The following is a 41,163-nucleotide window of genomic DNA, read 5'->3' as shown; positions in this document are numbered from 1 at the left end:
TCGGCAAAGCCACCCAAACCCACCAGGGAGAAGCCACGAAACTTGACCGCCACCTGACCGCCGACCACCATCAGCCCGGGTCAATTCTCAGTGGAAATCCAGGGTCAGTTCTTCGCGGAAATCAACAGAGAAGGTGAAGCGACTTCGAGAAAGCGCATGTGGCCCGATCCACTCCCCATCGGAATAGGTCGGAAGCTTTGAAACAGTCGATCCGAAGCGGATCGTGTTCTCAGTCATCGCGCGCGCGGCGATCCCTCGGGTGGACGTTGGAGCAGCCTCTCGATCTCGAGCATGACGGGCTCGGGGAGCGGGCCTAACGCCATAGCTCCTGCGTTCTCGGTTGCCTGGGCAGCGGACTTGGCTCCGGGAATTGGCAGAATTCCCGGTCCCTTGGCCAGCAGCCAACACAGCGCGCCCTGCGAGCGGACGCCCGGCATCGAAATAGCCCTGCCAGTCCGGGGGCCGACGCGCACGTCCCCTTCTGGCACGACGCGGCCGTCATCGAACTTTCCGGTCAGCACGCCCATGCCGAGCGGCGAGCGAATGAGTTGGGTTAGGCCATGCTCCATCGCCACCCGGCACATGGAAGGCGCATCGAAGAATAGGTTCATGGAATGCTGAACCGTCTAGAAGCCAAGCCTGCACGCCATGGCCCCGGCGCTCGCCGGGAAATCCGTGCTCCAGCCATAGCTGCCGATGGCGCCGGCCGCCACGAAGGCTTCCAGTGTCTCGAAAGCCGGTTCGGCGTCCGCGACCGGGAGATCGTTCAGATGAAGTAGCATGACGTCGATATGATCCCGCCCGAGGCGCCGCAGGCTCTGCTCGACCGACCAGCGCACATAGGCGGGATCGAAGCGCGGCCCCGTCAACTGCCGGGTCTCGGCATCGATCGAATGGCCGAACTTCGAGACGATCACCGTCTCGCCCCGCCGCGCTAATGCCTCGCCGAGAAGGCGCTCGGAATGGCCGGCGCCATAGACCGCCGAGGTGTCGAATACCCTTATGCCATGATCCCAGGCGGCGTGGATGGCGCGCAGGGACTCGGCGTCGTCGGCCCCCGAATAGCCGGCGGCGATGTCGCCGAACCAGAACGGGCCGCCTATGGCCCAGCAGCCCATGCCGATGCGCGGCGCCGTGTGCAGTCTTGATGTCATCTTTCCCGAAGCTCCATTCTGGATCGACCGGGAAAGTGCGACGTCGACGACGATCCGGGCAGTCGCTGGAAATGAAAGGCCGCATTCATGGATGAAACGACGCTCGACTGGTCCGACCTCAGGATCTTTCTGACGGTCGCGCGCGCGGGCGGGCTGGCGGCGGCGGCAAAAGCGATGGGACAGAGCCCGGCGACGCTCGGCCGCCATATCGTCGCTCTGGAGCGTGCCCTCGGCGAGGAGCTCTTCCGCCGCCTGCCGGGCGGCTATGAGCTCACCGAGGCCGGGAAACGACGCCTCTTCCAGGTCGAGGCGGTGGAAGGGCGCATCATCGATATCGTGCGAGCTCCGTCCGAGCGGGACGCAGGATTGCCGATCCGCATTTCAGCCGGAACCTGGATGACTTGGTTCCTGACGAGGCACATTGCCGAACTCGGCACAGCCGGACGGTTTCTCGTCTTCAGCGCCACCGAGGAGCGGCACAATATCGGCCGGCGTGAAACCCTGATCGGCATCCGCAACCAGCGCCCGACCACAGCTGGGCTGGCGGTGCGCCGGACGGCAAAAGTGAGCTTTGCACCCTATGCCTTGAATGACGGATCGGCAGGAGACGGCTGGATCGCCTGCACCGTCGACACGCCGTCGGCCCGGTGGGTTCGCGACCATCGACGGGCGCAGATCCGCATGGAGGTGTCCCATCCGCGCACGCTTCTCGATCTGGCCCTGGCCGGTGCGGGGCAGGTGATGCTGCCGTGCTGCGTCGGCGGGGCCCACGAAGGTCTGGTCAGGACCGGCCCCGTCATTGAAGAGCTGTCACACGAGCAATGGCTGGTCGTTCATGGTGAGGACCGGAACCGCAGCGGCGTGCGCGAGACGATCGACGCCATCGCCGGCCTCATCGTCGCAAAGCGATCGCTGTTCGCTCCGATGGAAGAGGCGTGGCGGTAGAGGCGCGCCAGAAGCGGACATTGGGTGCCTGCCGGGAAACAGACCTTCAGCTAATCCGATGCCCTAAATCGAGTCGAGGATCAGCGGCTCAGGTCAATGACAACCTTACCTGCGCCACCAGCCTCGAGCGCCTCGTGAGCTTCGGCGCATTGATCGAGGGAAAACACCATGCCGACGGCGGCGCGGAGTGCCGAGCTCGCGACGGCCTCCATCACCAGCGCCAAAGCCGCTTCATTGCGCGGCGGCGAGAGCCGGTAGACGTTGAAGCCGTGGATGGAGAGGCCCTTCTGGCGGATATCGCGGATCGGCACCTGCGCCTCGTTGCGCGCGGAGCCATAGGTGGCGATGGCGGAATCGGGTGCGGCGACCGCGACCAGAAAATCCGCGAGGTTCGACAAATCGACGTCGATCGCGAGGTCGATGCCATGCCCGCCGGTGGCGTCGGCGATAAATTTCGCGCCCGCCGGCCCGCTATCCTCGACAATATGCCGGGCGCCGAGGTCGCGGGCGCGCTGACGTTTTGCCGGCGAGCGCACCAGCGCGAACACATTGGCGCCACGTAATGCCGCCAGTGCGACCGCATAGGAGCCGACCGCGCCGCCGGCACCGGTGATCAGGACGTTAAGCCCCCGCACATCGCGAAAACCGCCGACCGCGTGGGCGGCGGTGAGGCCGGGAACACCGATGGTCGCGGCTTCCATGAAGGACAGGCTGTCCGGTATCGCAACGCCCAGTTGCTGCGGCAAAGCAATAAACTCGGCCGCGGTGCCGAAGGGGCGATTTTGCTGGGCGCGATAGAGCAGCACTCGCTGTCCGATCCGGCCTTCCGCCACGCCCTCGCCGACGCCGGTAATGGTGCCGGCGCCATCGCTATGCGGAACGATCCGCGGAAATGGCAGCGCGCGGCCCGGCGCGCCGCCGCGCTGTTTCACATCCGAGGGGTTTACCCCCGAGGCGGCCACGCGGACCAGTATCTCGCCCGGACCGGGCACCGGCGTCTCGATCTCACCGAGCTGGATAACTTCACGCGCCGGCCCCTGCTGGCTATACCACGCCGCCCGCATCGCTCAGGCCTCCACCGGAACCTCGCGGGCCGGCGCCACCGCCCGCTCCTTGATGAGACGGTCGATGGCGGCGTCGCTCAAACCGAGCACATCCTTTAGCACCTCATGGGTGTGTTCGCCGAGCATGGGCGGATAGCCGGGCTCAGGGCCCTTGGTCTCGGCAAAGCGCATCGGGTCGCCCATCACCCGCGCGGTCCGCCCGTCGGAGGTTAGTTCGTAGATCATGCCGCGATGCTGAATCTGCGGGTCTTCCATTACCGAATCCAGCGTGTTGACCACGCTGGCCGGCACCATCTCCTTCTCCAGCCGTTCGACCCATTCGGCGGCATCCGCCGTGTTGAAGGCCGGCTCCAGCAGCGCCCACAGGGCGATGCGGTTGGTGAAGCGCTCGCGATTGGTGAGGAAGCGCGGATCGTCGATCAGCTCCGCCAGACCCAGCACGCGGCACAGCCCCTGCCACATCCGCTCAGTATTGGCGGTAATCACCACTTGCCGGCCATCGCGCGCGATGAAGGAGCGATAGGTCGAGATCGAATCGTGCCCGCTGCCCTGCCGACCCGGCACTTGGCCAGAATGCAGGAAATAGGCGGCCTGATAGGTCAGCATCGCCGCCTGGCAATCCAGCATGGCGATGTCGATCGCGTCGCCGCGCGAGGTGCGCTCGCGCCGGAACAGCGCGGAGAGAATGCCGATTGCGGCATACATGCCGGCGACGATGTCGCCAATCGGGAGCCCCGAGCGTACCGCCTTGCCCTCGGGCTCGCCGGTCAGGCTCATGCCTCCGGAAAGCGCCTGCACGATCATGTCGTAAGCCGGCTTGTCGCGATAAGGCCCGGTCTGGCCGAAGCCGCTGATCGAGCACCACACCAGTTCCGGGCGCTCGGCCCGTAGCTTCTCCTGATCCACGCCGAGCTTGGCCATGATGCCCGGCCGGAAATTTTCCACGACGACGTCGCAGCTGGCGATGAGCGCGTTGAGCACTTCCTGTCCGGCCGGCGTCTTCAAATCGACCGCGAGGCTCTTCTTCGAACGGTTCACCGCGATGAAATAGAGACTGTCCTTGCCGACGAAATGAGGCGGAATATGCCGGGCGAGGTCGCCTTCCGGCGCTTCGGCCTTGATCACCTCCGCGCCGAGATCGGCAAGGATCTGCGTGCAATAGGGACCGGAGAGAAACTGTGTGAGGTCGAGCACCTTGATGCCCGCCAGCGGTGCGTCCTTCATCCTGCGTCTCACTCCCACAATCTGTTGTCTTAGCCGGCACGCGACATCAGCCGCGCGGCGGCGGCCTTGAGGATGGCGATGTAGACGTCGCCGTGAACCGGCACGAAGCGCGCGGCCGGTATGGTCAGCCCGATCGAGCCGATCACCGTGGAACCGCTGCCGCGCACCGGCACGGCGATGCCGACCGCGCCGGCCACCTTCTCGCCGCGCGTCAGCGCATAGCCGCGCGAGGCGACTTCGGTGAGCTTTTCGCGCAGCCGTGCTTCGTCGAATGCTTCGCCGGAGGCCGATGGCTTGTGCGGCCGGTCAATCGCCGCCTGCTGCTCGCGGGCGCCGAGAAAGGCGAGGATGGAAAGGCCCGAGGCACCCCATACCAATGGCAGCCGCACATACATGTCGATTTCGTAGCGCAGCATGTGCGGGCTGTCGGACTTCGCCGCGAAGATCATCGCGGCATGGCTGGGCTGGTAGAGCGAGAGCAGCGCGGTCTCGCCGCTCTCCCGGCTGAGATCGGTGAGCATCGGTACGGCGAGGCGCGGCAGGTTCTCCTGGCTGAGGATGCGGTTGGAGACCCGCAGCCATTCCAGCCCGGCGCGATAACGCCGCCGTTCCGGGTCGCGCTCGACATAGCCTTCGGCGCTGAGCAGATCGAGCAGCCGGTGGGCGGTGCTCATCGGCAGATGCAGCGCGTCCGAGACCTGCTTGACGCCGACTTCGCCGCCGGCATCGGCAATGGTGCGCAGCACGGCCAGCGCACGGGCTACCGTGCCGCTGGCATCTAACCGTGAGGCCGGCGGCTGGTCGTGGACGAGCTCGATCGAGGGGCGCGCCATGGTTCAGGCCCGCGCAAAGATGTGGATGGCGCAGGCGCCGTGATCGAAGCCGGTGATGCCGCCGCCCGTGGCGTGGCTGAGTCCGATCCGCGCGCCCTCGACCTGACGGGCTCCAGCCTCGCCGCGCAGCTGTCGAACGATCTCGACCGCCTGCGCCGCGCCGGTGGCGCCGATCGGGTGGCCCTTGGCGAGCAGGCCACCCGACGGATTGACGGCGATGCGGCCGTTAATCTCGGTCTCGCTGTCGGAGATCATCCGCCCGGCCTCGCCGCGCCCGCAGAAGCCGAAGGCCTCGTAATAGAGCAGTTCGGCGATGGAGAAGGCGTCGTGCACTTCGGCGACGTCGATATCCTCCGGCCCGAACCCGGCTTCCTCATAGGCTTCATGCGCGCCGCGCACGGTGATTTCCGGGATCGTCATGTCACGATAGCCCGGCGTGAAACGGCCGGAGGTGAGGTCGGAAGCCAGCACCTTGATGGCGCGATTGCCGAGCTGGGCGGCGATCTTCTCGCTGGCGACGATGAGGGCTGCCGCGCCGTCGCCGGTCGGGCAGCATTGCAGCAGGGTGAACGGATCGGCGACCGGGCGCGAGGCCAGCACCTGCTCGATGGTTACCGGCTCGCGCATCTGCGCGTCCGGGTTCAGCGCACCGTTCTTGCGGTTCTTCACCGAAACGCCGGCGAGCTGTTCCGGCGAAAGCTCGTAATCATGCATGTAGCGCTTGGCGCGCATGGCATAGAGCGCGGGCATCATCATGCCCTGGCTGACGTCCCAGTCCTCCATTTCGAGGGGGAGCGTGCCGCCACCGAACTTGGTCAGCTTCTCGACGCCGAGCACCAGCACCACATCGTGCTGGCCGGCGCGTACGGTGGAAACTGCCTGCCGCAGTGCACTGGAGGAAGAGGAGCAGGCATTCTCGATATTGGTGACGGGAATGCCGGAGAGGCCGATATGGCCGAGCACACGCTGGCCGGTCATCATGCCGCCGAAAGTGGTGCCGCAGAACGCGGCGTCAATCCTGCGCGGGTCGATCCCGGAATCCTTGATCGCCGCCTTCACCGCCGGCCAGGCGAGATCGACCACGGTGCGCTGGGGGAACTTGCCGAACGGAACCATGCCGATCCCGATCACATAGGCCGCGCTCATTGCTCCGTCTCCCCGGCTGCGAACATGTAGGTGTTGATGGCCTCACCCTCGGCGGTGGTGCCGACCTGGCCGAGGGTGAGATGGACCGGGCCGCCGATGGTCAGCTCCGCCGAATTGCGCAGATGCGAGAACAGCCGCACTCCGTCGGGCAGGTCGACATAGCCAACGGTCAGCGGCTTGTGCCATTGCGCCGGTCCGACATGGACCTGGGTAAAGCTGTAGAGCGTGCCCTCGGAGGGCAGCGGCGCGTCAATGATGTCCTCGCTCATGCAGGCACAGCACACGATGGTCTTCGGGAACATGTGGGTGTGGCACTCGCGGCACTCGCCGCCGACCAGCACCGGCCGACCTTCAGCGCCCAGCGAGGCGGCGCCACCGGGCAGCCACATCGAGCGGGATTGGGGAGGAGAATTCATCGCGGCATCCTCATGATCGCATGTTCTCGGGTCGGGTCCGGCTCACTCGCTCGGCGGCCGATAGGTCAGGCCGCCATCGAGGGTGAGCGTGGTTCCGGTGATGTAGGCGGCGCGCTCGGAGGCGAGGAAACAGGCGGCGTCCGCCACTTCGTCAGGATGAGCCGGGCGGCCGAACGGGTAGCTCTTGGTGAGTTCGCGCCAGCGCGCGGCATCGCCGAGTTTCTCGGCGGCGGTCTTTTCGAGGCGCTTCTGCAAGCGGTCGGTCAGCACCGGGCCGGGGTTGATTCCGACAACGCGGATATTGTCGGCCGGGCTCACCGAGCCGAGCGCGCGGGTGAAGGCAATCAGCGAGGCATTGCCGGTGCTGCCGACGATGAAATGTCCGTTCACCCTTTCGCCGGCATAGCCGATGATGTTGACGATCGCTCCGCCGCCGCGGGCCTTCATGTCGGCATAGATCACCCGCGACATGCGGATGGTGCCGTGAACTTTGAGCGACCACCCCTCCTGCCACTGCGCGTCCGACACATCGACGAGATGGCCATGGGCCGTCGAGCCGGCATTGTTAATGAGGATGTCGAGCCCGGCATGCCGGTGCGCCAGCGCCTCGGCCTCCTCCAGCTTCGACAAATCGACCACTTCGGTCGTGACCTCGACACCATGGCGCGCGGTGATTTCCGCACGAGCGGCCTCCAGCGCTTCGGCCGAGCGTGCGGCGAGCACCAGATGGCAACCCTCGCCCGCCAGCGCCTCGGCGATCGCCCGGCCGATGCCGCGCGAGGCGCCGGTGATGAGGGCGCGCTTGCCCCTGAGATTGAGGTCCATGGCGCGCTCCTAGCTGGCGACGGCCGCGCGCCGCGCCCGGAAGTCGAGGGCGAGGGCGACGATGACGAGAATGGCGGAAAGGATGAGCAGCACCGCGCTGATCGGGCTTTCGATGAACACAGCCGGGCTGCCATCCGAAAGCTGCAGGGCGCGGCGCAGATTTTCCTCGATCAGCGGGCCGAGGATGAAGGCGAGCAGAAGCGGCGTCGGGTCATACTCCAGCTTCATCAGCAGATAGCCGAACACGCCGAAGCCCATCATCAGCAGCACGTCGAACACCGAATTGTGGACGCTGAACGCCCCGATGCAGCAGAACACCAGGATCATCGGCGCCAGCACCCGGTAAGGCACGGCGAGCAGTTTCACCCAGAGGCCGATCAGCGGCAGGTTGATCACCAGCAACATGACGTTGCCGACCCACATGCTGACCACGATGCCCCAGAACAGTTCGGGCTGGGTGGCGATGACATGCGGGCCCGGCGTGATGCCCTGGATCAGCAGAGCGCCGCCCATCAGCGCCATCACGGCATTGGAGGGGATGCCGAGGCTGAGCAGCGGGATGAACGAGGCCTGCGCGCCTGCATTATTGGCGGCTTCCGGCCCGGCGACACCCTCGACCGCGCCGCGGCCAAACTGCTCGGGGTGCTTGGAGAACTTCTTCTCGACGGCATAGGAGCAGAAGGAGGACAGCACGCCGCCGCCGCCCGGCAACATGCCGAGGAACATGCCAATGCCGGTGCCCCGCAGCATGGAAGGCAGCGCCTGACGCATCACCTTGCGGCTCGGCAACAGCCGCTCGATCTTGCGGGTGATGATCTCGCCATCGGTGCCGTGGGCATAGTTGGCGATGATCTCGGAGATGCCGAATAGGCCCATGGACATCGCGACGAAGCTAATGCCGTCGGAGAGCTCGGGAATACCGAACGTCATGCGCGGCTCGGCGGTGATCAGGTCGGTGCCGACCATGCTGAGCAGGAAGCCGGCCATCAGCATGATCAGCGCTTTAAGCATCGAGCAGCGCGAGAGCACGATAACGGCGAGCAGGCCCAGCACCATCAGCGCGAAATAATCCGGTGCCCCCAGCCATTGCGTCGCCACCGTCAGCGCCGGTCCGAAGAAGGCGATGGCAAAGGTGGTGAGGCAGCCCGCGATGAAGGAGCCAATGGCGGCGAGCGCCAGCGCTTCACCGGCCCGTCCCGCCCGCGCCAGCGCGTATCCGTCGAGACAGGTGATCACCGAGGAGGCTTCGCCCGGCAGATTGACTAGGATCGCCGTGGTCGAGCCGCCATAATGCGCGCCGTAATAAATGCCGGCGAGCATGATCATCGCGGAGGTCGGCGGCAGGCCGAAGGTGATCGGCAGCAGCATGGCGATGGTCGCCACCGAACCGATGCCGGGCAGCACGCCGATTAAGGTGCCGAGCAGTGCACCGACAAAGCACAACAGCAGGTTCTCCGGCGAGAACGCCGCGGCGAAACCGATCGAGAAGTTGGAGATGAGAAGATCAAGCATCACATCGCCACCGGAAGCTGGAGCAGATAGACGAAGAGGAAGCCGACCAGCGCCGCCATGCCGACGGCGACCAGCGCAACCTCCTTCCAGCGAAAATCGCTGATCGACAGCGCGCAGATCACGACGACCGCGACGGTTGCAGTCAGCGCCCCTGCCGGCTTCAGCAGCAGCGCGAAGGCGATGCCGGATAGGATGACCATCACCGGCGCGCGCAGGCCGACCGGCTCCATCCGTGCGGCCCCGGCCATCAGGCCGGAGACCATCAGGATGACCGACAGGAGGGCGAGCCCTCCCGCCGCGAGGAACGGGAAGAAGCCCGGTCCCATGCCGTCGGCATTGCTGAACTCAAGGCCTCGTCCGTCGTAGTACAGAGCGCCGGCCACGAGCAGCATGACGAGACCGGCGAGGAAATCCCTCGAAAACATCGGCAAATGTCCCAACCATCACGGGAAATCTGGAGCGAAGTCGTCAGGCGGCGTGCCGCCTATTCCGGGCTCGCGCGCAGCACGGCGGCCCAGCGGGAAATGTCCTTGTTGAGGTAGGTGTTGAGATATTTCGGGCCGAGTTCCGGCGGTGCGATCAGGCCGAGCTGCACGAAGCGCTTCTTGACCTCTTCGTCCTCCAGCGCCGCCTTGATCGCGACGTTCAGCCGGTCGATGACCGCCGCCGGCGTGCCCTTCGGCGCATAGAGCGCGGTCCAGCTCGACGCCTCATAGCCCTTGAGGCCGAGTTCGTTGAAGGTCGGCACGTCCGGAACCAGAGTGGAGCGCTCACTGGTGCTCACCGCAATCGGGCGCACTTCGCCGGACTGGATGTGCGGCGCGAACATCGTCACCGTGCCCAGCATGATCGAGATGCGGCCGGTGAGCAGGTCATTCAGCGCCTGCGGAGTGGTGCGGTAGGGGATGTGCTTGAACTGCACGCCCGCCATGCTCTTCACCAGCTCGGCGGCGAGATGCGCACCGCTGCCGCGGCCATTGGAGCCGAAGGTGAGCTGGTTGGGGTGCTCCTTGGCGTAAGCGAGCAGCGAGTTCAGATCGGTGATCGGCAGGGTCTTCACGACGGTGAGGATCAAAGGGACGCCGGCGAGCAGCGAAACGCTCTGCAGATCCTTTTCCACATCGATGCCGGCTTTGGGATAGAGCTCACCGACCACCGAATGCACCGAGCCGTTGACCAGCAGCGTGTAGCCGTCGGGGGCCGCTTTTGCGACCTGCGAGATGGCGATGGTGCTGCCGCCGCCGGGCTGGTTCTCAATCACCAGCGGCTGACCCAGCGTCTTCGTCATGTGTTCGCCGAGGATGCGGGCGATGAGATCGTTGATGCCGCCGGCGCCGGAGCCGACCAGCACGTTGATCGGTCGGGTGGGATAGTCCGCGGCGATAACCGGGGCGGCGAGCGTCGCGAATACAGCGGCGACGGCTCCGAGCCGCGCCAATGATTTCAGCTTCATGACTGGCGTTCCTACCTAAGCGTTTTGCCCGGGCCTGATGGCCTCTTGGTATTCATTCCGTTTATCGGAATATGTTATTATTTTATGATTTGAATTTCCTCATCGGCAAGTGTGCGCCTCCTGCTTCGGCGGTCGAAGACGATTATTATGAGAGGAGATTTCGTTTACCGGGATATGTGGTCCATCGATGCCGAAGACTGTCTCTCCTGCTGTTGCGGAGCCGGCATCCGAGCCCGACGCCAAGCTGTCGGCTTTGGGGAAGGGTTTGGCGATCGTCCGGGTCGTGTCCCGTTCCAATGGGCCGGTTCACGCCAACATGCTGGCGACAACGCTAGGCCTGAGCATTCCCACCACGCACCGCGTGCTGGCCGAGCTGGAAGCGCTTGGCTGGCTCAGCCGTGCGCCGGGCGGTCGCGGTGTGGTGGCCGGGCCGGAACTTCTGATGACCATGGCGCTGGTCGCCGGCCGCGACGGCTTCGCTGCCGGCCTGCGCGCCGCCATGCGCCAGCTCGTCGAGGAAACCGGCGAGACCGTCTGCGTCAGCATGATCGACCGTCGCAGCGTCAGTCTTGTCGTGGTGGCAGTGGAAGAGCCCCGTCGGCCGTTGAGCTATCGGCTGCTACCCGGCGAAGCCTCACCGCTTTATGCCGGGGCCAGCGGCAAGGCTGCGCTCGCATCGCTCCCCGCGGATGAGGCTCGGCAACTCCTCGCCGATCATGATCTGACGCCGCTCACGGCGGCGACGGTCGTGGATGCTGAAACGCTGCACACCCAGCTCGACGATATCCGCCGCGAGGGCTTTGCCATTTCCCATGGCGAAAGGCTCGCCGGCGCGGTCGGCCTTGCCGTGCCGCTGCGCAGCCGCGACGGCTTCGGCTTCGGCTCGCTGCTGCTCACCATTCCCGAATTCCGCTTTCATGCGGAAGCCGCGCCGGAACTGGTGCGCACCGTGATCGCCTATGCCCGCCGGATCGAGGATTTCCTCGTGTCCTGACCACGCATCTCGTCGGGCGATCCAATCCTATCAACGCCAAACGCCGCCCGGCGCTGTCCAAAAACATTGAGGAAACGCAGATGAAACGCGACGCCGTAAGCCCCGTTACCCTTCAGCTCAGCAATTACATGGCACAGGCCGCGCACCAGCCCCTGCCGCCGGCGGTGGCCGAGCGCGCCGTGCTGCACATACTCGACACCCTGGCCTCGATGATTTCCGGCGCGGAGCTTCCTGCCGGTGAGCGCAGCCTCGACTATCTCGCGGCGCTGCCCGGTCAACCGGTGTGTTCGGTGGCGGGCCATGCCGCCAAGGTCGGCCCGATGGAGGCCGCGCTCGCCAACGGCATGCTGGCCCATGCCGACGAGACCGATGATTCCCATGCGCCTTCGCTGTCCCATCTCGGCTGCGCGGTGGTGCCTGCCGCGCTTGCCATCGGCGAGTGGAAGGGCGTCAGCGGCGAAGCGTTCTTGCGCGCCGTTGCGCTCGGCTATGATGTCGGCTCGCGTGTGACCATGACGCTCGGGGTCCGTCGTTTCTTTGCTGATGAACATAAAAGCACGCACAGCGTCGCCGGCCTGTTCGGTGCCACAGCTGCAGCCGGCAGCCTCGCCGGTTTCCATGATCGGCAGATGCGCTGGGCGTTGGACTATGCCGCCCAGCAATCCTCCGGCATCGCCGCTTGGCAGCGCGACCCCGACCACATCGTCAAAGCCTTCGTGTTCGGCGGCATGCCGGCGCGCAACGGCACGGCGGCGGCGCTGATGGTCAGCGCGGGCTTCACGGCCGTGGAAGACCCGTTCTCCGGCAACGATAATTACTTTCTGGCCTATGGGCCGAACTGCGATCCGGCGGGGCTGATCGACGACCTTGGCCGGCATTTCGCCATCGCCCATTCCAACATCAAGAAATGGACGGTCGGCTCGCCGATTCAGGCCCCGCTCGACGCTGCCGAGGAATTGCTGCGCGAGCATGATTTCGCGAGCGCCGACGTGACGCGGATCGTGGTGGAAATCGGCGATCGCGAGGCGACGGTGGTGGATAATCGCGACATGCCGGCGGTCTGCGTCCAGCATATGCTGGCGGTGATGCTGATCGACCGCACCGCCACCTTTGCCTCGATCCATGACGAAGCGCGCATGCAGGACCCGGAAGTGCGGGCGCTCCGCAGCAAGGTGGAGCTGATCGCCAGCGAGGAACTGGGCCGCCGTCTGCCGCGCCGCGAAGCCAAGCTGACCATCGAGCTCGCCGATGGCCGCGTTCTGTTCAAGCATATCGAGGCGGTGCGCGGCACCTCGGACAATCCGATGTCGCGGGCGGAGATCGTCACTAAGGCGCGCGAATTGATCGAGCCGATCCTCGGCGCCGAGAAGTGCGAGAGGCTGATCGAGACGACGCTCAACCTGTCCACACTCGACGATGTATCGAAGCTGGGAAATCTGCTTCGTGGATAGAGAACGGCGGTCCCGACAACAGTTGCTCCGGCGCCATCGTCAGAAAGTAGTCGCTAGCACCATCACCACAGTTCCCCGGTCGTAGTTGCAGGAGCTGCCATCTTGCCGCGCGTGGTTCTGAAGCCGGTCGCGGATTTCCCTGGTAACGCCGGCCTTGCCCGCGATCATCTTGAACATCCGGCGCATATCCCGGTCGGGGGCACGCGGGATCGCGATCTGCCCGGTGTACGATGCGGACATGAGCCATTGGCTGGCCTGCTGGGGCACGCCATGGCAGTCGTCAGCTTCAGGAGCGACTTCGTGCTCCGATGAGGCGGCAGCACTAGCGACAGGCATCGGCATCTGGCAGGGGCGCTTTATGGCGCAGTCGGAATGGCGTCGACGCGTGAGGTCGGCACCCTGAAGCGCCCCCGTGCCGAAAGCCCTTCGGTAGGCCACGGTTCTAGCATGCGCGCGTGATGGGGAGATTCAGCCCCAAGTGCTTCAACGGAAAATGGACTTATCGCCGATGAATGTTGAGGGCACACAGGACCAGACGATGAGCGAGCATTCCCACGACCATCCGCATGAGCATGAACACGTGGCGGACCATTGGAAACATAACGGCGTACGCGTCATCAAGGGCGACCGGCTCGACGCCAACACCGCGCAGACGCCGGGCATGTACCGGCAGGCCGCGATCAACCATGCCCGCGTCGGCGCCCAGAAGATCTGGGCCGGCACCGTCACTATCCAGCCCGACGCCAAGACTGGTGTGCACCATCACGGTGCGCTGGAAAGCGTGATCTATGTGGTGCGCGGCCGCGCGCGTATGCGCTGGGGCGAGCGACTGGAATATGTCGCCGAGGCCGAGGCGGGTGACTTCATCTTCGTGCCGCCCTTCGTGCCGCATCAGGAGATCAACGCCGATCCCGACGCGCCGCTCGAATGCGTGCTGGTCCGTTCGGATAACGAAGCGGTGGTGGTGAACATTACCGATGTCGACCCCGTAGAGAAGCCGGAGGCGGTCTACTGGGTCGATCCAATCCACAAAGCACCGGCGTGAGCCTAAGCGGCTCGCCCGCTCCAGTTTCCTGCAAGACACAAAGCCTCGCGGTAGCGGGGCTTTTGTCGTTTTGGGGTTTCGCGATTTCACGTGCGAAAAAGTGAACCGTCGATGACGTTGCCCCTCCGGGATAATCCAGCTTGAAGTTCGTTCTGGCCCATCGAGAGGACCAGAGCATGGGGCGCAGCCGCTTTACGGAAGAGCAGATCGTCGGGTTTCTGCGGTCTGATCCGGCACGGCGCGGGTGAGCCATGTTGGCCATGCGACCGGAACACCGCCAAAGCTCAAGCGTTGACTCACACGCCTGCCTTTCCGCAGATGGATGTTGCCTTGCAACAAGCCAGGCTGGTTTGGCAAGACGCCGTCGCGCCGTTCGGCGGCGCCACCGCAGCGCCATAGACGACGACACGACCGGCCATCAGCAGGGCCGTGGCCGATCGTGTAACGCTGCTCGACAGCGAAGATGGAGTCCTCGCGGCGACCTCCCGGACAGGGCGATTCAGTCAAGGGATCGTCGTGACGATGCATAGGGTGCAAGCCGACAGTCCCAGCCCGAACAAGGTTTTAGGCTCCGATCGTATCGCTGGCTTTGGACGGGGCTTTGTCAGGGCATGACGATTTCCTCTGCCGCCAAACACGAGGCATGTCGTTCTTGGCTTGCATCGAGACGAAGAGCCGTCCCTTCAAAACCAGAAGTAGTTCCCATCCGACGGCACGTTCTTGCGCCCATCCCGAGCTTGCACATCCCGGTCGAGAGTGATGCGCTCCTGTAGATCGTTGCCACTCGAATGAGCGCGATCCTTTCGACGGGCGGGCGCGGCTCCCGCGCGTGGCGATGACAGAGCAGCGGCAGCGATCAGCCCGCCGATGAGGCCGACATGTTCGCTGGCCGTATGGAAGGCGATGGTGCGGAACGGTTCTTCTGCGATCGACCAGAAATGGTGCACCAGCGGTATGGTGAGCGAGGTGAACAGCACCAGCGTGGCGGTGCCGCACCAGACAAATCGGCCCGAGACGAGCATGGCCGATCCGCCAAGCTGGACCGCGATGGTCGCAAGGTTGAACAGGATCGCGGGCTCAAGGCCGAAGCGTGCCATCTCGGAGACGGCAAGGTCAAAGTGGATGCTCTTGGCTACTCCGCTGATCCAGAAGGGACAGGTGACGAGAAAACGTGCAAGGACGACAAGCGCCGGGGTGCCGAAGATCGGATTCATCTGGTTTTCCGTGAGAAGAGCGCGGCGAGGGGCGACGGATCGGACCATCGGCGCGTTGTTGCGGGATCGATTAAGCCGTGCCGCATGTGTCGAAGGCGTCGCAGTGACTAGGCTGCGAAGCGTTCAGGGATGCGGACCATGAGCTCGGTATAGCCGTGCCCGAAGGTGGACGAGGTCGTGACCGGCGCCTGGACCACTTCGATGCGCGGGATGCGCCGCAGGATCTCCTCCCAGAGGATCTTCAGCTGTAGATCGGCCGCGCGTGCTCCAATGCACCGGTGAATTCCCGCGCCGAAGGAAAGATGACGCCGTGCATTGGGCCGCTCGATCCGGAAGTCGTCGCCGCTCTCGAACACGTCCTCGTCCCGGTTCGCCGAGATGTACCAGAGGATGACCTTGTCGCCTTTGCGGATTTGCTGCCCGCGAAGGGGCACGTCACGCATGGCCGTGCGGCGCATATGGGCGACAGGCGTCTGCCAGCGCAGAACCTCGGGCGTGAGGGCGGTCAGCAACTCGGGACGAGCTTTCAGCTTCTCGCGTTCTTCTGGAAAGCGATCGAAGGCGACGACGCTGCCGCTGATCGCGTTCCGGCTGGTGTCATTGCCGCCGACGATCAGCAGCACGAGGTTTCCGTGGAGTTCCGTGCGCGACATGGCGCGCGTTTCGGGGCCCGAGGCCAGCATGGAGAGCAGGTCGTCTCCCTGCGGGTTTTTCAGCCGTTCCTCCCAGATGGCGTCGAAGGCCGAGAAGCATTCCTGCATCACCTTGAGCTTGTCGGCGAGGGTCGGAAAAGCCGCGCTGCCGGGGAGCGAAACCATCGCGTTCGACCAGCGGATCAGGTCGCGCGATCGCTCCCGTGGCACGCCGAGCAGCGAGGCCAGCGTGCGCGCCGTCAACTCGATGGAGACCTTGTCCACCCAGTCGAAAGGTTCGCCGACCGGCAGTTCGCCCACAATCTCTGCCGACCAGTCACGCAGCTGCTGCGCGAGGTACTGCAGGCGCTCGGGAGAAAATGCCGGCGCGACAGCCTTTCGTTGCGCCGCGTGTCGGGGCGGGTCCATCGCGATGAAAGAGGGCAGGAACTGCGGGTCATCGGGACGCGACGTGATCGTGATGCCGCCATTGGCGTGCTCCGAAGAGAACGTGTCCGGATCCAGTTCGATCGCCTCGATGTCGCTATGCTTGGTGATGGACCAGTAGGACCCGAACAGCCCGTCGGCGCAGTGGTGAACAGGCGCCTCCCGTCGCAGTCTTTCAAAGCAGCGGAACACTCTGCCGCTTTGAAAAAGCTCCGGCCGCGCGACGTCCAGTTTGTGCAGCGGGATTGAGAGAACGTCGGGCGCGCAAGCCGCCTCGCTTGCGATGCTGTTGATGCTGGTACTCATAAGGCACTCCATGTTGGAGGAGCACCGATAAGCGGCCTGTTCGTCGATATGGCTTCAGCGCGGTGGAGAATGACGACGGATGAAATATGCACGTCGCTAGAACAAGGGCTCGACCTCCGCATCCAGCAGGTAGCCCACGCCCCTCTCGGTGCGGATCGGCTGCGGCGCGCTCGCGTTCGGCTGAAGCTTCCGTCGCAATCTGAGCACCTGCCCGTCAATGCTCCGGTCGAAGATGTCCTCGTGTGGGCGAGTGGCCCGCATGAGCTGCACACGGGAGAGCACCTGCCGCGGCGCCTCCAGGAAGGTGCATAACAACGTATATTCATTGCGCGTGAGGTCGACGACGCGGCCGGACGGATCGGTGAGCGTTCGGGTGCGGCGCCGAAGCTCCCAACCGATGAAGCGCCAGCCACCCGGGCGGTTCTCGGCATCGAAGAAGCGAGAGCGTCCGATGCGACGCAGAATGGCGCGGCCGCGGGCCAGCAACTCGCGCGGACTGAGCGGGGCGGCGAGGACGTCGTCGGCGCCCAGCTCCAGCCCGACGACACAGTCGATCTCGTCCTGCCGGTTTCGGGTGATCATGATGATGGGAAGCTCAGACACCGCCCGCACGCGGCGCAGCGCCTCGAAGCCATCGACGGGGTCAAGCTGTGCGTCGAGAACCAGAAGGTTGAACCGCTCGGACTGGAGCCGCCCCACCGCCGGCACGCGGTCCGCGCCGACGACGCGGCATCCGTGCTCCCGCAAATAGGTCGTGACGTGGCAACGCAGGGTCTCGTCCGACGTCACCATCATCACATTCAGGCCACGGAACGGCTCGGAATGGTCGAGCCTTTCGAGCGAAGCGGAATCATGCAGCACGGATCGATCTCGCGGCATCGCCGGGGCGCCTCCTACCGGCTGCCCCGGCTCACAACTCATAGGTCGTGGGTCTGACGGATTGCCTGGGCAGCGCGCTCTCCGATGATGGCGCAGGGTGCCTGCGTGTTTCCGGTTGTGACGCGCGGCATGATGGAGGCGTCGGCAATACGCAGTCCTGTGACGCCGTAGACCTTGAGAGTACCGTCAACGACTGACATCGCGTCCCGTCCCATCTTGGCTGTGCAGCTCTGGTGCCAGTAGGTGACGGCTGAGTCGCGGATGAACTGCTTCATCGACTCGCCCTTCAATGGCCCCGGAAGGACCTCGCCGCTTACCAGCGGTCCGAAAGCCCGTGCGTTTCCGAGTTCGCGGCAAAGCTCGACGCAGGCGATTGCGGCGTCCATGTCCGCCGGCGCCGACATCATGTTGGCGTCGATCTCGATGCCGGACGAGGGATCGGATCCGGTCAGGCGCAGCCGCCCTCGGCTCGCGGGGCGGGCAAGTCCGGCGAACATCGTCCAACCGTGCTCGGGCACGCCGCGCGCCGCGGTACGCTCGCTCGGCACCGGGAATTCCACCTGGCAGAACAGCAGGTCGGGGGCGTCGAGCTCCGGACGCGTCTTCCAGTACAGCTTGGCCTCGTTTCCGGTATTGCGCGGCGCGATCGGCTCGCGCGTGCCCCAGATGCAGCAGAACGCGACGTGGTCCTGAAGATTGCCGCCGACCCCGGGCAGATGCTGGATAACGGGGATGTCGAACCGCTCAAGCTCGGAGCGATCGCCAATCCCCGAATGCATCAGCACCTTCGGTGTGTGCATCGCGCCAAGCGAAAGAATCACCTCGGAGGTGGCGCCGATCGTCAAGAGGTCGCCATCGCGAAGCGCCTCGATCCCAACGGCGCGCCGACCCATGAACAGCACCCGGCGAACCGTCGTGCCAGTCAGAACCGTGAGGTTGGGCCGGTCCATGAACGGGTAGGTATAGGCACGGAACAGCGAGTTGCGCCGACCGTCCTTGACCAGCATGTCGGTGATGGCGGCGCCGCCGGCGCCCTCCATCATTGCGCCGTTGGGATGATCGTAGCGGGGAATGCCGATCTCGGTCGCGGCGTCGAGCATCGCGAGCGCGATGGGGCTGGGGTCCTGCGCGGGCTGTACCCATACCGGGCCCGAGCTTCCGCGGTATTGCGGGTCCGGCTTGCCCTGCCAGTTCTCGATCCGGCGATAGGTATCGAGCACGGCGTCATAGCCCCAGGAATCGTCACCGCTTTCCTTGGCGAAGAAGTCCCAGTCGCTGCGATGGCCGCGGGCCCAGACCATGACGTTGATGCTGGAGCCGCCGCCGAGGCCCTTGCCCATCGACATCGGCAGGGTCCGGCCATCGAGATGCGGGTTCGGGGTTGCCTGGAAGCCCCAGTCGCGCTCGCTGCCCAGATTGTGTGGCCACATGGAAGGGTTGCGGACGCTCTCGGCATCATCGTCGCCGCCCGCCTCCACGAGGAGGACCTGCACCGCCGGGTTCTCGGCGAGCCGTCGCGCCACGACCGAGCCGGAGGAGCCGGCGCCGCAGACGATGAAATCATAGCGCCGCTGGAGCTTCGAACGCAGCCGCTGCTGATTGTCGGCGGCGGTCGCGGCGAAGTCTGCGGCTTCGGTGTGCTGGGACGTCATTCCAATTCCTCCTGATGTGCGGAGGGGTAAGTATCAAATTTATCATTTCTATCAAATATGACTTTGTGCTAATATCCTGTTTGTGGGTTATGACCCGTGCCGCTCAAGCTCTATCGGGACCGCGATGATCGACGCAGAGAAGGACATCCTCACCACCGCCGATACGGCTCGGCTGCTCGGTGTGTCGGTGCGTACGGCGCAGCTGCTCATCGAGGGCGGCACGATTTCGTCATGGAAGACGCCCGGCGGGCATCGCCGGGTCTATCGCGCCGACGTCATGGCTTTGATCGACAATAAGGGCGCGACCTCCGAGGTGCTCCGCGCGTCCGCAGCGGTCGTGGTCATCGCATCAGCTGAGCGTCTGGCGACCTATCGCAGGCTTCTGGACCAGGTGCCGGAATGCGCGGCCGAGCTGTTCGACGATGTCATGGCCGCGATGGTCATGATCGGCGCCTTGAAGCCGCATACCGTGCTCGTTGATCTGGCTGGCGCCGACGATCACCACCTGCCGCTTCTGGAGAGTCTCGCCGGCAATGCGCAACTTCTGTACAGCCGCATTGTGGCAATCGGCGACCCGCCCAGTCCGCCATTACCCTCGCGGGTCACACTCCTGCGCGAGCCGGCCGAAGCGGTGGCGACCCTGCGCGGATGGCTCTCGGATGGCGAGGTCGCCGCCATGGCTCAGGAGGGCCTGGCGTTTCCGATTGCGCTCAACGAGCGGCAACGGCTGGTCGCGTTGGAGCGCACGGGCCTGTTGGATACGCCGCCCGAAGAAGCGTTCGACCGGCTCACCTGGCTCGCCGCCCAGAGTCTTGAGGCACCGATCGCCCTGATGACGCTGCTGACGCAGACGCGGCAATGGTTCAAGTCGCGGATCGGGCTCGAACTGCCCGAGACGCCGCGCAGCTGGGCCTTCTGCAACCACACCATCCTGCAGAAGAAGGTGTTCTCCGTCTCGGACCTCTCCAGCGATCCGCGTTTTGCGGATAACCCCGCCGTGGCCGGGGAGCCCGGATTCCGCTTCTATGCGGGCGCGCCGATTCTGGACGGCAACGGCTTTGTCGTCGGCTCACTATGCGTCATCGACAGGAAGCCGCGCGACTTGAGCGAGCGCGAGGCGCACGCGATCGAGGCGCTTGCCGCGCTCGCCTCCGATGAAGTCCGGCTGCGGGCGATCGATCGCCAGTTGCGCCAGACCTTGCAGGCACGCGAGCGAGGCGCCGGCAGCAGAAGCTGAGACCGCATGCGGGATGCGCGCGCTATGGAAACGAGCGTTTTCATCATCGGCTCGCAAGGATCCGGCAGGAAGGCAAACGTGCTCTCCTTCTGCCGACCCCCTGCTCCTCACTGCGCCTTGGCGCTGACCGACCGGGCTGCCTCGTCGATGACGTCGGCGACGACCTTGGGCTGTGTCATGAAGACCGCATGGCTTGCGGGGACCTCGGTGATCTTCGCCCCGATGCGCTTGGCCATGTGCTGCAGCATGCGCTGGTCGAAGGCTTTGTCGTCGGTGGCGATCACCGCCCAGCTCGGATTGCTGCGCCAGGCGGCTTCGGTGAGCTTCGTCCCGAAGACGGACATGGCGATCGGCACCTGCGAGTCGCGCATGAAACCGGCGTCGGAATCGCTCGCATCGGCGGCAAAGCCGGCCTTGAAGTTCTCCGCCTTCACATAGCCGAACCCGTCATTGCCGACGTCGAGCACGAATTCCGGCGGGGTGGTGAACCCCTCATATTGCTGGGCCGTGGTCTCGCCCTTGTCGGGGGACAGGGCTGAAACATAGACGAGGCCGGACACCTTCGGATCGACGCCCGCCTCGGTGATCACCGTCCCGCCCCAGCTGTGCCCCACGAGGATCGCCGGGCCGTCCTGCCGGGCCAGCGCCCGCTTGGTCGCCGTGACGTCGTCGGCCAGCGAGGTCAGTGGGTTCTGCACGATGGTGACTCGATAGCCGCGCTGGGTCAGCTGGTCATAGACGCCGCGCCAGCCCGAGCCGTCGGCAAAGGCGCCGTGCACGAGTACGACATTTTTGACAGCCTGCGCGTCCGGGATCCGATCGGCTGAATGGACGAGTGTCGCCGACGCAAGGGATGCGGCAGCGGCAGTAGCAGCGAGAAGGCCTGTCTTAATTGCAGCCATGTAGAAGTTCCTTCCAATAGAAGACGCCAGCTAGAGCAAGGCCGTCAAAAACGAGGAGTTTGGAGGTGCCGTTGTGTGGCAGGCGTGCAAAGGCATCGCCGCAGCCCTTCGTCAGGCGACGCAAACAATCAAACGCTTGCGAGGGCTTATTTTTCGGTCGCCGAAGGCGAACGAGGAGAGGGAGATTAGGCGGTCAGATCAGGAGCTCTCGTTCTCACGCGGCGATCTCATTTGAGTTACGTTGCGTCGTCAGAAATACCCGATCTTGGGCGAAAGGTGCTCTCGTAGTTTTCTCAAAAATTATGATAATTTTGGAGAAAGACCCCTTAGAATGGCCGTCTTGTCGCGTTTTTGGTTTGAAAATGAAAGAAACTTCCAAGCCCACCTTCGATCGGATAGACGTCAAAATCCTGCGCGCCCTTCAGAACGATGGAAGGCTAAGCAATGCGGAACTGGCAATGCAGGTGAACGTCAGCCCGGCGACGTGTCACAGACGGACGCAGCGCCTGTTCGAGAAGGGATTTATCACGGGCGTTCGAGCCGATCTGGCGCCGGCAATGGTGGGCCTGGGCACTCTCGTGATGGTCGGCGTTGCACTGGACCGAGCTGCCCCGGAGCATAGGCTGGCATTCGAAGAGGCGGTTCTCAAGATGAAAGAGATCATCGACTGCCTCCTGGTGGCGGGCGAGTTCGACTTTCTACTGAAAATTCGATGCCGTGACATGGAGGACTTCAACAGGTTGCAGGGAGAGAAATTGATAGCCCTTCCCGGTGTCCGGCAGACACGGACGTTCTTCGTCATGAAGTCGGTCAAAGAGAACGCACGCCTGCCGTTCTGAGGTCGCGGGCTCGCTTTGATAGTAGGATGCGACGTCGCCAATTTCCTCGCCTGGAAATCGCAGCAAGCCGCTGCATCCTATGTTCAAGGCTGAGCGCTGGTCCTGGAGGCATATGCTCTGCGGTCACCTGAAGGGTTCGATGCCTATCGCTCTGGGGTGGCTGCTGAGGCCGATGCTCGGAGAGCCGTCCATCTATCTGCTCATCGCGCCGATCCGCCGAGCGAGGTCGCCCGGACAGTCGCGCCCGGCGCTCGGTCAAACCTGTTGCGAAACTCCCTGAGGAAGCTGCTGGCGTTCTTGGAGAGCGCACAACCATCAACACAGCGGCGGCCGGGCGCGCTAGTCTCGCTCACCAGCCCGCAGGGCCGCCCGGGAGCCGCGAATGACCGACGCCACCCATGTCGTCGCCGACCAGTCGGCGGTGTTCGACCTGCTGGCGGCGCCACCGACTCACGGCATTGCCGGCGACGTACGCCGGATCGATACCCATGGCGCGGTCGTGTTCCTCGCCGGTGAGGACGTCTACAAGGTCAAGCGCGCCGTGCGCTTCGACTTCATGGACCTGTCGACGCTGGAGAAGCGCCGCGCCGCCTGCGCCCGCGAAATCGCGGTGAATGCGGCGAATGCGCCGGATATCTATCTCGGCCTCGTCGCCGTCACCCGCGAAGGCGCGGGCCTCGCGCTCGGCGGGGCGGGCGAGCCGGTGGAGTGGGCGGTGCATATGCGCCGCTTCGACGAAGAGATGACCTTCGACCGCCTCGCCGCGCGGGGTGAACTCACCCGTGAGCGGCTGTCGCGTCTCGCCGCCGCCATCGCCGCCTCCCACGCCCGCGCCCCGCGTCATGAGGAGGTGGCTTCCGCCGCCGAACTGGCGCGGGTGGTGGCCGATAATCAGGCCGGGCTCGCCGAGCGGCCGGAGCTGTTCGCGCCGGACGCGGTGGCGGAACTGGGCGCGGTGTGCCGGCAGGCGCTGGAGCGGCTCGGGCCGCTGCTTGAGGCGCGCGCACGGGCAGGGGAGGTGCGGCGCTGCCATGGCGACCTGCATCTGCGCAACATCGTGGAGGTCGGCGAGCGCGTGGTGCTGTTCGATGCGCTGGAATTCTCCGAGCGGCTGGCGACCACCGACCGCGTTTACGATCTCGCCTTCCTGCTGATGGACCTCGCCGAACGGGGCCTCATCGCCGAGGCGAATCTGGTGTTCAACCGCTATCTGGCGCAATGCCGCGAGGGGGAGCCGCTGGGCGGCCTGCCGGCGCTGCCGCTGTTCCTCGCGCTGCGGGCGGCGATCCGCGCGCAGGTGACGGCGGCCGGCGCCGACCATCTCGACGGCGCACGCCGCGCGGCCGCGCACAAGGAGGCACGCGACTATCTCGCCTTCGCGCATGTCGCGCTCCAGCCGGCGCCGGCGGAACTGGTGGCGGTGGGCGGACTGTCCGGCACGGGCAAGAGCACGCTGGCCGCCGCGCTGGCGCCGGGGATCGGGCCGCTGCCCGGCGCGGTGCATCTGCGCTCGGATGTCGAGCGCAAGCGGCTCATGGGCGCGCCGGAATTCGAGACGCTGCCGGAGGCCGGCTATGCGCACGCGATCACCGCGCAGGTCTATGAGCGGCTGCGCGAACAGGCGCGGGCGGTGCTCGCCGCCGGTCATGGCGTGATCGTCGACGCCGTGCACCAGCGCCCGGAGGAGCGCGCGGCGCTGGAGCAGGTGGCGCGGGTCTGCGGCGCGCGCTTTCGCGGCCTGTGGCTGGAGGCGCCGCTCGACGCGCTGGCGGCGCGGGTGAGCGCACGACGCGGTGATGCCTCCGATGCCGGCGAAGAGGTGGTGCGCCAGCAGGCGGCGCGCGCTATCGGCCCGCTCGACTGGGTGCGTGTCGATGCGGGCGGCCGGCCGGACGAGGTTCTGGCGCGGGCGCGCGCGGCGCTCGACGCCTCGGGAGATTAATTCTCGCTGGCGCGCTTGCGGGCGTCGGCCACAACGTCCTTGAAGCCCTGATAGTCCAGCGAGGCCGCCACCTTGTAGGGGCCGACCAGATAGACCGGGGTGCCGGGAAGCTGGAGCGCCTCGGCCTGCTCGTTGTTGCGCACGAGTATGGCGCCGATTTCCTTGGCGTTGGCGTCGAGATCGGCGGAGAGGCGCGCAAGGTCGACGCCGGCCGCCTTTAGCGCGGCGCTCATCTTGGCGTCGTTCATGGAACGGCTGGGCAGGGCGATCAGCGCCTTGTGGGCGGCCTGATACTTGCCCTGATAATGGGCGGCCAGCGCCAGTTGCGCGGCCGAGACCGAGCTTGCGGCCAGGATCGGCCAATCCTTGTAGACGAGGCGGATCTTGCCGTCCTCCTTCACCAGCTTCTCCAGCGCCGGCGAGGACTGCTTGCAGTAGCCGCAATTGTAATCGAAGAACGCGACAATGGTGACGTCGCCCTTGGGGTTGCCGCCGGTCGGGGTCTTCGGGTCGTACAGCAGGGCCTGCACGTCGAGCGGCGGAGCCGCGGAGGGCTGGGCGGCGGGCGGCTCGCCCTGCGCGGCCCAGGCGGTGGGCGCGGCGAGCATGGCGAGCAGCGTGGCGGCGATCGCGGAAGCCAGCAGGTGGCGACGGTTCATGGCGTGCTCCTCGGCCCGTCCGCGGGCAGGGTGGGCGTGTCGGGGCGGGTGCGGATGCCGTCGAGGATGATGCGCTGGATGTTCAGCGCGGCCTGGTCGGCGAACTCCTCGTCGTCGAGGCCGGTGCCGAGCACGGCGTCGATCTGTACCGCGAAATCCGCGTAATGCTGGGTGGTCGCCCAGATCGAGAAGATCAAATGATGCGGGTCGACCGGGGCGAGCTTGCCCTGCGCGGTCCAGTTGCGGATCATCGCGGTCTTGGCGTCCACCAGCTCCTTGAGCGAGGTGCGCAGCTCGGGACCGAGCAGCGGCGCGCCCTGCACGATCTCCAGGCAGAACAGCCGCGAGGCCTCCGGGTGGGTGCGCGAGAACAGGATCTTGCGCCGGATATACTCGCCGATGCCGAGCACCGGATCGCTGTCGGGCTCCAGCCCGCGCAGCGGGTCCAGCCACTGGTCCAGCAGCCGGCTCAGCACGCCGACGTAGATATCTTCCTTGGAGGCGAAATAATAGAACAGGTTGGTCTTGGAGACCGCCGCGTCCTCGGCGATCTGCTCCACCGTGGTGCCGAGCAGCCCGTAGCGCGAGAACAGGCCGAGAGCGGCATCGAGGATTGCCGTGCGCTTGGCCTCGATCTGCTTGAGCCGGCGCGGAGTCTTGGTGCCGGCGGCCGGCGGCTTGCTGCGGTCCGTCACCTTGGCGGGCCGGGCGACCAGCCGGGAGCGTTGACCCGTTCTGCCATCCGTCGATGCGGCTCGTGTCAAAGGCGATGCTCCGGAACCCCGTTCCCATCGTGACATGGCATGGAAATACTTTGCATCGCAATATGTCGGCGCGCGTCGCGGCGCATCTTGCCAACGCGCGCCGGCTATTTCCGCTACGATGACCGCAGATTCGCAAACAGTCCCGGACCCGCACGGCATGACGGAACATTACGATCGGGTGGCGCGCAGCCTGCACTGGATGGTGGCCGCGCTGGTGCTGACGCAGTTCGCCACCGGCTGGAGCTGGGGCTTCTTCGAGCGCGGCACGGATCCGCGTTTCTACCTGTTCCGCATCCATCTTTTCTCGGGCTATGCAGTGCTGGCGCTCGCGGTGCTTCGGGTCGGATGGCGGCTGACCCATCGCGCGCCACCGCTGCCGGCCGGCATGCCGCGGGTGCTGGCGATCGCCTCCCATGCCACCCACGGGCTGCTCTACCTCGCGATCCTGATCCAGCCGGTGCTGGGAATTCTGACGATCTCCGCCCTTGGCAAGCAGCTCGGCTGGCCGGGGCCGGTCCATGTCGCTCTCGCCTATGTGATCGCCGGCATCGTGGCGCTGCATGTCGGAGCGGCGCTGTGGCATCACTTCGTGCGGTGCGACGGGCTGATCTACCGCATGCTCCCCGCGCGGGTGCGCGGCTGATGGCAGGGGCCCGCGCGATACTCCCACGCCTGCGTCGCCGGCTGCTGAGCGCGGGGCTCGGGGCCTGCCTCATGGTCGGCCTCTCGGCAATGAGCCTGCCGGCGGTCGCGCAGGTCGGGCCGATCGTGGTCGAGGCGCAGTCGATCAGCCGGTTCGATGCCTCGGGCAATAACCGGCTCGGCGTGCTGGAGTTCAAGGGCGGGCTGGTGCTGACCTCGGACAGCCAGGATTTCGGCGGCATCTCCGGCCTCAGCATCGCCCCGGACGGCGCGGGCTTCCTTGCCATCACCGATCGCGGCAACTGGCTCTCCGGCACGATCCGGCAATCCGGCGACGCGCCCATCGGCATGAGCGGCGTGATCCTCACCCCCATGCTCGGGCCGAACGGGCGCACGCTCGCCTCGCAGGGCAGCGGCGATGCCGAAGCGCTGACCCGCAGTTCCGAGGGCTATGTGGTCGGCGTCGAGCGCCGGCATGGCATCTGGCTGTTCCCCGGCGACCAGCCGCTGACCGCGCGCGCCGAGCCGATCGTGCCGGGCGGGGTGTTCAAGGCGCTGGGCGCCAATGAGGGCATCGAGGCCCTGCTGGCGCCGCCGACGGGAAGTCCCTATGCGCTGATCGCGGTGGGGGAGGTCGATCCCGGCGATGCGTCGAGCCTGCCCGGCTTCCTGTTCTCTCCGCTGAGGGGCGGGGGGCTGGCCGGCACCTTCACCATCCAGCGCAGCGACGATTACGCCGCCACCGACATGGCGCTGGCCGATGACGGGCGGGTCTATCTGCTGGAGCGGCGCTACGACATGCTGCGCGGGGTGGCGATGCGCATCCGGCGCTTCGCGCTGAGCGATTTCGTGCCCGGGGCGCGGCTGGCAGGGGAGGTGCTGATCGAGGCCAACCGGCTCGCGTCGATCGACAATATGGAGGCGATCGCCGCGCATCGCGGCGTCGGGGGCGAGGTGATCCTCACCCTGATCTCCGACAATAATTTCTCGCTGCTGCAGCGCACGGTACTGCTGCGCTTCGCGGTCATCAAATAGGAAGGTTCAGGCCGTCGGGCGCTGCGGCAGCGTGCCGGTCCACGGCTTCAGCCAGCCCATGAGCGCGCCATAGGGGATGAGCGCGACCAGCGCGCAGGCGAGCTTCACCAGGAAGTCGAAGAAGGCGAGGCCCATCCACAGCGGCACGGTGATGCCGGTGAGCGCATAGGTGACCGGGAACGACATGTCCGGGTCGCCGGCGAAGGCGAGCGAGAAGAACAGCGCGGTGTCGAGCGCCGAGCCGAACAGGCTGCCGGCCAGCGGCGCATGCCACCAGCTCAGGCGGCGCAGGCGGTTGAACACGCCGATATCGAGCAACTGGCCGAACAGGAAAGCCGTGCCCGAGGCGAGCGCGATGCGCGGCGTCGCCAGCCAGATCGACAGCACCACGGCGAGCGCGAAGCCGGCATAGACCACCTGCCGCGCCACGGCCGGGCCGAAGCGGCGATTGGTCAGATCGTTCACCAGGAAGGCGAGCGGGTAGCTGAACGCGCCCCAGGTGAGAATCTCACCGAGCCCGAAATGCTCGACGGGATACTGGACAAGCACGTTCGAGGCCGCGACCACCACCATCATGCCGATGACGGGGAGCGCGAGCCTCGAAGGCGATAGGGTGGTTCCGGCGAGCTTCATGGCCGAGCGTCGTCGCTCAGGCGGCGGCGACGCTGGCCTTCTCGACCGCGCGCTTCAGCTCGACGGCCTTCTGCGACAGCTCCTCGGAGCGGGCCTTGAGAAGGAACGCATCGAGGCCGCCGCGATGATCGACGGTCCGCAGGGCATTGGCGCTCACGCGCAGCTTTACCGACCGCTTCAGGACATCGCTGGTGAGCGTGACGTTCACCAGGTTCGGCAGGTAGCGCCGACGGGTCTTGCGGTTGGAGTGGCTCACGAGATTGCCGGTAAGAACCGCCTTCCCGGTAAGTTCGCACCGACGCGACATCGTGGAATTCCTTAAGTTCGTGGCCGGCCGCGCCGCAGGACTGGGTTCAGTCCGACGATCCGCATCCGGCATCGGTCAAAATTGAGTGCGCTCCTATAAGGAAGGCGCCAAACGCCGTCAAGGCCGTTGCGGGTGCCGGCTGTGCGCAGACCCGCCTTCGCGCCGCCATTTTGCGCACGCGCGTGTCATCACGCGCTGTTGTCCGCGGGCGGCCACAGTTGTGCCGCCTTCCAACGTCACCCGATCAATATTACACATTTCCATCGCTGCGTGGCGAATCGGCGCGCGGCCGTTCATTTCAGGGAATCGGCTCCGCAATGCAGCGTTTCGGCCTCGGAGCAGTTGTGGCGCTGGTGAGCGCTAGTGTCGGCCTGGGAGCGACGGCCGCTTCGGCCGATGGCCGGCTGGAGGCCCGCTATCGCCTGTCGCTCGGCGGGCTGGAGCTCGGCCGCGCGGCCTTCCTCATCGAGGTCGACGACAAGGCTTATGTCGCCTCCGGCAGCGCGCGGCTGACCGGCGTGGTGCAGGCGGTTTCGTCCGGCAAGGGGGCCGCCGGTGCGCGCGGTGCCATCGATCGCGGCACGCTGCAGCCCCGCTCCTTCGCCATGGAAGCCGAATCGGACCGCAAGAACGAGGCGATCCGTCTGGTGATGAGCGGTGCCGCCGTCACTGACATGACCGTCGAGCCCCCGGTGATGCCGGCCGCGGACCGCGTGCCCGTGACCGAGAAGGACAAGAAGAACATCTTCGATCCCATGACGGCGACGCTGATCATGGTGCCGGGGACGGAGAGCCCGCTGTCGCCAAAGGCGTGCGGGCGCACGCTCTCGATCTTCGACGGCCGCCAGCGTTACGACCTCGACCTGATCTTCGACCGCATGGAAGACGTGAAGGCCGAGAAGGGCTATGCTGGCCCCTCCGTGGTGTGCCGCGTCGCCTACCGCCCGGTCTCCGGCCACAAGCCGGACCGGAAGTCGGTCAAATACATGATGAACAACAAGGACATGTATGTGTGGCTCGCCCCGGTGGCGGGCACGCGGATGCTGGTGCCGTTCCGCGCCTCGGTCGCGACCCTGCTCGGCGTGGCGCAGATGGAGGCGCTGAGCTTCATCACCGAGCCGACGGTGGGGCGCAAGGCGGCGGCCTCGACCACGGGTCAGTGAGGCCGGCTTTCGACCGATAGCTCGCCACGCGGCGACAGATCGCCTCTCCCCGATTGCCTCCGGCGCATCCGGCGCCACATGACACAGGCGGGGCGCTTGCGCTCCTGTTCTCCTCCGGGCGCGCTGCCCGTAAGGCGGGAAGGCCCCGCCGTGCTCCGAACCGGCGCGATCTCGAGTCGCCGATCGTGAAAACCTTGTGCTAGACAGGTCGGGTCACCGGCCCGACGGACAGATCATCGCATGAATATCGCCGCGCCGCCGGCCAATGTCCTTGCCTCGACGGGAAAGCCGCTGCCGCCGCACATGCGGGCGCGTGGCGTCACTGCCGTGCTCGGGCCGACCAATACCGGTAAGACCAGTCTGGCCATCGAGCGCATGCTCGCCCATTCCTCGGGCCTGATCGGCCTGCCGCTGCGGCTGCTGGCGCGCGAGGTTTATGGCAAGCTGGTCGAGCGTGCCGGCGAGCATAATGTCGCGCTGATCACCGGCGAGGAGCGCATCAAGCCGGACAATCCGCGCTACTGGGTCGCCACTGTCGAGGCGATGCCGCGCGATCTCGACGTCGCCTTCGTCGCGCTCGACGAAATCCAGATCGCCTCCGATCTCGACCGCGGCCACGTCTTCACCGACCGCATGCTGAACCGGCGCGGACGGGAGGAGACGCTGCTGCTCGGCGCCGCCACCATGCGCCCGCTGGTGGAGAGGCTGCTGCCGGGCGCCTCGATTCTGGTGCGCCCGCGCCTGTCCAATCTGACCTTCGCCGGCGAAAAGAAGATCACCCGCCTGCCGCGCCGCTCCGCCATCGTCGCCTTCTCGGCCGACGAGGTCTACGCCATTGCCGAGCTGATCCGTCGCCAGAGCGGGGGCGCGGCCGTGGTGCTCGGCGCGCTCTCCCCGCGCACCCGCAACGCGCAGGTTGAGCTCTATCAGAACGGCGACGTCGATTACCTCGTCGCCACCGATGCCATCGGCATGGGGCTCAATCTCGACGTCGACCATGTGGCCTTCGCGGGGAATGTGAAGTTCGACGGCTGGCAGTTCCGCCGGCTCAATCCCGGCGAGCTGGCGCAGATCGCCGGCCGCGCCGGTCGCGCGCAGCGCGACGGCACCTTCGGCACCACCGGACGCTGCCCGCCCTTCGATGCCGAGCTGGTGGAACAGCTCGAAGCCCATCATTTCGAGCCGCACCGCGTGCTGCAATGGCGCAACTCCGCGCTGGACTTCTCCACCATCGACACGCTGCACCGCTCGCTGAGCATCCCGCCGCGCGAGGAGGGCCTGACCCGCGCGCCCACCGCCGACGACGTTCTGGTGCTGGAAGCCATGGCCCGCGACGCCGATGTGCGCCGCCATGCCGGCACCCCGGCGGGGGTCGAGCGGCTGTGGGAAGCGTGCCAGCTGCCGGACTACCGCAAGGTGTCGCCGGCCTCGCACAGCGACCTGGTGGCGAGGGTCTATGACGACCTTATGCGCTTCGGGAAGCTCTCCACCGACTGGTTCGCCAAACAAGTGGCCTTGGCGGACCGAGCGGAAGGTGACATAGACACGCTGTCGGGGCGCATTGCGCAGGTCCGTACCTGGACCTTCGCGGCGAACCGGCCGGACTGGCTCGAAGACCCGGAACACTGGCAAGGTGTCACGCGGCGTGTGGAAGATAGACTTTCCGACGCGCTTCACGAACGGCTGACCCACCGTTTCGTGGACCGTCGGACCAGCGTCCTGATGAGGCGCCTGCGAGAGAACGCAATGCTGGATACAGAAATTACCAAGACCGGCGATGTCGTCGTCGAAGGCCATGTGATCGGCCATCTGCTCGGCTTCCAGTTCGCGGCCGACGCCTCGGCGGGCGGGCCGGAGGCGAAAGCCCTGCGGGCAACCGCGCAGAAGGCGCTGGCCGGCGAGATCGAGGCGCGCGCCGCCAAGCTCGCGGAAGCCACCGACGACGCTTTCGTGCTCTCGGCCGACGGCACGCTGCGCTGGATCGGTGAGCCGGTCGGCAAGCTGATTCCCGGCGACGACGTGCTCACTCCCCGCCTCAAGATCATCGCCGACGAGCATCTGACCGGCGCCGCCCGCGACGGCGTGCAGGCGCGCATCGATCTGTGGCTCAAGGCGCATATCGAAAAGCTGCTCGGTCCGATCATGGCGCTCGGCCGCGCCGAGGACATCGCCGGCATCGGCCGCGGCATCGCGTTCCAGCTCGTGGAATCGCTCGGCGTGCTGGAACGCCACAAGGTGGCCGAGGAAATGAAGAGCCTCGCCCAGGAGGCGCGCGCGGTGCTGCGCGGCCACGGCGTGCGCTTCGGTGCCCACCACATCTATATCCCCGCGCTGCTCAAGCCCGCGCCGCGCGCGCTCGCCGCCCAGCTCTGGGCGCTGAAGCATGGCGGGCTGCAGCAGAAGGGGCTGGACGAGCTGCCCCATCTCGCCTCCTCGGGGCGTACCTCGATCCCGGTCGACCCGGAAATCCAGAAGGGGCTCTATCGCGCCGTCGGCTTCCGCGTGGCGGGCGAGCGTGCGGTGCGCGTCGACATTCTGGAGCGCCTTGCCGACCTGATCCGTCCGGCTCTGGCCTGGCGCGCCGGCGCCCCCGGCGAGAAGCCGGCCGGTGCCGTGGAAGGCGGCGGCTTCACCGCCACTGTCGCCATGACCTCGCTGGCCGGCTGCGCGGGCGAGGACTTCGCCTCGATCCTGCGCTCGCTCGGCTACCGCATGGAGCGCCGCCCGGCGCCGGTCGAGGCCCCGGTGGTCGCTGCCGAGGCGCCTGCTGCTGAGGCCCCGGCGACCGACACACCAGCCGCTGACGTTCCCGTCGATGCAGCGCCCGTGGACGAGACCCCCGCGGTGCTCATCGCGGTCGATCCGATCGGCACCGACCCGGTGTTCGACCAGACCATCGAGCCGGCCATCGAGGTCGTCGAGGTGGTCGAGGCCCCGGCCGAGATCGAGGTGGTGCTGAGCGAGGTGGCGTCCGCGCCGACCTCCGATGTCGCCTTCGACCAGACGGTCGAGCCGGCGCTGGAGACTGCCGGTGCCGAAGCTGCCGCCGATTCCGCCGCCGGCGCCGCCGTTTTGGCCGAGCCGGCGATGATCGAGGTCTGGCGTCCGGGCCGTCCCGCGGGCCAGCAGCGCTCGGGCCATCAGCGCCATCGCGGCCCGCAGAACCGGCCGGCGGGCGATGCTGCCGCCCAGCCTCCGCGCGAGGCGCGCGCCCCGCGTCCCGAACGCACCGACGCTCCCCGGCCGGATGGCGAGGTGGCCGAGCGTGGCCGTCGTCCGTTCCGCGAGGAGCGCCGCGACCGCAAGGGCGGCCCGCAGGGCGAGCGCACCGAGCGCGAGCCGCGCAAGGACCAGAACCGCAATGCCGGCCGTCCTCCGCGCGCGGCGCAGGAGCGCTTCAACCCGCCCCGCCAGGACACGCGCCGCGACGAGCCCCGCCGCGACAAGCCGGTCGATCCCGATTCGCCGTTCGCCGCCCTGCTCGCGCTGAAGGCGCGCATGGAGGCGGACAAGAACGGCGGCTGAGCCCGCTTGGGCGCGGTCGAAACCTCGGAGGGGCGCCACCGGCTGGACGTGTGGCTGTGGCATGCGCGGGTGGCGAGCACCCGCACCGCCTGCGCCTCGCTGGTGAAGGCCGGCCGCGTGCGGCTGAACGGTGCGCGCATCCTCGCCCCCGGCCATGCCGTGCGCCTCGGCGACGCAGTGACCATCGCGCTGGACGGCCGGGTGCGCATCCTTGAGGTCGCCGGCTTCAGCGAGCGCCGCGGCGATGCGAAAGCGGCGGCGGCTATATCGACCTGACCGATGCGCCGGGCAGCCATGCCGGGTGAGCGGGAATGGTGCCGGGGATGTGCCTTGCGCCGCAACGGGCGGTGCGCTAGGGGAGAACCGCAGGCCAAATTACAGGCCCTGCACGGAGACTGGATGAATGACCTACGTCGTCACGGATAATTGCATCAAGTGCAAGTACACTGACTGCGTGTCCGTTTGCCCCGTAGACTGTTTCTACGAGGGCGAGAACTTCCTTGTCATTCATCCCGACGAGTGCATTGACTGCGGCGTGTGCGAGCCGGAATGCCCGGCCGAGGCGATCAAGCCCGACACCGAGCCTGGGCTTGAAAAGTGGCTGACGCTGAACGCCGACTACGCCAAGGTGTGGCCCAATATCACCGACCGAAAGGACCCGCTGCCGGATGCGAAGGAATGGGATGGTGTAGCCGATAAGCTACAGTATCTTTCTCCCGAACCGGGTAAGCAGGACTGACCGCACGGCACCTTCTGCGTCGTGCAGGCAAGCTCACCGGGCGTCGCGGCTTCAAGGCCGGCGGCGCGCTGCGGTGCGGCAGTATTTTGATTTCCCCACATTTTGTGTTATAAGCTCTTTCGTGCAGTCGATTGGGTTTGTCATGGTGCGACGCTCCTCTGATGGAGCGGCTTCCCCGGAATTTTCATCGGGTTTTCGTCTGACGCATGGCTCAGGCCATGTGGCGGTGTCGCTCACGTTTTCCATTGTCGGCTGAAGTACGGCTTCCTCATCCGTGGAAGCCGGGGTGTTTCTTGTACCTTCGGCATGAGCCGGGGGCGGTGCCTGCCGAGGTGGCGGGCGCCGGAAGAACCGAGACCCAGGAGCAGGCACAGCATGTCGTCGACGAAGAAGCCGTCCAATATCCGCCAGGGTTTCAAGACGGGTGAGCATATCGTGTATCCGTCCCACGGCGTCGGACGTATCATGGCGATCGAGGAGCAGGAAGTCGCGGGTTTCAAGCTCGAACTGTTCGTCATCAACTTTGAAAAAGACAAGATGACGCTGCGTGTGCCGGTTCCCAAGATCGCCTCTGTCGGCATGCGCAAGCTGTCCGAGCCTGCCGTGCTCAAGAAGGCGCTGGAGACCCTCAAGGGCCGCGCCCGCGTGAAGCGCACCATGTGGAGCCGCCGCGCGCAGGAATATGAAGCCAAGATCAATTCCGGCGATCTGGTCGCGATCTCCGAGGTCGTGCGCGATCTCTATCGCTCCGACGCCCAGCCCGAGCAGTCCTACAGCGAGCGCCAGCTCTATGAGGCCGCGCTCGACCGCATGGCGCGCGAGCTCGGCGCGGTGGAGAACCTCACCGAGACCGAAGCGATCAAGATGATCGAGACCAACCTGCTGAAGGGGCCGCGCCGTCTCGGCAAGGGCGAGACGGATGCCGAGATTGCCGAGGCCGACGACGCCGAGGCCGAGGAAGCCGCCGCCTGATCGCGGCTGGCCGGGTGCCTTCATCCCGGCGCCGACCTTACCGATCTCCGACAAAAGCGCGGCTCCGCGCCGGGCTTTTGCTTTTTGGCGTCCCATCCCCCTGCGAGTTCCCTTACGGAAGTTCTCGGATGGAACTTTAGGTCGCCCGGTGCGTTTGGCCATTTGGTTGCGCGGCGTGTGATCGGCACTTCGCGCCAGCGCATTGGGTGTGGAGGAGGGCGCACATGGATGTTCGGCCTGGCCGTGAGGGCAGCCTTCTCGACGCGGCGCTGCGGGCGCCGTTGCTGGCCCGCGAGGAAGAATACGAGCTGGCCCGCCGCTGGCGCGAGGCCGGCGACCAGCAGGCGCTGCATGCGCTGGTGCGCTCGCATATGCGCCTCGCCATGTCGATCGCCCGCCGCTTCCGGCATTACGGCCTGCCGGTCTCCGATCTGGAGCAGGAGGGCCATGTCGGCCTGCTGGAGGCTGCTGCCCGCTTCGACACCGCGCATGAGGTGCGCTTCTCGACCTATGCGACCTGGTGGATCCGCGCCTCGATTCAGGATTACGTGCTGCGCAACTGGTCGATCGTGCGTGGTGGCACCTCATCTGGCCAAAAATCTCTATTCTTCAACCTCCGCCGCGTCCGGGCGGCGCTGGAGCGCGCTCATGGTGGCGCGGGCGCCCCGCTGCTGCGCGAGGAGATGCAGCGCTCCATCGCCACCGCGCTCGGCGTCGAGCCGGGCGAGGTGGCGCGCATGGATGCCCGGCTCCACGCCCCGGACCTGTCGCTGAACGCCACGCTCGGCGCCGGCGACGAGGAGGGCTCCGAGCGCATGGAGCATCTGGTCGCCACCGGGCCGCTTCCCGACGAGGAGGTTTCCAGCCAGATCGACGGCGAGCGCCGCGGCCGCTGGCTGCGCTCTGCTCTGCGGGCTCTGAACGAGCGCGAGATGCGCATCATCAAGGCGCGCCGGCTGAGCGAGGAAGGCGAGACGCTGGACTCGCTCGGCGCGCGTCTCGGCATATCCAAGGAGCGGGTGCGGCAGATTGAGAGCCGCGCCATCGAAAAGCTGCGCATCGCGCTAACCAAAGGTCCCGGCGTGCCGCGCGGCGCCTTCGGGCCGGCGTAAGGTGCTCGCCTATTCCGAGATGATCTTCACCTGTTCGCCATAGGGCAGCTTGGCGCCCTTCTCCAGCCCGTTGATGATCAGGAAGCGATCCAGCGGGCGGTCCGGCACGTCCATGCGGGCGGCCAGCTTTTCCGGCGTGTCGGTGAGCCCGACCGTGACGATGCGCAGCCGCAGCGGCTTCACATTCTCCGCCTCCTCGATGGAGACGCGCCGGAAGGTCTCCGCCGCCGCGCGGAACTGGCGGTCGAGCTCCGGGGTCAGGTCGCGCGCGGCGAAGATCAGCCGGTAGACATCGCTGCCGAAGCGGATGGCGAACATGCGGAACGACCACTGCTCGCCGCGTGCGACGGCCGTGGCGGCAGGGAAGCCGTTCAGCACCAGGCTTTCGACGGAGGAGATTTCCACCCCGTCGATCCAGCCCGAGGACAGGTATTGGCCGAGACTCTGGTCGCCGGCCACCCGAACCGCGTCGAGCCGCAGCGCCTCGCGGCCCGAGGACGAGGCGCCGAGCACCGCCTGCGAGGTGTTCTCGAGCGTGAATCCCTGCGGCGCGGTGAAGGTGAAGCCGAGCTTGGGATGGAAGAAGCGGCTGCCACGAATGAAGCCCTCCTTCGGGTCGTCGCCATAGACCAGCCCGTCCAGCGCGGCGAGATACTGCTTGCGGTCGCGCTCGCCCGGCTTGTCGGGCGAGGCATATTCGCGGGCATTGGCCATCACGATGGAGATGCGCTCCGGCGTCGCCGGATGGCTCGCCAGGAAGTCGGAATTATCGGGCGTCGAGGTCTGGCCGATCGAGGTCGACTTCAACGAGGCCTGCTCGCCCATCACGGTCAGGAAGCGCTCGGCGCCGTAAGGGTCGAAGCCGGCGCGCGCGCTGATGCCGACACCGATAGCGTCCGCCTCCAGTTCCTGCCCGCGCGAGAAGCTGGCAAGCGAGATGCGGCTGCGCGCCAGCGCGAGGGCGCCGAGATCGGAATCGTTCACCACATCCGAGATCACGCGGCTGACCAGCACCGCCTGCTTCATCTGGTCCTCGCGGGTTGCGGCATGGTTGGCGATGACATGCGCCATCTCATGGGCCAACACCGAGGCGATTTCGGAATTGTCGTAGGCCAGCGCCAGCAGGCCGCGCGTGATGTAGAGCGAGCCGTTGGGCAGGGCGAAGGCGTTGATCGCCGGGGAATTGAGGATCGTCACACGATAGCGCTGGTCCGGCCGCTCCGAGGCCACCACCAGCCGGGTGACGATGCTCTGGATCAGGGCCTGGAGCTTGGGGTCATCGTAGATCCCGCCATAGGAGGCGACGAGGCGCTCATGTTCCTTGCGCTGGACCGGGGTGAGTGAGTCCTCGAAGGCCGGTTCGCCGGAGAGGGGCGCGTTGGGATTTGCCGGCTCGTTGAGGCTGGCGCAGGCGGCGGCCAGCAGCGAAAAACCGGCGACGAGGGCGAGCGAGACCATGCGGCGCAGGCGATCGCCTGACCCGCGGACCGTTCCCGGCCGAGCCTCCTGCCGTCCTGCCGTCCTCACTGATGCCCCGCCTCTTGTCCTTCCCAATCCTCATCCCACGCCGCGATCTGCTCGATCCAGCGTATGTCGATGGCCGGTCCGCCGTCCTCGACCACCGCGCCGCGCACCGCGATGCGCCGCCCGGCAACATCGGCCAGCGCGATTCCACGCTGCGTCAACGCACGGCCGATGTCCTTTTCCAGTCGAACCGTGGCGTCTTTGCGCCAGACCGCGCCAAAATTGAGATAATCGACTGCGCGCCCGGTTCCAACCGTTAGCACGCGACCTGCCAGGATCGTGAAGCGCCCGCGCCGCGCCTCCAGCGCCGCGAGGTCGTGCGCGGGGATCGGCAGGCGCGCCCAGAGGCCGAGGCGGGCGAGCCGTGCCGGGCGCTCGGCCGTGGCCAGCGCCGTCATGCAGCCGAGAAAGCCTGCCTCCGGGCGCGCGACGGCGAGGCCGTCGGCCAGCAGTGCGGCCTGCACATCGAGCGCGCCCTGACCGCCTTCGGCCTCAAGGCGCACCAGTCCGGCCGTGCGGCCATGGCGGTCAGTGCCTTCGTGGGCCGAAGCGAGGCTCGCCATCCGCCCCGGAGCGGTGCGGGTGAGTGAGGCTACCATCGCCGCCTCGCCGCCGGCGGCGTCAACGGCCGCGAGGCGCACGAGCCGGGAATCTTCCAGCACCAGTTCTCCCGCGCCGGTCACGGCAGCGATACGTCCGAGCGGGCGGTAGTCGTCCGGGCACGGCGGGGCGGCAAAGGCGGGCTGCGCGGTCAGCAACAGTGCGGCGAACAGGGCGGGGGCGGCGATGACGGCGCGCGGGAAAGCGCCGGCCCGGCGCGTCACGCTGGGGCGGAGGGTGCGTCCGGTCGGCCGGCTCGCCGCGACGGTCGATGATGGCAGGCCCATCGCGCCTCGATCGCTCTGCTATTTCAGCAACATCCATCATACAAGAATGCGCGGCGCATGCCATCCGCCCATATGAGGGCCAGCCGACGCCTACCGCGATGCTTGCCCGTGACGCCGATTCGCTTCATACGCTAGGGCGCCATCCGACCCGGCGGCCGGATGGCAGGGAAGTCGCGTCTTCCACGTCCCGGTAGCTCAGCAGGATAGAGCAACGGTTTCCTAAACCGTAGGTCAGGGGTTCGAATCCCTTCCGGGACGCCAAACGCCTTATAAATCAATAATTTATGGCTGGGTTCGCCACCCGGTTCGCCACGGCTATTTGTTGTGGCTGGCCACCAGCTTCGTAACGGCTTTCATGCCTGCACGCGCCGTCCCGCCGTCGCGGGCCTGCGCGGCCATGCGAGTCGCCAGCTCCGCGCCTGGTAAGATGTGTGCACCTTATTTGAAGTAATAATAGGCATGGATCTGGATATTCTTAGATTAGACTAATTAAAAACAAACGATTACGGATTGTTTAGTTGACGGTCTGGGTGCAGAAGGCGGATAGGCACCTTCACTGTCGTTCACCGTCTACGAAGTTCTCCATGATGCGAAGCCGAGCGGATCGTCCATCCAGCCGTCTGTCCTATGTCTGGACGGCTTTCGCCCACCGTTTCGCCGGAATCGTTGTCGCCGCGTTGATGCTGTGCCTGATGCCGGCCGGCGCGCAGGCGCAGGTCGCGCTCACCGATGTCACCGGCCATGAGGTGGTGCTGGAGAAGCCGGCGAGCCGGCTGCTGATCGATGACGGGCGCTTCCTCATCGCGCTGTCGCTCATCCATCCCGATCCGGTGAGCGTGCTCGCCGCCTGGCCGCGCGACATCAACCGCATCGGCAAGCAGACCTTCGAGGATTACCGCGCCAAATTCCCGGCAATCGACCAGCTCGCCAAGGTGGCGAGTTCGGCGGGGGCTCTCTCGGTGGAGCAGGTGGTGGCGGCAAAGCCGGACCTTGCCGTGTTCTCGCTCGGCTCGCAGCCCTCCGACGAGGAGCGCGCGCGCATCGAGGCGGCCGGCATCCCGGTGGTGGTGATCGATTTCTTCACCCATCCGCTCACCAATGTGGAGCCGAGCCTCACCTTGCTCGGCAAGGCCACCGGGCGCGAGGCGCAGGCCGGGGATTTCCTCGCCTTCCGCCGCTCCCAGCTCGACGCGATCAAGGCCAAGGTCGCCGGCCTGCCCGCCGAGAAGCGCCCGCGGGTGTTCCTCGAACCCCATGCCGCGATGACCGCCGATTGCTGCAACTCGCCGGGGCGCGGCAATGTCGGCGACATCATCGAGAGCGTGGGTGGCACCAATATCGGCGCGGCGGTGATCCCGCGCGCCTTCGGCAAGCTCAATCTCGAATACATCATCGCGCAGGATCCGCAGGTCTATATCGCGACCGGCGGCAGTCACATGGAAGGCACGGCCGGGCTGCTGGTCGGCCCGGAATATAGCTCGGAGCGCGCGCGCCAGACGCTGGAGGGCGTGGTGTCCCGCCCCGGCTTCTCGGGCTTCGACGCGGTGCGCGAGGGCCGGGTGCACGGGCTGTCCCACCAGCTGCTGAACTCGCCGCTCGATGTGCTCACCGTCGGGCTGCTCGCCAAATGGGTCCACCCCGAACTCTTCGCCGATCTCGATGTCGAGGCCACGCAGCGCGCGCTGAACGAGCGGTTCCTCGCCGTGCCGGTCAAGGGCCCGAACTGGATCGATCTCGACTGACATACCCGACCTGACGCGCGCCCGCGCCGCGTCCCCCGCTTTTCCAACGGAGAAACGCCATGCCGATCATTGCCCGTCCCGCCCGGTCCAGCTTGCGCAGCCTGATCCTCGCCGCCACCGCGCTGGCGGCGTTCAGCGGCGCCGCGTTCGCGGACCCGGAATTCGTGAAGCAGGCGAAGCCCGGCGCGGGGCTCTATGAGCTGGTGTTCAGCCCGGCCACCAATCGCGTCTATGTCGCCGCCGCCGGCACGCGGGGCGCCAAGGAAACCTTCGTCCTGGGACTCGATCCGACGACGCTGGAGGTCAAGGAGACCATTGCGCTGGGCGAGGATCCGATGTTCGGCCTCGGCGTCAACAACAAGACCAAGACGCTCTACGGCACCCAGACGCGCGACGGCTCGGTCTCGGCGATCGACCTCAACACCGGCAAGATCGTGGCTCATGTGGCGAAGGGCGAAAAGGCCCATGTGCGCCAGATCGTGGTCGATGAAGATGCCAACAAGGTTTATGTCTCGGTGGTCGGCATGCGGGAGGCTCCCAGCGAGATCTGGATCATCGATGGCGCCACCAACAAACTCGATCATGCCATTGAGGGGCTGACCGGTGGCGTCACCGGCATCGCGCTCGATGCCAAGGGCAAGCGGCTGTTCGCCAGCACCATGAATTCCAACGAGGTGCACGTCGTCGACCTGGCCACCGAGAAGGTGGTCAAGACCTTCCCGTCGGGCGGCGACAACGCCATCAACCTCGCCTATGACGCAAGCGGCGACCAGCTCTTCATCGCGCATCAGGGCTCGGGCGAGGTCGTGGTGCTCGACGCCAAGGACGGCAACATCATCAAGAAGATCCCGACCGGGGAGGGGGCGCTCTCGGTGGCGATCGATCCCGCGCGCAGCCTCGCCTATGTCACCAATCGCCGCGCCGGCTATGTGACGCTGATCGACACCAAGACCCTGGAGCCGGTCGCCAACGTCAATCTCGGCTCGATGCCGCAGACCGTGGCGATCGATGCCGCCACCGGCAATGCCTATGTCTCGTCGAAGATGAAGTCGGCAATGCGCCCGCGTCCTTCGGCGCCCCCGGCCGCCGCCGGCGCGCCGCCCGTTTCCGCGGCGGCCGTGCCTGCGGGTGCGCAGCCCGCCGCTGGCCCCGGCGGCGAGCGCCCCCGCCCGGTGCCGATGGTCGATCCCTTCGGCGACACCGTGACCCTGATCAAGCCCTGATGCCTTTCCCCGCCCCGTTCCCTGCGGGGCTGGGCTCGACCCTCTCCCGCGTCCCGTTCCGTACGGGGCGCGGCTCGACCTGAACAGGAATCCTGCCGATGACCGCACCCTCGAACGGAGCGAT

At 66.4% G+C, this 41,163-nt stretch carries 39 protein-coding genes, 1 tRNA gene and 2 pseudogenes (1 of these 42 cut by a window edge); 19 read left to right on the top strand and 23 right to left on the bottom strand.

Annotation, left to right across the window (positions count from 1 at the left end; all coding sequences use genetic code 11):
- Nucleotides 1-87: 87 nt before the first annotated feature.
- Complete coding sequence (locus VRZ77_RS11765; RefSeq protein ID WP_414592844.1) at nucleotides 88-237, bottom strand: hypothetical protein; 150 nt, start codon at nucleotides 235-237, stop codon at nucleotides 88-90.
- Nucleotides 234-1,118: pseudogene (locus tag VRZ77_RS11760) on the bottom strand (aldo/keto reductase). The gene VRZ77_RS11765 and the pseudogene VRZ77_RS11760 overlap by 4 nt, the downstream one beginning before the upstream one ends.
- Nucleotides 1,119-1,241: 123 nt before the next feature.
- Here VRZ77_RS11760 and VRZ77_RS11755 point away from each other — a divergent pair.
- A complete protein-coding gene (locus tag VRZ77_RS11755) occupies nucleotides 1,242-2,099 on the top strand; it encodes a LysR family transcriptional regulator (protein WP_414592843.1) in 858 nt (285 codons plus the stop codon).
- Between the two features lie 80 nt (nucleotides 2,100-2,179).
- On the opposite strand, the gene VRZ77_RS11750 is transcribed toward VRZ77_RS11755, so the two are convergent.
- Genes VRZ77_RS11750 through VRZ77_RS11710 form a run of 9 tightly spaced genes read right to left on the bottom strand, consistent with a single transcriptional unit; the run spans nucleotide 2,180 to nucleotide 10,572 of the window.
- Nucleotides 2,180-3,163 carry an NADPH:quinone reductase gene (locus VRZ77_RS11750; protein WP_414592842.1) on the bottom strand — a complete coding sequence of 328 codons (984 nt, stop codon included), beginning with the start codon at nucleotides 3,161-3,163 and terminating at the stop codon, nucleotides 2,180-2,182.
- A gap of 3 nt (nucleotides 3,164-3,166) precedes the next feature.
- A complete protein-coding gene (locus VRZ77_RS11745; protein WP_414592841.1) occupies nucleotides 3,167-4,387 on the bottom strand; it encodes a CaiB/BaiF CoA transferase family protein in 1,221 nt (406 codons plus the stop codon).
- A gap of 29 nt (nucleotides 4,388-4,416) precedes the next feature.
- Nucleotides 4,417-5,220: an IclR family transcriptional regulator gene (locus VRZ77_RS11740; protein WP_414592840.1), complete on the bottom strand. Its 804-nt coding sequence runs from the start codon at nucleotides 5,218-5,220 to the stop codon at nucleotides 4,417-4,419.
- Between the two features lie 3 nt (nucleotides 5,221-5,223).
- Nucleotides 5,224-6,366, bottom strand: a complete 1,143-nt coding sequence (locus VRZ77_RS11735) for a thiolase family protein (RefSeq protein WP_414592839.1) — start codon at nucleotides 6,364-6,366, stop codon at nucleotides 5,224-5,226.
- Nucleotides 6,363-6,782 carry a Zn-ribbon domain-containing OB-fold protein gene (locus VRZ77_RS11730; protein ID WP_414592838.1) on the bottom strand — a complete coding sequence of 140 codons (420 nt, stop codon included), beginning with the start codon at nucleotides 6,780-6,782 and terminating at the stop codon, nucleotides 6,363-6,365. The genes VRZ77_RS11735 and VRZ77_RS11730 overlap by 4 nt, the downstream gene beginning before the upstream one ends.
- Before the next feature lie 42 nt (nucleotides 6,783-6,824).
- Nucleotides 6,825-7,607 carry a short-chain dehydrogenase/reductase gene (locus tag VRZ77_RS11725; RefSeq protein ID WP_414592837.1) on the bottom strand — a complete coding sequence of 261 codons (783 nt, stop codon included), beginning with the start codon at nucleotides 7,605-7,607 and terminating at the stop codon, nucleotides 6,825-6,827.
- A 9-nt stretch (nucleotides 7,608-7,616) separates the two neighbouring features.
- Entirely contained in the window at nucleotides 7,617-9,119 is a 1,503-nt protein-coding gene (locus VRZ77_RS11720; protein WP_414592836.1) for a tripartite tricarboxylate transporter permease, read from the bottom strand.
- Entirely contained in the window at nucleotides 9,119-9,544 is a 426-nt protein-coding gene (locus tag VRZ77_RS11715; RefSeq protein WP_414592835.1) for a tripartite tricarboxylate transporter TctB family protein, read from the bottom strand. Before VRZ77_RS11715 ends, VRZ77_RS11720 begins: the two co-directional genes overlap by 1 nt.
- Nucleotides 9,545-9,603: 59 nt before the next feature.
- Complete coding sequence (locus VRZ77_RS11710) at nucleotides 9,604-10,572, bottom strand: Bug family tripartite tricarboxylate transporter substrate binding protein (RefSeq protein WP_414592834.1); 969 nt, start codon at nucleotides 10,570-10,572, stop codon at nucleotides 9,604-9,606.
- 187 nt (nucleotides 10,573-10,759) lie between these two features.
- Between VRZ77_RS11710 and VRZ77_RS11705 the strand changes: the two genes are divergently transcribed.
- The gene (locus VRZ77_RS11705) at nucleotides 10,760-11,566 is read left to right on the top strand and encodes an IclR family transcriptional regulator (RefSeq protein ID WP_414592833.1); all 807 of its coding nucleotides are present in this window, start codon (nucleotides 10,760-10,762) and stop codon (nucleotides 11,564-11,566) included.
- Between the two features lie 80 nt (nucleotides 11,567-11,646).
- The gene (locus VRZ77_RS11700; RefSeq protein ID WP_414592832.1) at nucleotides 11,647-13,017 is read left to right on the top strand and encodes an MmgE/PrpD family protein; all 1,371 of its coding nucleotides are present in this window, start codon (nucleotides 11,647-11,649) and stop codon (nucleotides 13,015-13,017) included.
- A 75-nt stretch (nucleotides 13,018-13,092) separates the two neighbouring features.
- Here the strand turns inward: VRZ77_RS11700 and VRZ77_RS11695 are convergent.
- Nucleotides 13,093-13,227 (bottom strand): annotated as a pseudogene (locus tag VRZ77_RS11695) (site-specific integrase); the annotation flags it as partial.
- Nucleotides 13,228-13,555: 328 nt separating this feature from the next.
- Here VRZ77_RS11695 and VRZ77_RS11690 point away from each other — a divergent pair.
- Nucleotides 13,556-14,062 carry a cupin domain-containing protein gene (locus VRZ77_RS11690; RefSeq protein ID WP_414592831.1) on the top strand — a complete coding sequence of 169 codons (507 nt, stop codon included), beginning with the start codon at nucleotides 13,556-13,558 and terminating at the stop codon, nucleotides 14,060-14,062.
- A gap of 683 nt (nucleotides 14,063-14,745) precedes the next feature.
- Here the strand turns inward: VRZ77_RS11690 and VRZ77_RS11685 are convergent.
- From VRZ77_RS11685 to VRZ77_RS11670, 4 genes are all read right to left on the bottom strand, one after another.
- Nucleotides 14,746-15,276 carry a DoxX family protein gene (locus tag VRZ77_RS11685; RefSeq protein WP_414592830.1) on the bottom strand — a complete coding sequence of 177 codons (531 nt, stop codon included), beginning with the start codon at nucleotides 15,274-15,276 and terminating at the stop codon, nucleotides 14,746-14,748.
- 107 nt (nucleotides 15,277-15,383) lie between these two features.
- On the bottom strand, nucleotides 15,384-16,661 hold the full coding sequence (locus VRZ77_RS11680) for a cytochrome P450 (RefSeq protein ID WP_414592829.1): 1,278 nt from the start codon (nucleotides 16,659-16,661) through the stop codon (nucleotides 15,384-15,386).
- Nucleotides 16,662-16,757: 96 nt separating this feature from the next.
- Nucleotides 16,758-17,522: a winged helix-turn-helix domain-containing protein gene (locus tag VRZ77_RS11675; protein WP_414592828.1), complete on the bottom strand. Its 765-nt coding sequence runs from the start codon at nucleotides 17,520-17,522 to the stop codon at nucleotides 16,758-16,760.
- Between the two features lie 56 nt (nucleotides 17,523-17,578).
- Nucleotides 17,579-19,192 carry a GMC family oxidoreductase gene (locus tag VRZ77_RS11670; RefSeq protein ID WP_414592827.1) on the bottom strand — a complete coding sequence of 538 codons (1,614 nt, stop codon included), beginning with the start codon at nucleotides 19,190-19,192 and terminating at the stop codon, nucleotides 17,579-17,581.
- 124 nt (nucleotides 19,193-19,316) lie between these two features.
- Between VRZ77_RS11670 and VRZ77_RS11665 the strand changes: the two genes are divergently transcribed.
- Nucleotides 19,317-20,429 (top strand): GAF domain-containing protein, encoded by a 1,113-nt coding sequence (locus tag VRZ77_RS11665; protein ID WP_414592826.1) that lies wholly within the window; start codon nucleotides 19,317-19,319, stop codon nucleotides 20,427-20,429.
- Nucleotides 20,430-20,536: 107 nt separating this feature from the next.
- On the opposite strand, the gene VRZ77_RS11660 is transcribed toward VRZ77_RS11665, so the two are convergent.
- Nucleotides 20,537-21,331 carry an alpha/beta fold hydrolase gene (locus VRZ77_RS11660; RefSeq protein ID WP_414592825.1) on the bottom strand — a complete coding sequence of 265 codons (795 nt, stop codon included), beginning with the start codon at nucleotides 21,329-21,331 and terminating at the stop codon, nucleotides 20,537-20,539.
- A 362-nt stretch (nucleotides 21,332-21,693) separates the two neighbouring features.
- Between VRZ77_RS11660 and VRZ77_RS11655 the strand changes: the two genes are divergently transcribed.
- Both VRZ77_RS11655 and VRZ77_RS11650 read left to right on the top strand, forming a co-directional pair.
- Nucleotides 21,694-22,170 (top strand): Lrp/AsnC family transcriptional regulator, encoded by a 477-nt coding sequence (locus tag VRZ77_RS11655; protein ID WP_414592824.1) that lies wholly within the window; start codon nucleotides 21,694-21,696, stop codon nucleotides 22,168-22,170.
- Between the two features lie 382 nt (nucleotides 22,171-22,552).
- A complete protein-coding gene (locus VRZ77_RS11650; protein WP_414592823.1) occupies nucleotides 22,553-24,112 on the top strand; it encodes an AAA family ATPase in 1,560 nt (519 codons plus the stop codon).
- Here VRZ77_RS11650 and VRZ77_RS11645 read toward each other — a convergent pair.
- Together VRZ77_RS11645 and rutR are read right to left on the bottom strand one after the other, a co-directional pair.
- Nucleotides 24,109-24,771, bottom strand: a complete 663-nt coding sequence (locus VRZ77_RS11645; protein ID WP_414592822.1) for a DsbA family protein — start codon at nucleotides 24,769-24,771, stop codon at nucleotides 24,109-24,111. The genes VRZ77_RS11650 and VRZ77_RS11645 overlap by 4 nt on opposite strands.
- Nucleotides 24,768-25,466: an HTH-type transcriptional regulator RutR gene (rutR, locus tag VRZ77_RS11640; RefSeq protein ID WP_414592821.1), complete on the bottom strand. Its 699-nt coding sequence runs from the start codon at nucleotides 25,464-25,466 to the stop codon at nucleotides 24,768-24,770. Before rutR ends, VRZ77_RS11645 begins: the two co-directional genes overlap by 4 nt.
- A 226-nt stretch (nucleotides 25,467-25,692) precedes the next feature.
- On the opposite strand from rutR, the gene VRZ77_RS11635 reads away from it, so the two are divergent.
- Together VRZ77_RS11635 and VRZ77_RS11630 are read left to right on the top strand one after the other, a co-directional pair.
- Nucleotides 25,693-26,178, top strand: coding sequence for a cytochrome b (locus VRZ77_RS11635; protein ID WP_414592820.1), 486 nt, complete (start codon nucleotides 25,693-25,695; stop codon nucleotides 26,176-26,178).
- Nucleotides 26,178-27,212, top strand: coding sequence for an esterase-like activity of phytase family protein (locus VRZ77_RS11630; protein WP_414592819.1), 1,035 nt, complete (start codon nucleotides 26,178-26,180; stop codon nucleotides 27,210-27,212). Before VRZ77_RS11635 ends, VRZ77_RS11630 begins: the two co-directional genes overlap by 1 nt.
- Nucleotides 27,213-27,218: 6 nt before the next feature.
- Here VRZ77_RS11630 and VRZ77_RS11625 read toward each other — a convergent pair whose 3' ends face one another.
- Nucleotides 27,219-27,845 (bottom strand): queuosine precursor transporter, encoded by a 627-nt coding sequence (locus VRZ77_RS11625; RefSeq protein WP_414592818.1) that lies wholly within the window; start codon nucleotides 27,843-27,845, stop codon nucleotides 27,219-27,221.
- 16 nt (nucleotides 27,846-27,861) lie between these two features.
- Nucleotides 27,862-28,152, bottom strand: coding sequence for a 50S ribosomal protein L28 (gene rpmB, locus VRZ77_RS11620; protein ID WP_414592817.1), 291 nt, complete (start codon nucleotides 28,150-28,152; stop codon nucleotides 27,862-27,864).
- A 317-nt stretch (nucleotides 28,153-28,469) separates the two neighbouring features.
- On the opposite strand from rpmB, the gene VRZ77_RS11615 reads away from it, so the two are divergent.
- From VRZ77_RS11615 to VRZ77_RS11590, 6 genes are all read left to right on the top strand, one after another.
- Nucleotides 28,470-29,315 (top strand): DUF3108 domain-containing protein, encoded by an 846-nt coding sequence (locus VRZ77_RS11615; protein ID WP_414592816.1) that lies wholly within the window; start codon nucleotides 28,470-28,472, stop codon nucleotides 29,313-29,315.
- Nucleotides 29,316-29,555: 240 nt separating this feature from the next.
- Nucleotides 29,556-32,840, top strand: a complete 3,285-nt coding sequence (locus VRZ77_RS11610) for a helicase-related protein (RefSeq protein ID WP_414592815.1) — start codon at nucleotides 29,556-29,558, stop codon at nucleotides 32,838-32,840.
- Between the two features lie 6 nt (nucleotides 32,841-32,846).
- On the top strand, nucleotides 32,847-33,116 hold the full coding sequence (locus VRZ77_RS11605) for a S4 domain-containing protein (RefSeq protein ID WP_414592814.1): 270 nt from the start codon (nucleotides 32,847-32,849) through the stop codon (nucleotides 33,114-33,116).
- A 127-nt stretch (nucleotides 33,117-33,243) separates the two neighbouring features.
- Nucleotides 33,244-33,579 carry a ferredoxin FdxA gene (gene fdxA, locus VRZ77_RS11600; protein ID WP_213753914.1) on the top strand — a complete coding sequence of 112 codons (336 nt, stop codon included), beginning with the start codon at nucleotides 33,244-33,246 and terminating at the stop codon, nucleotides 33,577-33,579.
- Between the two features lie 375 nt (nucleotides 33,580-33,954).
- A complete protein-coding gene (locus VRZ77_RS11595; protein ID WP_414592813.1) occupies nucleotides 33,955-34,551 on the top strand; it encodes a CarD family transcriptional regulator in 597 nt (198 codons plus the stop codon).
- A gap of 224 nt (nucleotides 34,552-34,775) precedes the next feature.
- Nucleotides 34,776-35,663 carry an RNA polymerase factor sigma-32 gene (locus tag VRZ77_RS11590; RefSeq protein ID WP_414592812.1) on the top strand — a complete coding sequence of 296 codons (888 nt, stop codon included), beginning with the start codon at nucleotides 34,776-34,778 and terminating at the stop codon, nucleotides 35,661-35,663.
- Between the two features lie 9 nt (nucleotides 35,664-35,672).
- On the opposite strand, the gene VRZ77_RS11585 is transcribed toward VRZ77_RS11590, so the two are convergent.
- Together VRZ77_RS11585 and VRZ77_RS11580 are read right to left on the bottom strand one after the other, a co-directional pair.
- Nucleotides 35,673-37,121, bottom strand: coding sequence for a M48 family metalloprotease (locus VRZ77_RS11585; RefSeq protein ID WP_414592811.1), 1,449 nt, complete (start codon nucleotides 37,119-37,121; stop codon nucleotides 35,673-35,675).
- A gap of 65 nt (nucleotides 37,122-37,186) precedes the next feature.
- Entirely contained in the window at nucleotides 37,187-38,074 is an 888-nt protein-coding gene (locus VRZ77_RS11580) for a thermonuclease family protein (RefSeq protein ID WP_414592810.1), read from the bottom strand.
- Between the two features lie 184 nt (nucleotides 38,075-38,258).
- Between VRZ77_RS11580 and VRZ77_RS11575 the strand changes: the two genes are divergently transcribed.
- The 4 genes from VRZ77_RS11575 to VRZ77_RS11560 form a co-directional block, all read left to right on the top strand.
- Nucleotides 38,259-38,335: transfer RNA gene (locus VRZ77_RS11575), tRNA-Arg, on the top strand.
- Between the two features lie 323 nt (nucleotides 38,336-38,658).
- The gene (locus tag VRZ77_RS11570; RefSeq protein WP_414592809.1) at nucleotides 38,659-39,816 is read left to right on the top strand and encodes an ABC transporter substrate-binding protein; all 1,158 of its coding nucleotides are present in this window, start codon (nucleotides 38,659-38,661) and stop codon (nucleotides 39,814-39,816) included.
- 59 nt (nucleotides 39,817-39,875) lie between these two features.
- Nucleotides 39,876-41,039 (top strand): YncE family protein, encoded by a 1,164-nt coding sequence (locus tag VRZ77_RS11565; protein ID WP_414592808.1) that lies wholly within the window; start codon nucleotides 39,876-39,878, stop codon nucleotides 41,037-41,039.
- Between the two features lie 98 nt (nucleotides 41,040-41,137).
- A protein-coding gene (locus VRZ77_RS11560) for an isochorismate synthase (RefSeq protein ID WP_414592807.1) crosses the window boundary here: on the top strand, nucleotides 41,138-41,163 show its beginning. Its footprint extends 1,192 nt past the window's final position; 26 of the gene's 1,218 nt are visible here — the first part of the coding sequence; the start codon lies at nucleotides 41,138-41,140; the stop codon falls past the right edge of the window.

Source organism: Ancylobacter sp. G4_0304 (genome assembly GCF_047501495.1).
GTDB lineage: Bacteria > Pseudomonadota > Alphaproteobacteria > Rhizobiales > Xanthobacteraceae > Ancylobacter.
This window is presented reverse-complemented; position numbering and strand designations above follow the sequence as displayed.

Excerpts from the sequence above, each read along its gene's own strand:
- VRZ77_RS11765 (WP_414592844.1), bottom strand. The coding sequence starts at position 237 with ATGACTGAGAACACGATCCGCTTCGGATCGACTGTTTCAAAGCTTCCG.
- VRZ77_RS11755 (WP_414592843.1), top strand. The coding sequence starts at position 1,242 with ATGGATGAAACGACGCTCGACTGGTCCGACCTCAGGATCTTTCTGACG.
- VRZ77_RS11750 (WP_414592842.1), bottom strand. The coding sequence starts at position 3,163 with ATGCGGGCGGCGTGGTATAGCCAGCAGGGGCCGGCGCGTGAAGTTATC.
- VRZ77_RS11745 (WP_414592841.1), bottom strand. The coding sequence starts at position 4,387 with ATGAAGGACGCACCGCTGGCGGGCATCAAGGTGCTCGACCTCACACAG.
- VRZ77_RS11740 (WP_414592840.1), bottom strand. The coding sequence starts at position 5,220 with ATGGCGCGCCCCTCGATCGAGCTCGTCCACGACCAGCCGCCGGCCTCA.
- VRZ77_RS11735 (WP_414592839.1), bottom strand. The coding sequence starts at position 6,366 with ATGAGCGCGGCCTATGTGATCGGGATCGGCATGGTTCCGTTCGGCAAG.
- VRZ77_RS11730 (WP_414592838.1), bottom strand. The coding sequence starts at position 6,782 with ATGAATTCTCCTCCCCAATCCCGCTCGATGTGGCTGCCCGGTGGCGCC.
- VRZ77_RS11725 (WP_414592837.1), bottom strand. The coding sequence starts at position 7,607 with ATGGACCTCAATCTCAGGGGCAAGCGCGCCCTCATCACCGGCGCCTCG.
- VRZ77_RS11720 (WP_414592836.1), bottom strand. The coding sequence starts at position 9,119 with ATGCTTGATCTTCTCATCTCCAACTTCTCGATCGGTTTCGCCGCGGCG.
- VRZ77_RS11715 (WP_414592835.1), bottom strand. The coding sequence starts at position 9,544 with ATGTTTTCGAGGGATTTCCTCGCCGGTCTCGTCATGCTGCTCGTGGCC.
- VRZ77_RS11710 (WP_414592834.1), bottom strand. The coding sequence starts at position 10,572 with ATGAAGCTGAAATCATTGGCGCGGCTCGGAGCCGTCGCCGCTGTATTC.
- VRZ77_RS11705 (WP_414592833.1), top strand. The coding sequence starts at position 10,760 with ATGCCGAAGACTGTCTCTCCTGCTGTTGCGGAGCCGGCATCCGAGCCC.
- VRZ77_RS11700 (WP_414592832.1), top strand. The coding sequence starts at position 11,647 with ATGAAACGCGACGCCGTAAGCCCCGTTACCCTTCAGCTCAGCAATTAC.
- VRZ77_RS11690 (WP_414592831.1), top strand. The coding sequence starts at position 13,556 with ATGAGCGAGCATTCCCACGACCATCCGCATGAGCATGAACACGTGGCG.
- VRZ77_RS11685 (WP_414592830.1), bottom strand. The coding sequence starts at position 15,276 with ATGAATCCGATCTTCGGCACCCCGGCGCTTGTCGTCCTTGCACGTTTT.
- VRZ77_RS11680 (WP_414592829.1), bottom strand. The coding sequence starts at position 16,661 with ATGAGTACCAGCATCAACAGCATCGCAAGCGAGGCGGCTTGCGCGCCC.
- VRZ77_RS11670 (WP_414592827.1), bottom strand. The coding sequence starts at position 19,192 with ATGACGTCCCAGCACACCGAAGCCGCAGACTTCGCCGCGACCGCCGCC.
- VRZ77_RS11665 (WP_414592826.1), top strand. The coding sequence starts at position 19,317 with ATGATCGACGCAGAGAAGGACATCCTCACCACCGCCGATACGGCTCGG.
- VRZ77_RS11660 (WP_414592825.1), bottom strand. The coding sequence starts at position 21,331 with ATGGCTGCAATTAAGACAGGCCTTCTCGCTGCTACTGCCGCTGCCGCA.
- VRZ77_RS11655 (WP_414592824.1), top strand. The coding sequence starts at position 21,694 with ATGAAAGAAACTTCCAAGCCCACCTTCGATCGGATAGACGTCAAAATC.
- VRZ77_RS11650 (WP_414592823.1), top strand. The coding sequence starts at position 22,553 with ATGACCGACGCCACCCATGTCGTCGCCGACCAGTCGGCGGTGTTCGAC.
- VRZ77_RS11645 (WP_414592822.1), bottom strand. The coding sequence starts at position 24,771 with ATGAACCGTCGCCACCTGCTGGCTTCCGCGATCGCCGCCACGCTGCTC.
- VRZ77_RS11635 (WP_414592820.1), top strand. The coding sequence starts at position 25,693 with ATGACGGAACATTACGATCGGGTGGCGCGCAGCCTGCACTGGATGGTG.
- VRZ77_RS11630 (WP_414592819.1), top strand. The coding sequence starts at position 26,178 with ATGGCAGGGGCCCGCGCGATACTCCCACGCCTGCGTCGCCGGCTGCTG.
- VRZ77_RS11625 (WP_414592818.1), bottom strand. The coding sequence starts at position 27,845 with ATGAAGCTCGCCGGAACCACCCTATCGCCTTCGAGGCTCGCGCTCCCC.
- rpmB (WP_414592817.1), bottom strand. The coding sequence starts at position 28,152 with ATGTCGCGTCGGTGCGAACTTACCGGGAAGGCGGTTCTTACCGGCAAT.
- VRZ77_RS11615 (WP_414592816.1), top strand. The coding sequence starts at position 28,470 with ATGCAGCGTTTCGGCCTCGGAGCAGTTGTGGCGCTGGTGAGCGCTAGT.
- VRZ77_RS11610 (WP_414592815.1), top strand. The coding sequence starts at position 29,556 with ATGAATATCGCCGCGCCGCCGGCCAATGTCCTTGCCTCGACGGGAAAG.
- fdxA (WP_213753914.1), top strand. The coding sequence starts at position 33,244 with ATGACCTACGTCGTCACGGATAATTGCATCAAGTGCAAGTACACTGAC.
- VRZ77_RS11595 (WP_414592813.1), top strand. The coding sequence starts at position 33,955 with ATGTCGTCGACGAAGAAGCCGTCCAATATCCGCCAGGGTTTCAAGACG.
- VRZ77_RS11590 (WP_414592812.1), top strand. The coding sequence starts at position 34,776 with ATGGATGTTCGGCCTGGCCGTGAGGGCAGCCTTCTCGACGCGGCGCTG.
- VRZ77_RS11585 (WP_414592811.1), bottom strand. The coding sequence starts at position 37,121 with ATGGTCTCGCTCGCCCTCGTCGCCGGTTTTTCGCTGCTGGCCGCCGCC.
- VRZ77_RS11580 (WP_414592810.1), bottom strand. The coding sequence starts at position 38,074 with ATGGGCCTGCCATCATCGACCGTCGCGGCGAGCCGGCCGACCGGACGC.
- VRZ77_RS11570 (WP_414592809.1), top strand. The coding sequence starts at position 38,659 with ATGATGCGAAGCCGAGCGGATCGTCCATCCAGCCGTCTGTCCTATGTC.
- VRZ77_RS11565 (WP_414592808.1), top strand. The coding sequence starts at position 39,876 with ATGCCGATCATTGCCCGTCCCGCCCGGTCCAGCTTGCGCAGCCTGATC.